Origin of the sequence: Candidatus Kosakonia sp. 282A-S69 (genome assembly GCF_029433855.1) — a bacterium.
In the GTDB taxonomy this organism is placed as follows: Bacteria; Pseudomonadota; Gammaproteobacteria; order Enterobacterales; family Enterobacteriaceae; genus Kosakonia; species Kosakonia cowanii_A.
In genome coordinates this window covers 306,034-362,446 of sequence record NZ_JAROAU010000003.1, presented here as the reverse complement: position 1 = coordinate 362,446, position 56,413 = coordinate 306,034, and the positions used below count along the sequence as shown (strand labels likewise).

The window sequence follows — 56,413 nt, the reverse complement described above, 5'->3', positions numbered from 1 at the left end:
GCCAGCTGCTGGCAGGTGCCTGCCGCCAGCGCGATAGCACGCGCGTCAAAACCGGGGTGATCCTGCGAGCCGGGCGCGTTCGCTTCCACCAGATGAACGGCAAGCTTGCCCTGCGTCAGGTGTGAAATCGCCAGCGCAAGGGTCGCGCCAGCCATGCCGCCGCCAACGATGATCACGCTCATGCGCGCGCCTTCGCCATCAATGCTTCAATCTCATCGGCTTTCTTCACCACGCTGGCCGTCAGGTTCTCATTGCCGCTGTCGGTGATCACAATGTCATCTTCGATGCGAATGCCGATACCGCGATACTGCTCCGGCACATCGGCATCCGGCGCGATGTAGAGCCCCGGCTCGACGGTAAGCACCATCCCGGGCGCCAGTTCGCGGGAGCGATCCTGGCCATAAACGCCGACATCATGCACATCAAGCCCCAGCCAGTGGCTTAAGCCATGCATAAAGAAGGCGCGATGGGCGCTTTGCGCAATCAGCTCATCAATTTCGCCATTCAAAATGCCGAGCTTCACCAGACCGCTCACCATGATGCGCACCACTTCGCCGGTCACTTCCTGAATCGAGGTGCCAGGGCGGAAGAGTTCAAGGGCGCGCTCGAGCGAGGCGAGCACAATGTCGTAAATTTCGCGCTGCGCCGGGGTGAATTTGCCGCTGACCGGGAAGGTGCGGGTGATATCCCCGGCATAGCCTTTGTATTCGCAGCCCGCGTCAATCAGCACCAGATCGCCGGCGCGCATTTCGCTTTCGTTTTCGGTGTAGTGCAGGATGCAGCCGTTTTCACCCGCGCCAACAATGGTGTTGTAGGAGGGAAAGCGCGCGCCGTGGCGGTTGAACTCATGCTGAATTTCTCCTTCAAGCTGATACTCAAACATGCCGGGGCGGCACACCTGCATCGCGCGGGTATGGGCCAGCGCGGAAATTTCGCCCGCGCGGCGCAGCACCTCAATCTCTTCAGCAGATTTAAACAGGCGCATCTCATGCACGATGGGCCGCCAGTCAGTGAGTGTGGCGGGCGCTTTCAGGTTCTGGCGCGAGCCTTTGCGCAGCTTGTCGAGCGCGGCAAACAGGATGGTGTCCGCGTAAGCGTATTCGCCCTGCGCGTGATAGACCGCATCAAGGCCATTGAGCAGCTGATAGAGATGCTCGTCGATCTCCGGGAACGCGAGCGCGCGATTGACGCCAAGCTTCTCCGGCGCGGCCTCCTGACCCAGGCGGCGACCAAACCAGATTTCGGCGGTTTTGTCGCGCACACGGTTGAACAACACGCTGTGATTGTGGGTGTCATCGCTTTTGATCAGCACCAGCACCGCTTCCGGCTCGTTAAAACCGGTGAAATACCAGAAATCGCTGTTCTGGCGATAGGGATATTCACTGTCTGCGCTGCGGGTCGCTTCCGGCGCGGCAAAGATCAACGCCGCGCTCCCCGGAACCATCTGCGCCAGTAACGCCTGGCGACGACGGAGAAACTCAAGCTGTGTCATGACACCTCCTCCATGTAAAACCAATTAGTGTAGTGTGGGCTTGCGCACTTCCGGTGCGGTCGGCTGCTGGCGCGTGAAGGTATCGTGGCAGAGCAGCGCCGCGACGCGGACATACTCGATAATCTCTTCCAGAGACATCTCCAGCTCTTCCTGATCTTCGTCTTCGTCGTAGCCCAGTTGCGCAATGTTGCGCAGGTCATCAATCGCTTCGCCGGTTTCGCCAGTCACTTTGTCGAGCTTCGGCTGTGAGACGCCAAGACCCAGCAGGAAGTGATTCACCCAGCCAGCCAGCGCATCGGCGCGGTCAAAGACGCTAACGTCGTCGCCTTCCGGCAGGTAGAGCTGAAAGAGAAAGCCGTCATCTTCCAGCGAATCGCTGGTGGCGGCATGCATTGCACGCAGCGCCTGGGCAAGCTCATGTCCGAAGGCCAACCCTTCGTTGGTTAAATCATGCAGCAGCGGTTGCCATGAGGTGTCTTTGTTGCCGCCGCAGAGCATCCCCGCGATCAGCCCATGCATTTCAGCAGGATGCAATCCCACGCCTTGTTGGTTGAGTAACTGGCCTACTTCCTTGTAACCAGGTATTTCGTTCTGTATAGACATGCGCATTCGTCGTCGTTGGGGGAAATATTCATGGTATGCTACCACTTTGGACCCTGGTGATATACCCGTGATGGTTCACGTTACATGCCATTGCATGTGCGCGGATTACTTAAGGTATAGACGTAAAATAGTTGAAAGTACTGACCAGGGTCGCTTATAGTGTCGCCCCTTCGCAGCCCAGGGCTCGAATGCGAAGGCAGAGCGCAGTCAAACAGCAGGAAGGTGGCATGTCTGCACAACCCGTCGATATCCAAATTTTTGGCCGTTCACTCCGCGTGAACTGCCCGCCTGAGCAGATAGATGCGTTGAATCAGGCTGCGGAAGATCTGAATCAGCGGTTGCAAGATCTGAAGGTTCGCACTAGAGTCACAAATACTGAGCAGTTGGTGTTTATCGCCGCGCTGAATATCAGCTACGAGCTTGCTCAGGAAAAGGCAAAAACCCGTGATTACGCCGCCAGCATGGAGCAGCGTATTAAGATGTTACAGCAGACCATTGAACAGGCTTTACTTGATCAGGGTCGCATAACGGAAAGACCGGGGCCGAAGTTTGAATAATACTTCAGGGTCAACTATGGTAGATTGACAGTGAAGTTAAAAAATTCTCTGAGATGTTTGCAAGCGGGCCAGTCCCCTGAGCCGATATTTCATACCAACAGAGTGTGGCGATCCATGGTTGGTGAGCATGCTCGGCCCGTCCGAGAAGCCTTAAAATCATGACGACACATTCACCTTGAACCAAGGGTTCAAGGGTTACAGCCTGCGGCGGCATCTCGGAGATTCCCCTCTTCTACCCACAACGACCATGACGCAACTGCCCGATTCACTTCCGTCACGACAAGCAATACGCAAACAGATTCGTCAACGCCGACGAGAAATCACCAGCGCCCAACAGCGCCAATTCGCTGAACAAGCCGCGCTGCGCATGATGGCCTGGCCTCCTGTAGTGATGGCACACACCGTCGCCCTGTTTCTCTCCTTTGACGGCGAGCTTGATACCCAGCCGCTGCTCGAACAGCTCTGGCGAAGTGGCAAACGCGTTTACCTTCCCGTACTACACCCCTTCAGCCCCGGCAACCTGCTCTTTTTGCACTACCATCCGCACAGCGAACTGGTGACTAATCGTCTGAACATTCAGGAGCCGAAGCTGGACGTGCGTGATGTGCTCCCCTTGAGCCAGCTCGATGTGCTTATTACGCCGTTAGTCGCCTTTGATGAACAGGGGCAGCGCCTCGGCATGGGTGGGGGTTTCTATGACAGAACATTGCAAAACTGGCGCGCGTATGGCGTGCAGCCGGTCGGTTATGCTCATGATTGCCAGCGCGTAGAGAAGCTACCGGTGGAGGAGTGGGATGTTCCGCTGCCTGCGGTGATCACACCTTCAACGGTGTGGGAGTGGTAAGCGTTTTGTTCCCCTCCCGGACGGGAGAGGAACAGCTAACGAACCTTAGAACAGCAGACGGGAACGAATGGTGCCCGGAATCGCTTTCATGCTCTGTAGCGCGGTCTGCGCAACCTCTTCTTCCGCTTCGATATCGACCACAACATAGCCCATATGCGGCGTGGTTTGCAGATACTGCGCCGCGATGTTGATGTTCTGGCTGGCGAAAATCTGGTTAAGCGCCGTCAGCACACCAGGGCGGTTTTCATGGATATGCAGCAGACGGCGACCGCCGTGCAGCGGCAGGGAGACTTCCGGGAAGTTCACCGCCGAGAGCGTAGAGCCGTTATCAGAGTACTTAATCAGCTTACCGGCGACTTCCAGGCCGATGTTCTCCTGCGCTTCCTGGGTTGAACCGCCGATGTGCGGTGTCAGGATAACGTTGTCAAACTCGCAAAGCGGCGAATCAAACGGATCGCTGTTGGTGGCTGGTTCAGTCGGGAAGACGTCAATCGCCGCGCCCGCCAGATGCTTGCGCTTCAGGGCATCGCACAGCGCAGGGATATCCACCACCGTGCCGCGTGCGGCGTTGATCAGCAGCGCGCCGGGCTTCATCAGCGCCAGTTCCTCTTCGCCAATCATATTCTTCGTTGAGGCGTTTTCCGGCACGTGGAGGCTGATCACGTCGCTCATGTTCAGCAGATCGGAGAGATGCTGCACCTGCGTGGCGTTGCCGAGCGGCAGTTTGTTCTCGATATCGTAAAAGAAGACGTGCATCCCGAGCGATTCAGCGAGAATGCCGAGCTGCGTACCAATATGGCCGTAGCCGATGATGCCAAGCTTTTTGCCGCGCGCTTCATAGGAGCCGACCGCCAGTTTGTTCCAGATACCGCGGTGAGCTTTGGCGTTCGCTTCCGGAATGCCGCGCATCAACAGCAGCAGTTCACCTATCACTAACTCCGCCACGGAACGGGTGTTGGAGAAGGGGGCGTTAAATACCGGAATACCGCGTTTCGCCGCCGCTTCCAGGTTGACCTGGTTGGTGCCGATGCAGAAACAGCCGATGGCGACCAGCTTTTCCGCCGCGGCGATGACATCTTCAGTCAGTTGAGTACGGGATCGCAGGCCAATGAAGTGGGCATCGCGGATGGACTCTTTCAGCTGCTCGCTATCCAGTGCGCCCTTGTGGAATTCGATGTTGTTATAACCTGCCGCACGGAGGCTTTCGACCGCTTTCTGGTGCACCCCTTCGACGAGCAGAAATTTAATCTTGTCTTTCTCCAGTGATACCTTTGCCATTTACCCGACCCTGTTTTATGTCTGACTGTGATGTTGTGCGGAGGAAAACCGCGTTAGCCAACATATCAAAAAAAACTATCGCGGCAATATGAACGTTTGCGTCACCGCTCTGAAGAGATCTCATCCAGCGGGAAATGACAGAGAAAAATGCTGCAAAAGCAGAGGCTCGCGGCAGGGATGCGAGATGAAGGGGTAAAACGTGACAGATATCACCAAATTTAACGATCACAGATTTTTCCCGGGAGACGGCGGCCTCCCGGTCAGATCATTTCACGATGGTTTTAACGCCATCTTCGGTGCCGATCAGCGCCACGTCAGCGCCGCGAATAGCGAATAAGCCCACCGTGACGACACCGGGAATATTGTTGATGGTGTTCTCCATCGCGATGGGATCGAGAATTTCCAGACCATAGACATCAAGGATGACGTTGCCGTTATCCGTCACCACATTCTGGCGATACTCCGGGCGACCGCCGAGCCTGGCCAGTGAGCGCGCGACTGCGCTTCGCGCCATTGGAATCACTTCAACCGGCAGCGGAAATGTGCCGAGGATCGGCACCTGCTTTGAGGCATCCGCAATACAGATAAACTTATCCGCCACCGAGGCGATGATCTTCTCGCGGGTCAGGGCCGCGCCGCCGCCTTTGATCATCTGCATCTGGTCGTTGATCTCATCCGCGCCGTCAACGTAGATCCCCAGGCGATCGACTGCGTTAAGATCGAAAACGGTAATGCCTAAGCTTTTCAGCTTCTCGGTGGAAGCATCCGAACTGGAAACCGCGCCTTCGATCTGCCCTTTCATGGTACCCAGCGCGTCAATAAAGTGTGCCGCGGTGGAGCCGGTGCCTACGCCGACAATGGTGCCGGGTTCAACATAGTGAAGTGCTGCCCAGCCCACTGCTTTTTTGAGTTCATCCTGCGTCATGGTCGTTCGCCTGTGGTGTGAAATTTCAGGCGCATTATAAATAGGCTCTGCCGAAAAGTCCCTGTGACCTGTGTCACAATACAGGACAACCAATTTCGTCTGCCACGACGGAAAATTTATGTCATAGTGCGAAAGTCTATTTTTCAGGAGATTGCCCGAGCAATGAAACGTCCGGACTACAGAACATTACAGGCACTTGATGCAGTTATCCGTGAGCGTGGGTTTGAGCGTGCTGCGCAAAAGCTCTGTATTACTCAGTCCGCCGTGTCGCAGCGCATCAAGCAACTGGAGAACATGTTCGGGCAGCCACTGCTGGTGCGTACCGTTCCGCCACGTCCTACCGAGCAGGGGCAAAAACTGCTGGCGCTATTGCGTCAGGTTGAACTGCTGGAAGAGGAGTGGCTGGGCGATGAGCAGACGGGCTCTACGCCGCTGCTGCTATCGCTGGCGGTCAACGCCGACAGTCTGGCGACCTGGCTGCTGCCCGCACTCGCGCCGGTTCTGGTCGACTCCCCGATTCGCCTCAACTTGCAGGTGGAAGATGAAACCCGCACCCAGGAGCGCCTGCGTCGCGGTGAAGTGGTTGGCGCGGTGAGTATCCAGCCTCAGGCGCTGCCAAGCTGCCTGGTGGATAAACTGGGCGCGCTCGATTACCTGTTTGTCGGCTCGAAAGAGTTTGCCGAACGCTACTTCCCCAACGGGGTGACCCGATCCGCGCTGCTGAAAGCGCCTGCGGTGGCGTTTGACCATCTCGACGATATGCACCAGGCCTTTTTGCAGCAATATTTCGATCTGCCCCCCGGCAGCGTCCCCTGCCATATCGTCAACTCATCAGAAGCCTTTGTGCAGCTGGCGCGCCAGGGAACAACCTGCTGCATGATCCCACATCTGCAGATTGAAAAAGAGCTGGCCAGCGGTGAGCTTATCGATCTGACACCGGGTCTGCTGCAGCGCCGTATGCTCTACTGGCACCGCTTTGCGCCGGAAAGCAGAATGATGCGCAACGTCACCGACGCCCTGCTGGCGTTCGGTCATCGGGTATTGCGACAGGATTAAGAGAGACCCTCTCCCCGGATGAGGAGAGGGAAGCCAGCGTTACTTCGCGGCTGGCGTTGACTGCGGCTGTTGCTGCTGTTGTTGCGCCTGATTAGGCTCAATCTGGAAGACCACATCAACCTGATCGTCAAACTGAATGGTCGGCTGTTCGTAGGTCTCCTGGGCAGCAGATTCGGCTGGCGCATCGGCTTTCATCATGCGCACCATCGGGCTCGGCTGATAGTTAGAGACATGGTAACGAACGCTATAGACCGGGCCCAGTTTGGCATTGAAACCGGCAGCCAGCTGCTGCGCCTGACGGGTCGCGTCATCAATCGCCGCCTTACGGGCTTTATCTTTAAACGATTCTGATTGCGCAACGCCCAGCGAGACGGAGCGAATTTCGTTAAGACCCGCTTTCAGCGCGCCATCAAGCAGCGAGTTAAGCTTATCCAGCTCGCGCAGCGTCACTTCCACGGTGCGCACGGCACGATAGCCTTTCAGAATGCTTTTGCCATTCTGGTAGTCGTAATCGGGCTGGGTGCGTAAGTTCGCAGAGTTGATATCTTTACGGGCGATACCATTTTGCTCAAGGAAGCTCAGGTATTGCGCAACGCGATCGTCCGCCTGCTTCTTGGCTGAGGCCGCATCTTTCGCGGCGACGTTCACTTCAATCGCCAGGGTGGCGATATCGGGGGTCGCGTCCACGCTTGCCGTACCCGTCGTGACAATGTGCGGGCCATCCGGCAACTCACTGGCCTGAACCGCCATTGCGCTGAAACCTACCATTGCCGCCAGGGCTATCACTTTACGTTTCACAGGTACTCCTCCATGTTACTCAATTACGTCCTGTTGCACGGACGCCTGGCAGCAAGCTTAGCCGCTTACGCCTGATTGTCCATCGGACTTACCTTAACTGAATAATCCTTGCAAATGGTTCACACCTTCCGCCGCCAGTTTCAGCGCGATAAACCACATCACCAGCCCCACCAGGATATTAATAACCCGCTGCGCCGCGGCGGTGCGCAAGCGCGGTGCAAGCCAGGCGGCCAGTAGCGCAAGGCTGAAGAACCAGAGAAAAGAGGCGCTAATGGTGCCGAGGGCAAACCAGCGTTTCGGCAACTCTGCCAGCTGCCCGCCAAGGCTGCCGAGCACCACGAAGGTATCGAGATAGACATGCGGATTGAGCCAGGTGACGGCCAGCATAGTCGCGATAATCTGCCCACGTCCCTGGCGAAGCGCCTGTGCATTTTCCAGATCAATATTACGGGCGAAAGCGGTTTTCAGCGCGCCGAAGCCGTACCACAGCAGAAACAGCACCCCACCCCAGGTGACCAGGGCCAGCAACCACGGCGACTGCATCAATAAGGCACTACCGCCAAATACGCCGGCGCAAATCAGCGCAACATCACTCAGGGTGCAGAGTAGCGCGGTCATGATGTGATACTGCCGACGGATGCCCTGGTTCATGACAAACGCATTTTGCGGCCCCAGCGGCAAAATCAGGGCTGCGCCGAGCATAAGCCCTTGTAAATAATAAGATAACACGTCGTATATCCATTCGGTTTATTGCAGGAAGCTGACTATACCTCGCTGAAATTATTAGGTGAAATTGATAATTTTAATCTGCCATTAACCAGACTAATGACGACAGGGACAAAAAAGGCCGACAGTGTCGGCCTTATCGTTACTGGTCAGCGTTATCTTTGACCCGTTTGAAATTCACGTCCATTTGCGGGTACGGGAAGCTAATACCTTCCTCATCGAAGCGGCGCTTAATGGTCTCAAGCACGTCCCAGTAGACGTTTTGCAAATCGCTGCTTTTGCTCCAGATTCGCACCACAAAGTTGATCGATGATGCACCCAGTTCATTCAGCCGTACGGTGATGTCGCGATCTTTCAGGATGCGCTCGTCAGCCTGGATGATGTCATTAAGCACTCGCTTAACGTGGTCGATATCTGAATCATACGCCACGCCAATGATCAGCTCGTTACGGCGCACCGGCTCGCGAGAGAAGTTGACGATGTTGCCCGCGATGATTTTACCGTTCGGGACAACAATAATTCGCCCATCAATCGTGCGCAGGGTGGTTGAGAAAATCTGCACCTGCAATACCGTGCCGGCCACGCCGCCCAGATCCACATACTCGCCAGAGCGGAACGGACGGAAGGTCACCAGCAGCACGCCTGCCGCGAGGTTCGAGAGCGATCCCTGCAGCGCCAGGCCAATGGCCAGGCCGGCGGCACCAAGTACCGCGATAACCGATGCCGTTTGTACACCGACGCGTCCCAGCGCGGCAATCAGGGTGAACGCGATAATACCGTAGCGCACCAGCGCGGAGAGGAAGTCCGCAACGGTGGCGTCAATATGTCTTGCACGCATCACCCGGTTGGCGGCGTTGGAGATAATACGCGCCACAATCATACCGACGATGATGATGGCGATAGCCGCCACGATATTGACGGCGTAGCTCAACAGCAGCGCCTGGTTGTTTACCAGCCACGAGCCTGCGTTGTTGATGCTATCGACAACGTGAAGATCTTCCATATTGTGCTTCCTTCTATTGTTCCAGAATGGAAAAAACGCCCCTTGCCAAAAGGACAGCCCTCTAAAGGGTAAACAAAAAAAGGCGCTTTCGCCAAATAGTTAACGTCAACGGATGAATAGCAGCTTGTTGAATTCGCAATAAAAAAGCCCGCAAAATGCGGGCCTTTTCGGAAAAGAGCGGCGTAAATTACAGAACGTCTACGGCGTTCAGCTCTTTAAATGCCTGCTCCAGACGCGTTACCATGCTGGTCTGCGCTGCACGCAGCCATACGCGCGGATCGTAGTATTTCTTGTTCGGCTGGTCTTCGCCTTTCGGGTTGCCCAGCTGGCTCTGCAGGTAGCCTTCGTTATCTTTGTAGTACTTCAGGATACCGTTCCAGGTTGCCCATTGGGTGTCGGTATCGATGTTCATTTTGATAACGCCGTAGCTTACGGAGTCTTTGATTTCCTGCTCAGAAGAACCGGAACCGCCGTGGAATACGAAGTTCAGGCTGTTGTGCGGCAGGTTGTGTTTTTTGGAAACAAACTCCTGAGAGTCGCGCAGGATAGTAGGGGTCAGTTTAACGTTACCTGGCTTGTAAACGCCGTGCACGTTACCGAAGGAAGCGGCGATGGTGAAACGCGGGCTGATGGCGTTCAGCTTGGTGTAAGCGTAATCCACATCTTCTGGCTGGGTGTAGAGAGCAGATGCGTCCATATGGCTGTTGTCGACGCCATCTTCTTCGCCGCCGGTGCAGCCCAGTTCGATCTCAAGGGTCATGCCCATTTTGGACATGCGCTCCAGGTACTTAGAGCAGATCTCGATGTTCTCTTCCAGGGACTCTTCAGACAGGTCGATCATGTGAGAAGAGAAGAGCGGTTTACCGGTCGCAGCAAAGTGTTTTTCACCCGCGTCCAGCAGGCCGTCGATCCACGGCAGCAGTTTTTTCGCGCAGTGGTCAGTGTGCAGAATGACCGGCACACCGTAGTGTTCTGCCATCTGGTGAACATGATGCGCGCCAGAGATAGCACCCAGAATAGCCGCGCCCTGCGGAACGTCCGTTTTCACGCCTTTGCCGGCGATGAATGCAGCGCCGCCGTTAGAGAACTGTACGATAACCGGCGCGCGAACTTTCGCAGCGGCTTCCAGAACGGCGTTGATGGAGTCAGTGCCCACGCAGTTAACTGCCGGCAGAGCGAAGTTGTTTTCTTTAGCTACCTGGAACACTTTCTGAACGTCATCACCAGTGATCACGCCAGGTTTTACGAAATCAAAAATTTTAGACATGTTACGTAGTCCTGTATCTTTGGCCTGGAAAAATGCGTGCCTTTTAGCGCGCTGAAATTAAGGCGGGTTGCCCCGCCCTGCTGATCTTACTTCTTAGCGCGCTCTTCGAGCATGGCTACTGCCGGCAGAACTTTGCCTTCCACGAATTCGAGGAATGCGCCACCGCCAGTGGAGATGTAGGAGATCTTGTCAGCGATACCGAACAGATCGATAGCAGCCAGCGTGTCGCCGCCGCCTGCGATGGAGAACGCATCGCTGTCAGCGATGGCATTCGCCACGATTTCGGTACCTTTACGGAAGTTCGGGAACTCAAAGACGCCAACCGGACCATTCCACAGAATAGTTTTGGCGTTTTTCAGGATTTCAGCCAGCTTCTGCGCGGAAACGTCGCCCAAATCCAGAATTTGCTCATCATCTTTGATGTCATTAACGGATTTCAGCGTCGCGTTGGCAGTTTCGGAGAACTCCGTCGCCACGCGCACGTCTGTCGGAACCGGGATATCGCAGGTGTTCAGCAGACGTTTGGCTTCGTCAACCAGATCTGCTTCGTACAGGGATTTACCAACGTTATGACCCTGGGCCGCAACGAAGGTGTTGGCGATGCCGCCACCAACGATCAGCTGATCGGCGATTTTGGACAGGGAGTCCAGCACGGTCAGTTTGGTTGAGACTTTGGAACCGCCAACGATAGCAACCATCGGGCGAGCCGGCTCTTTCAGTGCTTTACCCAGCGCGTCCAGCTCTTCTGCCAGCAGCGGGCCTGCGCACGCAACATCAGCAAATTTGCCTACGCCGTGAGTCGAAGCCTGCGCACGATGCGCAGTACCAAAGGCGTCCATCACAAAGACATCGCACAGCGCGGCATATTTCTTCGCCAGCGTTTCGTCGTCTTTTTTCTCGCCTTTGTTGAAGCGTACGTTTTCCAGCACGACCAGCTCACCGGCAGCGATTTCAACGCCGTCCAGGTAATCTTTTGCCAGGCGAACCGGGTTGGAGAGTTTGTCTTTCAGATAGTTAACTACCGGAAGCAGAGAGAATTCTTCGTTGTATTCACCTTCGGTCGGGCGACCCAGGTGAGACGTTACCATCACTTTCGCGCCCTGCTTCAGCGCCAGTTCGATGGTCGGCAGAGAAGCACGAATACGCGCATCGCTGGTCACTTTCCCTTCTTTAACCGGTACGTTCAGATCCGCACGGATTAGAACGCGTTTACCAGCCAGATCCAGATCGGTCATCTTAATTACAGACATGGTGAATCCTCTCGATGATTCTTAAGTTTTGTAGACACTCGCGTGCCTTACCTGAAACTCACTGCAGCTATTGCTAACGTTGTGTCGAGCATGCGGTTAGCAAAGCCCCATTCGTTGTCGCACCACACAAGGGTTTTAATCAGGTGCGAACCACTGACCCGGGTTTGCGTGCCATCGACAATGGCGCTGTGCGGATCGTGGTTAAAATCAATTGAGACCAACGGTAATTCCGTATAGTCAACTATACCATGAAATGTTCCCTGCGCTGCTTTTTGCAGCAACTGGTTGACTTCACTCGCTTTTACCGGCTTTTTCACCGTTACGCTTAAATCAATGGCGGTGACGTTAATCGTCGGTACGCGCACCGCAATCGCTTCGAATTTGTCATTAAACTGGGGGAAAATACGCGAGATGCCCGCCGCCAGCTTGGTATCGACCGGGATAATTGACTGGCTGGCTGCGCGCGTACGGCGCAGATCGGCATGGTAGGCGTCAATCACCTGCTGATCGTGCATCGCCGAGTGAATGGTCGTTACCGTTCCCCACTCAATGCCGTAAGCCTCGTCGAGCAGCTTAATCACCGGAATAATGCAATTCGTGGTACAGGAGGCGTTGGAGACAAGGTGATCTTCAGGACGCAGCGTCAGATGGTTCACGCCAAATACGATGGTTGCGTCGAGATCGCTGCTGCCGGGATGGGAGAAGAGTACTTTTTTCGCGCCTGCCTCGAGGTGGGTTTCGCCATCTTCACGGCTGCCATAGACGCCGGTGCAATCAAGCACGATATCAACGCCCAGTTCGCGCCACGGCAGCGCAGAAATCTCGCTTTCGTGCAGGATGCGAATCGCATCGTCGCCAATAAACAGCTGTTCCCGCTCCTGGCGCACGTCCCAGGCAAAACGCCCGTGGCTGGTGTCATACTTCAGCAGATGCGCGATGCCCGCGGCGTCCGCCAATTCATTGATTGCCACCACGGTGATCTCGGCGCGACGCCCCGATTCGTACAGTGCCCGAACCACGTTGCGCCCGATGCGACCAAAACCATTAATCGCTATGCGTAGGCTCATAACTCTCCTGCAAGGCCAGCCCGCCTGAAGTGGATGACAGAGTAATCCAGTCGCCACCTGAGGGGAATCCTCGCCTGCCTGAACTGCGTCTGTTTGCTTATTTGTCGAACATTTAATCGACTGAAACGGTTCAGCTAGAATAAGCGAAAGCCGGAATAAAAGGAATGATTGTCCAGACGGATTCACCAGTAATCTGACTTGCATCACATTTTTACTGGAATAATTGCCGACATAAGGCGGAAGTTAAGGCAGGGAAGAGAAGCTAACGAGAGGGAGGAAAAAGCGTCCATGCTGGTTTATCAGACGGGAGAGCGTGTTGCGAATCATTAAACAGAGTGGATCGATCGGAGCTAAGCCGCCCCCGTTTCACTCCCCCGCTTCTGCGCTAGGAAAGGGTGCACTAAACGCGGCCTAAAACCAGCTGCGCTCCGGCACCTGCGGCTCAGTGCGATCCGCGCGCGGCATTTCGACCGGCAGCGAAGAGAGCTCTTTCGCCCACAGATCGGCCACCCATTTGACGCCCTTCGCGGTGAAGCGCGCCTGCGACCAGCTATGGCTGTTTTCGCCCACGCCGCCATGCACGGTGAAGTAGCCCGCATCGATATGGTACTGCGGCGGCATCAGCGTGCCGTTAACCCGCTGCATAATATTGCGCTCCAGCAAAAAGCGGCGGAACTGCGGCTCTTTCACGCGCAGCATTTTGCACAGCTGGCGAAAACCGAGCGACTCTTCAACCCGCACGTACTGGTCGAAAAACTCCGCTTTTGGCGCGGTAATGGCAAGCTGCGCCTCCGCACGCTGGCGTTTTTCATACTGCTCCGCCCAGGCACGCGCCGCCGCGGCAGGATTAGTAAAGTCCGGCAAGCCGACGCTTTTTTCGCGCTCCTGCCAGCGATCGAGCATTTCAGCAGTAAAGGCAGGAGAAAGGCGTGAAACCGTCAACAGTGAGTCGCGCTTATTAAGCAAAAACTCCTGCCGCATTTCGCCCTCGCGCTCGTAAGCATTGGCGCTTACCGGCTGGGAAAGACGTTGCGCAGTTTCCAGGCTTTTAACCATCCGTTTAACTTCGGCATGGGTTACGCCCGTCAGCTTCGCGATTTCGCGGCTGCTGATGGTCGTCGCGGCAGCCTGCGAATTGAGATGTTCACCAGAGATCACCATGTTCACTCCTTACTCAAACTCACATCAGTCAAGGTGAGGAAATAGTATACAACTTACTGGATAGATATCCAGTATATTTTTTACACATAGATCAAGGGTGTTTTTGGAGCGTTCAGTAAAAAAAGAGAGAGAGCGGTAAGGTCAGAATGTAGACGTGCCGGAGCGCAATAACGCCTGCTCCGGCACGGGATAGTGCAGGCCCGGTAAGCGAAACGTTACCGGGCAATGAGGATTACAGCAGCTCTTTCGCTTTAGCGACCACGTTATCCACGGTGAAGCCAAACTCTTCGAACAGCTGCTCTGCCGGCGCAGACTCACCAAAGGTGGTCATGCCAACCACTGCGCCGTTCAGGCCGGTGTACTTGCACCAGAAGTCGGCGATGCCGGCTTCTACCGCCACGCGCGCGCTGACCGCTTTCGGCAGCACCGCTTCACGATAGGCCGCATCCTGCTTGTCAAAGGTGTCGGTAGAGGGCATGGAGACCACGCGCGCTTTCACACCTTCAGCCGTCAGACGTTCCCATGCAGCAACGGCCAGCTCCACTTCAGAACCGGTGGCGATGAAGATCAGCTGTGGCTGACCGTCACAATCTTTCAGCACGTAACCACCGCGAGCGATATCCGCCAGCTGCTGCCCGGTACGCTCCTGCTGCGCCAGGTTCTGGCGGGAGAGGATCAGCGCCGTCGGGCCGTCGTGACGCTCAACGCCATATTTCCACGCAACCGCAGATTCCACCTGATCACACGGACGCCAGGTGCTGACGTTCGGGGTCAGGCGCAGAGAAGCGACCTGCTCGACCGGCTGGTGCGTCGGGCCATCTTCACCCAGACCGATAGAGTCGTGGGTGTAAACCAGCACCTGACGCTGCTTCATCAGCGCCGCCATACGTACCGCGTTACGCGCATACTCGACGAACATCAGGAAAGTGGAGGTGTACGGCACGAAACCGCCGTGCAGAGAGATACCGTTGGCAATTGCGGTCATGCCGAACTCGCGCACGCCGTAGTGAATGTAGTTGCCTGCGGCATCTTCATTGATCGCTTTCGAGCCGGACCACAGGGTCAGGTTAGAAGGCGCGAGGTCAGCGGAACCACCGAGGAACTCCGGCAGCAGCGGGCCAAACGCTTCGATAGCGTTTTGTGAGGCTTTACGGCTGGCGATTTTCGCCGGGTTTGCCTGCAGTTTGGCAATAAACTCGTTAGCTTTTGCCGCGAAATCGTCCGGCATCTCGCCTTTCATACGACGAGTAAACTCGGCAGCCAGTTCAGGGAACGCTTTCGCGTAAGCCGCGAACTTCTCGTTCCACGCAGACTCTTTAGCCTGACCAACTTCTTTCGCATCCCACTGCGCATAAATCTCAGACGGGATCTCAAACGGAGCGTGTTTCCAGCCCAGCTGTTCGCGGGTCAGCGCCACTTCCGCGTCGCCCAGCGGCGCACCGTGGGAGTCGTGGGTGCCGGCTTTGTTCGGCGAGCCGAAACCGATAATGGTTTTGCACATCAGCAGCGACGGTTTGTCGGTGACGCTGCGTGCTTCTTCAACGGCGCGTTTGATGGCATCGGCATCGTGGCCGTCTACGCCGCGAACAACGTGCCAGCCGTAGGCTTCAAAGCGTTTTGCGGTATCGTCGGTGAACCAGCCTTCAACATGCCCATCAATAGAGATGCCGTTGTCGTCATAGAACGCAACGAGTTTGCCCAGCTTCAGCGTACCGGCCAGCGAGCAGGCTTCGTGGGAGATGCCTTCCATCATGCAGCCGTCGCCCATAAAGGCGTAGGTGAAGTGGTCAACAATGTCGTGACCCGGACGGTTGAACTGTGCGGCCAGCGTCTTCTCGGCAATCGCCATACCGACTGCGTTTGCAATCCCCTGCCCCAGCGGGCCGGTGGTGGTTTCAACGCCCGCGGTGTAACCCACTTCCGGGTGACCCGGCGTTTTGGAGTGCAGCTGGCGGAAGTTTTGCAGTTCGGTAATCGGCAGATCGTAGCCGGTGAGGTGCAGCAGGCTGTAGATCAGCATCGAGCCGTGACCATTGGACAGCACAAAGCGGTCGCGGTCAGCCCATGCAGGATTCGTCGGGTTATGGTTCAGGAAATCACGCCATAACACTTCGGCGATGTCTGCCATGCCCATAGGGGCTCCCGGGTGACCGGATTTGGCTTTCTGTACCGCGTCCATGCTCAGCGCACGAATAGCATTGGCAAGCTCTTTACGTGAGGACATTTTGACTCCAGATCGGACTGTTAAGGGCTAATCCCGTAACGACTTGACGACAGCGCGTTTTGGGCTACGCCGGAAAAAAGTGCCAACAATGTAACCCAAGCGGGTAATCATGTACATGGAGCATCCTTTTGCGCTTCAGAAATCTCTGGAAGCCGCTCGCAAGTTGCGCAATCTCCTCGCCCGTCCAACACTCTCTTCTTTATACTGGCACTCACCGCCCTCTCGTGTAGATGTACGGCGGGGTAAAAATGACTCAACCATTGCGGAAGATAATAAATGAAAATTCGCCCAGCCCTCCTTGCTCTGGGAATGACAGCCCTGCTAGCCGGTTGTCAGAACATGGATTCAAACGGTTTTCTCAACTCCGGTGCGGAAGCCTTTCAGGCTTATACCCTGAGCGATGCGCAGGTCAAAGCCCTGAGCGACGACGCCTGTAAGCAGATGGACAGCAAAGCGACCATCGCACCTGCCAGCAGCGAATATAGCCAGCGTCTGAGCAAAATTGCCGCCGCCCTTGGCGACAACATCAACGGCCAGCCGGTGAACTACAAGGTTTATGTCACTAAAGACGTCAACGCCTTTGCCATGGCGAACGGCTGTATCCGCGTTTACAGCGGCCTGATGGATATGATGAACGACAATGAAGTCGAGGCGGTGATTGGTCACGAAATGGGCCACGTTGCGCTCGGCCACGTGAAGAAGGGGATGCAGGTGGCGCTCGGCACCAATGCGGTGCGTGCAGCGGCAGCCTCAGCGGGCGGCATCGTCGGCAGCCTGTCCCAGTCACAGCTTGGCGCGCTCGGGGAGAAACTGGTGAACTCGCAGTTCTCCCAGCGTCAGGAGTCGGAAGCGGATGACTACTCTTACGATCTGCTGCGCAAGCGCGGCATCAACCCGGTCGGCTTAGCCACCAGCTTCGAAAAGCTGGCGAAGATGGACCAGGGCCGTCAAAGCTCGATGTTTGACGACCACCCGGCTTCAGAAGCCCGTGCTCAGCATATTCGCGACCGTATGGCCGCAGACGGCATTAAGTAATCAATAAAGGAGGCGCTTGCCTCCTTTTTATTACACCCTGTCGCAGATAAAAAAATCCCCTCGCGCCAGCTGGCGGGAGGGGATCAATTTCATTACGGCTTACGCCTTAAGAAGAGGTCACTCATCCTCAAGATAGGTGTAACCGTAGAGACCCGCTTCGAACTCTTCAAGGAACTGCTGCTGCAGCGCATCGTCCAGCCCAGTCTCTTTGACCTGATCGCGGAACTGGGTTAACAGCTTGCCTGGATCGAGCTGCACATATTGCAGCATATCGGCCACGGTATCGCCTTCGTCAGAGAGCTCCACTTCCACGCTGCCATCCGGGAAGACAAACACGTCAACCGCTTCGGTATCGCCGAACAGGTTGTGCATGTTGCCGAGGATCTCCTGATAGGCGCCAACCATAAAGAAGCCCAGCATCGGCGGGTTCTCCGGATCGTACTCCGGCATCGGCATCGTTGTGGCAATACCATCGCCATCGACATAGTGATCGATAGCACCGTCAGAATCACAGGTAATATCGAGCAGCACTGCGCGGCGCTCCGGCGCATGATTCAACCCTTCCAGCGGCAGTACCGGGAAGAGCTGATCGATACCCCACGCATCCGGCATCGACTGGAACAGCGAGAAGTTGACGTACATCTTGTCCGCCATACGCTCCTGCAGTTCATCGATAATCGGACGGTGCGCGCGGTTGCTCGGATCGAGCTGCTTCTGCACTTCATGGCACATATTGAGGTAGAGCTGCTCAGCCCACGCGCGCTCTTGCAGGCTAAAGGCACCAGAGGAGTAACCGACGTGAATATCGTGCAGATCCATCTGGCTGTCATGCAGCCACTCGCGCAGCGAACGGCGCGTGCCCGGCTCATGCATCTCCTGCCAGGTTTCCCACATGCTTTGCAGCGCGCGCGGCGCATCCTCTGCCGGCGGAATAGCCGGAGTGTATTCGTTGCGCTCAACGCCGATAATATTGGAGACCAGCACCGTATGGTGCGCGGTGACCGCGCGTCCCGATTCGGTGATCACCGTCGGGTGCGGCAAACCGTGCTCGTCGCAGGCGTCGCCAATCGCCCAGATAATGTTGTTGGCGTACTCGTTCAGGCCGTAGTTAACGGAGCAGTCAGATTGCGAACGGGTGCCTTCATAATCCACACCCAGGCCACCGCCAACGTCGAAGCACTGAATGTTCACTCCCAGCTTGTGCAGCTCAACGTAGAAACGGGCCGATTCACGCACGCCGGTGGCGATATCACGAATATTGGCCATCTGCGAACCGAGGTGGAAGTGCAGCAGCTGAATACTGTCCAGACGACCGCGCTCGCGCAGGATCTCAACCAGTTGCAGCACCTGCGTCGCCGCTAAGCCGAATTTCGACTTTTCCCCCCCGGAGGATTGCCACTTGCCGGAGCCTTGCGATGCCAGACGCGCACGCACACCAAGGCGTGGGATCACGTTCAGACGCTCGGCTTCTTCCAGCACGATAGCGATTTCGCTCATCTTCTCGATCACCAGATAGACCTTGTGGCCCATCTTCTCGCCAATCAGCGCCAGGCGGATGTATTCACGGTCTTTATAGCCGTTACAGACGATCACCGAACGGGTCATGCCCGCATGGGCAAGCACCGCCATCAGTTCCGCTTTTGAACCCGCTTCCAGCCCCAGCGGTTCGCCGGAGTGGATCAGAGATTCAATAACGCGACGGTGCTGGTTCACCTTAATCGGGTAAACCAGGAAGTAGTCGCCGTTATAGCCATAGGATTCACGCGCACGTTTGAACGCGGCGTTAATTGAACGCAGACGATGTTGCAGGATCTGTGGGAAGCAGAAGAGCGCCGGTAAACGCTGGCCCTGCGCTTCACGCGCTTTCACCAGCTCTGCCAGATCGACACGCGCCTCGGGAACATCCGGATCCGGGCACACGCTGATGTGGCCAAGTTCGTTGACGTCGTAGTAGTTATTGCCCCACCAGGCAATATTGTAAGTACGTAGCATCTTGCTGGCTTCCTGGGAGCTCATCGCTACCTCCTGCATGGAACGTAGTGCACCTTGTTCGCCTGCTGACGAAGGCGAAACAGAAGAGATGTCGTCAGACATTGCGAACCTCACTTAATTAAAGTGTATACCCTGTGAACCCCACGCTGCTTGTTGGCGAGGCGAAGCGACACGGGGATGAAATAGTTGACTACTATCGCAGTGACACATAGCGATAACAACCCATAAACAGCCAGGATTTTCGGCATAACATGCCAAAGCACCGACTGCGCGACCGGTTTCTGGTTCATATGATAGTAAAACATCTATCCGGACCCGCGTATGACAGGCCGGCGAAACCACGAGAAAACTCCCGATACGTCAGGAGAGCCCTTGTTCAGTTATCACAATGCCTTACCGGCTCTGGAGTCCTGAGAAGCGCCGAAATGGGGATAACATCGGCTGGTTTGCAGATCAGAGATGCGAATGATGGGAAATGCATGCACGTCAGAACGACGCGGCAGAATGTTCGGAAAACGACGGTTCATTATTTCGTATCACCTCCACGCAAGCCATGACGACCCGCGACAAGCCAAAGCCATTAAATACACTGCTTAACCCGGCTGGAAGTGGCGACACAGCAGCGATGCCGTGCGCTTTTTTGATGAGCCGCGCGCGGCGTTTTATACCGATAACCGGGTGAAAAAGCAAAATAAAAAAGGCCTTCTTGCCGCATTGCCAGGAAAATTTTCCGTGACAGAGTGTGTCAGGCGCCGACGCAGATCAAAAAACGCTGGCAATGAGATGAATAAGTAACCTAAAATAGCCGTCCAGATGTTAATCCGTCCAGACCGATTAACACACAGACTTCTTGTGTCATCTTTGCGTAGCCACCGCGAAGAGAGCCGAACACAGAATTCGATTCAACCGAATTACACCAGGTGAAAATTTATTATGGCAAAACACCTTTTTACGTCCGAGTCCGTCTCTGAAGGGCATCCTGACAAAATCGCTGACCAAATTTCCGACGCCGTGCTGGATGCAATCCTCGAGCAGGACCCTAAAGCGCGCGTCGCTTGTGAAACGTACGTGAAAACCGGCATGGTGCTGGTCGGTGGCGAGATTACCACCAGCGCATGGGTGGATATCGAAGAGATCACCCGTAATACCGTGCGTGAAATCGGCTATGTTCACTCTGACATGGGCTTTGACGCCAACTCCTGCGCCGTGCTGAGCGCAATCGGTAAGCAGTCCCCGGATATCAACCAGGGCGTTGACCGTGCCGATCCGCTGGAACAGGGCGCGGGCGACCAGGGCCTGATGTTTGGCTACGCGACAAACGAAACCGACGTGCTGATGCCAGCGCCGATCACCTACGCTCACCGCCTGGTTGAACGCCAGGCCGAAGTGCGCAAAAACGGCACCCTGCCGTGGCTGCGTCCGGATGCGAAAAGCCAAGTCACCTTCCAGTACGACGATGGCAAAATCGTCGGCATTGATGCTGTGGTGCTCTCCACCCAGCATTCAGAAGAGATCGACCAGAAATCGCTGCAGGAAGCGGTAATGGAAGAGATCATCAAGCCGATCCTGCCGACCGAGTGGCTGAACGACTCGACTAAATTCTTTATCAACCCGACCGGCCGTTTTGTTATCGGCGGCCCGATGGGCGACTGTGGTCTGACCGGCCGTAAAATCATCGTCGACACCTACGGCGGCATGGCCCGTCACGGCGGCGGCGCGTTCTCCGGTAAAGATCCGTCGAAAGTTGACCGCTCCGCTGCGTACGCGGCGCGTTATGTGGCGAAAAATATCGTTGCTGCTGGCCTTGCCGATCGCTGTGAAATCCAGGTCTCCTACGCTATTGGCGTGGCAGAGCCGACCTCAATCATGGTTGAAACCTTCGGCACCGAGAAAGTGACCACCGAGCAGTTAACGCTGCTGGTTCGTGAGTTCTTCGACCTGCGTCCGTACGGTCTGATCCAGATGCTGGATCTGCTGCACCCGATCTACAAACAGACCGCTGCATACGGTCACTTTGGTCGCGAATCTTTCCCGTGGGAAAAAACCGACAAAGCCGCGCTGCTGCGCGATGCTGCCGGTCTGAAATAATCCACCGCTCGCACCGACTTAAAGGCCAGCCTCGCGCTGGCCTTTTTCATGTTTACACGGTTTGTGTCCACCATATTCCCTTTGTGCAGCTATACTCACTCTGCCCATAACTGTTTAATTTGAAAGCGATTACATCAGTCGCTAAACGTTCCCCTCTTCTTTCAGCCCCGCCTGAAATGGGTGCGCGTCATAATTGTTACATTACGCTTCGGTTTAGTCTGAAATAGCGGCCTGCCATTAACCATTCATTGTCAAGAATCCTATAATCCTCAACACTTTTATTTACATTCGTGGCCTGCCCGAAATGTAACCGATTACACTCATGTGATGCATATCACTACTTTTCGTTTATGAGTGACCTAACTTTTATCACGATAAAATTAATGACATGAATGGAGGGCATAATGCCTGACAATAAGAAACAGAAGCATTCCAACAAGGCCATGACCTTTTTTGTCTGCTTTCTCGCAGCACTCGCAGGATTACTTTTTGGTCTGGATATTGGCGTGATTGCGGGCGCACTGCCCTTCATCACGGAAGATTTTCAAATTAGCTCGCACACTCAGGAGTGGGTGGTGAGTTCAATGATGTTTGGTGCTGCCGTTGGCGCAGTCGGCAGCGGCTGGCTCTCCTGGCGTCTCGGGCGGAAAAAGAGCCTGATGATCGGTGCCGTGCTCTTTGTTATCGGCTCTCTCTGCTCTGCCGCCGCACCGAACGTCGAGTTCCTGATCGTCTCGCGCGTGCTGCTCGGCCTGGCAGTCGGTATCGCCTCTTATACCGCCCCGCTCTACCTCTCTGAAATCGCACCGGAAAAAATCCGCGGCAGTATGATTTCGATGTATCAGCTGATGATCACCATCGGTATTCTCGGCGCGTACCTTTCCGACACCGCGTTCAGTTATAGCGGCGCATGGCGCTGGATGCTGGGTGTGATCATCATTCCGGCAGTGCTGCTGCTGATTGGCGTCTTCTTCCTGCCGGACAGCCCACGCTGGTTCGCCGCGAAACGCCGCTTCCACGATGCAGAACGGGTGCTGCTACGCCTGCGCGATACCAGCGCCGAAGCGAAAAACGAGCTGGATGAGATCCGCGAAAGCCTGAAAGTGAAGCAGACCGGCTGGGCGCTGTTCAAAGAGAACAGCAACTTCCGCCGCGCGGTCTTCCTCGGCGTGCTGTTGCAGATCATGCAACAGTTCACCGGGATGAACGTCATCATGTATTACGCGCCGAAAATCTTTGAACTGGCAGGTTATACCAACACCACTGAACAGATGTGGGGAACAGTGATTGTCGGCCTGACCAACGTGCTGGCAACCTTCATTGCGATCGGTCTGGTGGACCGCTGGGGCCGTAAGCCGACGCTGGTGCTGGGCTTTCTGGTGATGGCCGCCGGTATGGGTATTCTCGGTACGATGCTGCATATGGGCATCCACTCGCCGTCAGCGCAATACTTCGCTGTCGCCATGCTGCTGATGTTTATCGTCGGCTTCGCAATGAGCGCCGGTCCGCTGATTTGGGTTCTCTGCTCCGAAATCCAGCCGCTGAAAGGCCGCGATTTTGGTATCACCCTCTCCACCGCCACTAACTGGATCGCCAACATGATTGTCGGCGCCACCTTCCTGACGATGCTGAACACGCTGGGCAACGCCAACACCTTCTGGGTGTACGGCGGTCTGAACGTGCTGTTCATTGTCCTCACGCTGTGGCTGGTGCCGGAAACCAAACATGTTTCACTGGAGCACATCGAGCGCAACCTGATGCGTGGTCGTCCGCTGCGTGAAATTGGTTCCCGTGACTGATTAATGCCCTTCAGGCTTCCTCTGCGGAGGAAGCCTTTTTGCTTATTGCACTCGCGCCCCGCCCATCCTATTCTCTGCAGTTATGAAAACACCCCGCCTCCCTATCGCCCTCCAGCAAGCTGTTATGCGTAGCCTGCGGGAAAAACTCGCCCTCGCCAACCAGAAGCTTGAGCGTAACTACCCTGAACCGAAGCTGGTCTATCATCAGCGCGGCACCGCCGCCGGTACAGCGTGGCTTGCGGATTATGAAATTCGCCTTAATCCGGTGCTGTTGCTGGAGAACCAGCAGGCTTTTATTGATGAAGTGGTTCCCCATGAGCTGGCGCATCTGCTGGTGTGGAAAGAGTTTGGTCGCGTTGCGCCGCACGGCAAAGAGTGGAAGTGGATGATGGAGAGCGTGCTCGGTGTGCCCGCACGGCGAACGCATCAGTTTGAGCTGGAATCGGTGCGACGCAACACCTTCCCCTACCGCTGTAAATGCCAGCAGCATCAGTTGACCCTGCGTCGCCATAATCGGGTGGTGCGCGGCGAGGCGATCTACCGCTGCGTGCGCTGCGGCGAGCCGTTAATGGCTGAAGCGGCTAACTGAATCCATTAAGAAGTTTTATGCGCTAACTGATTGCATCAGGAAGCACCTTCCGCTACGTTGCGAGCTCGTTTTGACAGGGAGTTCGCTATGTTCCGTTTTATACCTTTTCTCTTCACGTTGCTGGCAGTGCCTGCCCTGGCCGCCAACGGTATCAACAACTTCTCCCAGGCCAAAGCGGCCGGTGTGAAAATGAATGCCGACGCGCCGGGTGACTTTTACTGCGGCTGTAAAATCACCTGGCAGGGCAAAAAAGGGGTCGTCGATCTCGCCTCCTGCGGCTACAAAGTGCGTAAAAATGAGAACCGCGCCAGCCGTATTGAGTGGGAGCATGTGATGCCCGCCTGGCAATTCGGCCACCTGCGTCAGTGCTGGCAAGATGGCGGACGAAAACAGTGCGCCAAAGATCCGGTCTACCGCAAAATTGAGAGCGATATGCATAACCTGCAACCCGCTGTCGGCGAGGTAAATGGCGATCGCGGCAACTTTATGTACAGCCAGTGGAACGGCGGTGAAGGGCAGTATGGTCAGTGCGAGATGAAGGTCGATTTCAAAGCGAAGCTGGCTGAACCGCCGGTACGCGCGCGTGGCGCCATTGCCCGCACCTACTTCTATATGCGCGATCAGTACCAGTTGCCGCTCTCACGCCAGCAAACCCAGCTTTTCACCGCCTGGGATAAACTCTATCCGGTCACTGCGTGGGAGTGCACGCGCGACGAGCGTATCGCGGCAGTACAGGGCAACCATAACCCGTATGTGCAGCGCGCTTGCATGGCGCGAAAGAGCTAACCTACACTAGCGCCATTGTTAACATCCGCCCTGCCGTGCGGGGCGGTAATCTGAACGGATCTAAAACATGCGCATTCCCCGCATCCATCACCCAGAATGTATTCAGCCGGGCAGTGAAATTGCCCTCAGCGAGGATGCCGCCAACCACGTCGGACGCGTGCTGCGTATGGGCCCGGGCCAGGCGGTGCAGCTTTTCGACGGCTCCAACCAGGTTTTCGAAGCACAAATCACCCACGCTGATAAAAAAAGCGTGCGCGTCAAGGTGCTGCGCGGCGAGATAGACGATCGTGAATCACCGCTACACATTCATCTCGGCCAGGTGATGTCGCGCGGGGAAAAGATGGAATTCACCATCCAGAAATCGATCGAGCTTGGCGTAAGCCTCATTACGCCACTTTTTTCTGAGCGCTGCGGCGTTAAACTGGACGCCGAACGCCTGAACAAAAAGCTGCAGCAATGGCAAAAGATCGCCATCGCCGCCTGTGAACAGTGCGGGCGTAACCGTGTTCCGGAGATTCGCCCGGCCATGGATCTCGAAACCTGGTGTGCTGAAGAGGAGAGCGGTCTGAAGCTCAACCTCCATCCGCGCGCCAGCCAGAGCATCAACACCTTGCCCCTGCCCGTCGAGCGCGTGCGTCTGCTGATCGGCCCGGAAGGCGGTTTATCTGCCGATGAGATTGCCATGACCGCGCGCTATCAGTTTACGGATATTTTGTTAGGTCCCCGCGTGCTACGCACCGAGACAACGGCGCTTACCGCCATCACCGCACTTCAGGTTCGCTTCGGCGACCTGGGTTGAAAGGAGAAGCAGAATGATTAAGCTCGGCATCGTGATGGATCCCATCGCGGACATTAACATCAAGAAAGACTCCAGCTTCGCCATGCTGCTGGAAGCACAGCGCCGCGGCTACGAGCTGCACTATATGGAGATGGCCGATCTCTACCTGATTAACGGTGAAGCCCGTGCCCGCACGCGTACCCTCTCCGTCGAGCAGGACTATGACAAATGGTATGAATTTGGCAGCGAGCAGGATATCGCGCTGGCCGATCTCGACACCGTGCTGATGCGTAAAGATCCGCCGTTCGACACCGAGTATATCTACGCGACCTATATCCTTGAGCGTGCGGAAGAGAAAGGTACACTGATTGTTAACAAACCGCAGAGCCTGCGCGACTGCAACGAGAAGCTCTTTACCGCCTGGTTCCCGGACCTGACGCCAGAAACGCTGGTCACCCGCGATAAAGCGCGTCTGAAAGCCTTCTGGCTGAAGCACACCGACATTATTCTCAAGCCGCTGGACGGCATGGGCGGCACCTCGATTTTCCGCGTCAAAGAGGGCGATCCTAACCTCTCAGTGATCACCGAAACCCTGACCGAGCTGGGCACTCGCTACTGCATGGCACAGAACTATCTGCCCGCCATTAAAGAGGGCGACAAACGTGTGCTGGTTGTCGATGGCGAACCGGTGCCTTACTGCCTGGCGCGCGTGCCGCAGGGCGGGGAAACCCGTGGCAACCTGGCAGCCGGTGGCCGCGGTGAACCGCGTCCGCTGACCGAGAGCGACTGGGCAATCGCGCGTAAAGTTGCGCCGGTGCTGAAAGCCAAAGGGCTTATCTTCGTTGGTCTCGATATCATCGGCGATCGCCTGACTGAAATTAACGTCACCAGCCCGACCTGCATCCGTGAAATCGAAGCCGAATTCCCGGTCTCCATCACCGGTATGTTGATGGACGCTATCGAAAAACGTCTGGCTAAATAAGCATCACACAGGGTGCGAGCGAGAGCCCGCGCCCTTCCCGCTTTATATCGTGACAGCAACACTACTTTCCCCCCATACTACGTTGTCGCTTTTTTGAACCAGGAACAGAACCTCTGACAATGAATTTACAGCATCACTTTCTTATTGCCATGCCTGCTCTCCAGGATCCCCTCTTCCGACGCTCCGTTGTCTATATCTGCGAGCACAGCGAGGAAGGGGCGATGGGGCTTATCATCAATAAGCCGCTGGAAAACCTGACGGTAGAAGGCGTGCTCGAAAAACTGAAAATCGAGGCCGTTGATCGTGACCCGGCGATCCGTCTTGATAAACCGGTGCTGCTTGGCGGCCCGCTGGCGGAAGATCGCGGCTTTATCCTGCACACGCCGCCGGGTGGTTTTGCTTCCAGCATTCGCGTCTCGGACAACACCGTGGTCACCACCTCGCGTGACGTGCTGGAGACGCTCGGCACCGGTGAACAACCTGCTGAGGTGATGGTCGCGCTGGGCTACTCGTCGTGGGATAAGGGGCAGCTGGAGGAGGAGATCCTTGATAACGCGTGGCTTACCGCGCCGGCAGATCTCAATATCCTGTTTAAAACGCCTATCGCCGATCGCTGGCGCGAAGCGGCAAAACTTATCGGCATCGATATTTCGACCATGCCTGGCGTCGCGGGGCATGCCTGATGAGCGGCACACTGCTGGCGTTTGATTTCGGTACCAAAAGCATTGGCGTTGCCATCGGGCAGCGTATTACCGGGACGGCGCGCGCGCTGACGGCGCTGAAAGCGCAGGATGGCACGCCGGAGTGGAAGCGGATCGAGAATCTGCTCAAAGAGTGGCAGCCCGAAGCGGTGATAGTTGGTTTGCCGCTCAATATGGATGGCACCGAGCAGCTGCTGACCGCCCGCGCCCGCAACTTTGCCAATAAAATCCATGGCCGTTTTGGCGCGAAAGTGATCCTGCATGATGAACGGTTAAGCACCGTTGAAGCGCGCGCCGGGCTGTTTGAACGCGGCGGGTTCCGCGCTCTTGATAAAGGCAGCGTCGACTCAGCCTCGGCGGTAATTATTCTCGAAAGCTATTTCGAACTGCACCCGTAACCCTGCCCGTTCTCTTCTCTCTTTTCTCATAGCCGCGATCATGTCGCGGCTTTCTGCCGATCCCTCTCACACTTTCCAGTCCCGCTTTTTGCATTCCTGCTAATGTTTCTATAAAAGAAACAGTAAGGCCACTATTTTTTCTCAGTTAAGCGCTGAACCAGTTCGTGCAGGGCGTCTAAGCGCGTCTCAACCATCGCATCGTCAACCTGCCACAGACCGGCAAACGCGAGTGCGGCGGAGTGGGCGCCAAGCGGTTTCGCCATCGACACTTCACCGTCGTCGTGATGCCACACTACATGCCCCTGCGCCCGCTGCTGGGCAACATGCGGGCCAAGCTGCTGCCACTGCTCCGGCGTAAAACGCTTTTGCAGCGCCTCGTCGCTCTCTGCCGCCAGCAGCGACATGCCGATAACCGACTGCCAGGCAGGCAGCATGTGGAAACCGGCCAGCGCCTGGCTTACCTGGCTGCCGGGTTCAGAGTGATAAATGTAGATCACCTGATCCTCCCACAGCACGCCCATCGCCACGACGATATCTTTCGGGGCATAGCGTTCCAGCAGCGGCAGCGCGTGAGAGAAGAGCGCCGAACCGCGAATTGCCTGCGCTGCCAGCGCATGAATGCCGGGGCCAGGCAGATAGCGACGCTGCGCGTCCTGCATGGTCAGGCCGATGGAGGCCATGGTCATTAATAACCGGTTTACGCGGGTGGTGTTAATCCCCATCAGACGCGACAGCTCACGACAGCCAATGGCGCGATCGCTGGAGACGAGGTACTGCAGGCAGCGAATGCCATCAATCAGACTTTGGTTCGGTTGAGAAGACATGCAGGGTTCGCTTTTCAGGTGGCTGGAAAAAACGATTCTACCGTCAGTCAAAAAGGAAACAAGATAATGAAAATCTTTCCTCACACCGATGCCAGAGCTTTTCCGACCCGACAGCTGCACGCCGATCTGGTCGTCGCGGGTGGCGGGCTGGCAGGGCTTTGCGCCGCGCTGGCGGCAGCGCGCGACGGCTTAGACGTGGTGCTGATCCAGGACAGGCCAGTGCTCGGCGGCAATGCCTCCAGCGAAGTGCGCCTGTGGGCGAATGGCGCGACATCACATATGGGTAACAACAACCGCTGGGCGCGCGAAGGCGGCATTATGGGCGAGATCATGGAGGAGAACCTCTGGCGCAATAAAGAGGGAAATCCGGTAATGTTTGACCTGGTGCTGCTCGACCTTGCCAGAAGCCAGCCGGGCCTGACGCTGCTGCTCAATACCGCCGTGTTTGAGGTGGAAACCGAGGCGCAGACCATCACTCAGGTGGCGGCCTTCAACCCAATCAATGAGACCTTTTACATCGTCAGCGCCGCACAGTTTTGTGATGCCACCGGCGACGGCGTGCTCGGCTATCTGGCGGGCGCCGAATACCGTGAAGGTGCAGAAGAAGCGGAGGAGCTCGGGGAGAAAATGGCGCCCGGCGATAACTTCGGCCACAAGCTCGGCCACTCCATCTACTTCTACACCAAGCAAACTGCCGGGCCGGTTAACTTTGTTCCCCCCTCCTTCGCGCTGAAAGACATTACCGCCATCCCCCGCTATAGACGCCTCACCTCCACCCTTAATGGCTGCGATCTATGGTGGCTTGAGTGGGGCGGGCGGCTTGATACCGTGCATGAGAGCGAAGAGATCAAATGGGAGCTGTGGAAGATCGTCTGGGGCGTATGGGATCACATTAAAAACTCCGGCAACTTCCCTGATGCGGAAAAGATGACTATCGAGTGGGTCGGCGCGATCCCCGGTAAGCGTGAAAGCCGCCGCTTCGTGGGCGACCATCTGCTCTGCCAGCAGGATATTATCGAACAGCGCGACCACTATGATGCCGTGGGCTATGGCGGCTGGTCGATCGATTTGCACCCCGCGGACGGCGTCTACAGCACCCATGACGGCTGCCGTCAGTTTCACAGCAAAGGCACTTATACCATCCCGTTTCGCAGCCTCTACAGCCGCTCGCTGAATAACCTGCTGCTGACCGGGCGGCTCATCTCCGCATCGCACGTCGCTTTCGGCAGCGCCCGCGTGATGTGCACCTGCGGCTTGTTGGGCGAGGTGGTGGGCCGCGCCGCCGCGCTTTGCCATGCGCGCAGCCTCACGCCGCAGGCCCTGGCGCAGCGCGAGCATATCGGCGCGCTGCAACAGCAACTGCAGCTTAACGGCTGCTACATTCCGCGCCAGTGGCTTAACAACCCGGCGGCAGGCGCCAGCGTCAGCGCCAGCAGCGAGTACCATCTGACGGCCCTCGCACCTAACGGCAACTGGCATCCGCTGGCGGAGAGGATGGCACTGCTGCTGCCTGTTGCGGCGGGCCATACCGTGCCGTCTGTTACCCTGCGGCTGCGGGCAAAGCGGCCGACGGAGCTGACCCTCTCCCTGCTCGGTAGCGTCCGGGCCGGCAACTTCACGCCCGATTGCCACTTTGAAGAGCAGGTGCTGAGCGTAGCTGGCGAGAGCGAGCAGACCGTCGCCTTCCGCTGGCAGAGCGAACGCAACCAGTACGTTTTTCTCGCTTTCGCCGCTCATGAAGAGGTTGAGATTGCGCTTACCGATACGCACCTGCCGGGCATCATGACGGTGTTCAACAGCCTCAATGCGCGCGTCGCCAAACATACCCGTCAGGTTGCCGACGGCGATTACGGCGTTGACGAGTTCGACTTCTGGCTGCCTCGCCGCCACCCGGCGCAGATCATGCCCGCCCTGCGCTGCGATCCGCCGATTGCCGCATGGAGCGTGCAGAATGTACTCAATGGCCGCCTGCGCCCCGAGCAGCAGATCAACGCCTGGTCCCCGGCAATGGATGACGCCGCGCCGGAGATCGTCTGGCAGTGGGAGAGCCCGCAGGCGATTAGCCAGCTGACGCTGGTGCAGGACAACGATTTCGATAACGCCATGGAGTCCGTCCAGATGGGACACCCTCTCGCCGTCACGCCGCACTGCATTACGCACTATCGCCTGTGGGCTGACGAGTGGCTGCTGGCAGAGGTTCATGACAACCACCACTCCGTCTGCCAGCACCGTTTCACCCGCCCCATCACCGCGAGCAGCGTCAGGCTGGAGATCCTCGCCACCGCGGGCGCGCTGCCCGCCGTTTACGCGCTGCATCTTCACTAAAGGCGCCCTTCGCGCACCCGCTGCTGGTGGCTCTGGGCGAAGGTCTGCATCCCCTGCTGCTGCCCGGTTTGCATCACGCCGGGCAGTTGGTGCGTTTTGCCTTCGCGGATAAGGTTCGCCACGGCCGGGGTATTAATCAGCAACTCAAACAGCCCCACGCGCCCGCCCTGCTTATCCGCCTCCAGCCTCTGCGCCAGCACCGCCTGTAAACTTCCCGCCAGCTGGCTGCGTACCGGCTCCTTCTCCTGTGCCGGAAAGCTGTCCACCAGCCGCTCGACGGCCTGCGCTGCTCCGCGCGTGTGCAAGGTTGCCAGCACCAGATGTCCCGTTTCGGCTGCGGTCAACGCCAGCCGTATGGTCTCGCTGTCGCGCAACTCACCGAGCAGGATCACATCCGGGTCCTGGCGCAACGCTGCGCGCAGCCCCTCGGCAAACGAGGCGCAGTGTTGGCCTATCTCGCGTTGCTGAATCAGGCTGTTACCGCTCTGGTGCAGGAACTCAATGGGGTCTTCGAGCGTCACAATATGTACCCCGGCCTGGTGATTGAGGTGGTGCACCATCGCTGCCAGCGTTGTCGATTTACCGCTGCCGGTCGCGCCGGTGACGAGGATCAGACCATTCTCCCGGGCGAGCAGTTCAGTCAGCGCCGCCGGAGCCGAGATATTGCTAAGCTGCGGGCAGCGCTGCGGCAACAGGCGCAGCGCTAATGAGATGCCGCCGTGTCGGGCAAACGCGCCTGCGCGCAGCCGCCTGCCGCCAGCAGTGGTCAGCGCGAAATCCACCTGCCGCATTTCGCGCCACTGCTGCTGCTGGAGGGGGGTGAGCTGCCCGCTCAGTAATGCGCTGATATCGGGCTGCTCAAAAGGCGCAGCGGTAAGCTGCCCGTGCTGTCGCCAGCGCGGTGGACAACCACTGCACAGGTGTAGATCCGAGACATTATGCTTTACACTAAGCGCCACTATTTCTTCTATATCCATTACGCCATCCTGGAATCATGAACGATATCGCGCATAACCTGGCACAGGTCCGGGACAAAATCTCCGCTGCGGCGGCACGCTGCGGCCGGGCTTCAGAAGAAGTTACGCTACTTGCAGTGAGTAAAACCAAGCCTGCGAGCGCCGTCGCAGAAGCAATCGACGCCGGGCAGCGTGCGTTCGGCGAAAACTATGTGCAGGAGGGGGTGGAGAAGATCCAGCACTTCCAGCAGGCGGGCGTTAGCGGGCTGGAGTGGCACTTTATCGGCCCGTTGCAGTCCAACAAAAGCCGTCTGGTAGCGGAGCACTTCGACTGGTGCCACACTGTCGACCGTCTGCGCATCGCCAGCCGCCTTAGCGAGCAGCGCCCGGCAACGCGCGCGCCGCTGAATGTTCTTATCCAAATCAACATCAGCGATGAGCAGAGCAAGTCTGGTATCGCCCTGAGCGAACTGGATGATCTTGCCGCGCAACTTGTTGAACTGCCCGGCATCTGCCTGCGCGGGTTGATGGCGATCCCGGCACCGGAAGCAGAGTACGAACGGCAGTTTGCCGTGGCACGGCAAATGGCTGTAGCATTTGAGGCGCTTAAAACACGCTATTCAACGGTCGATACCCTGTCGTTGGGCATGACGGATGATATGTCCGCAGCCATCGCGGCGGGCAGTACGATGGTGCGCATTGGTACCGCTATTTTTGGTGCGCGCGATTACACAAAAAAGTAAGAGAAACTGAGGAACGCCATGAAGACGTTGACTTTCCTGCTCTCAACAGTGCTTGAACTCTATACCATGGTTCTGCTGTTGCGCGTCTGGATGCAGTGGGCACGCTGTGATTTTTATAACCCTTTTTCGCAATTTGTCGTTAAAGCCACCCAGCCGATTGTCGGGCCGCTGCGCCGCATTATCCCGGCGATGGGGCCGCTGGACAGCGCCTCGCTGCTGGTCGCTTTTGTGCTGAGTTTTATCAAGGCGATCGTGCTGTTTATGGTGGTCACCCTCCAGCCGATTATCTGGATATCTGCCCTGCTTATTCTGGTCAAAACCATTGGCCTGATGATTTTCTGGGTGTTGCTGGTCATGGCCATCATGAGCTGGGTCAGCCAGGGCCGTAGCCCGGTTGAATACGCGCTGATTCAGCTGACCGAGCCGCTGCTGCGCCCGATCCGCAGGCTGCTGCCGGCGATGGGCGGCATCGACTTCTCGCCAATGATCCTTGTGCTGCTGCTCTATGTGCTCAATATGGGGATTGCCGAACTGCTGCAATCCACCGGTGATATGCTGCTGCCGGGGCTGTGGATGGCACTATGAGTGCCGTTGTCCCCTCACAGGACGGGCTGGTTTTACGGCTTTATATCCAGCCAAAAGCCAGCCGGGACGCAATTATCGGTTTGCATGGCGACGAAGTAAAAGTCGCCATCACCGCCCCGCCAGTGGATGGCCAGGCCAATGCGCACCTGGTGAAATTTCTCGCTAAACAGTTTCGCGTCGCGAAAAGCCAGGTGCTGATCGAAAAGGGCGAACTGGGCCGCCATAAACAGATTAAAATCGTTCATCCGCAACAGATCCCGACGGAAGTCGCGGCGCTGATAAATTAGGATCCGCTATGCAAAAAGTTGTCCTCGCCACCGGCAACGCCGGTAAAGTGCGCGAGCTTGCCTCGCTGCTCAATGATTTCGGCCTTGATGTGGTCGCACAAACCGAACTGGGCGTCGAATCCGTTGAAGAGACCGGGCTGACCTTTATTGAAAATGCCATTCTGAAAGCCCGCCATGCGGCAAAAGTGACCGGTTTACCGGCTATTGCCGATGATTCAGGGCTGGCGGTCGATGCGCTGGGCGGCGCCCCGGGGATCTACTCCGCGCGCTATGCGGGCCCTGAAGCCAGCGACCAGCAGAACCTGGAAAAACTGCTCGATGCGCTGCAGAGTGTGCCGGACGGCGAGCGCCAGGCGCAGTTCCACTGCGTACTGGTCTATATGCGCCACGCTGACGATCCGACGCCGCTGGTTTGTCACGGTAGCTGGCCTGGCCTCATTGCCCGTGCGCCTGCGGGAAGCGGCGGCTTTGGTTACGACCCTATCTTTTTCGTCCCCTCCGAAGGCAAAACCGCTGCGGAGCTGACACGCGACGAGAAGCGCGCCCTCTCCCATCGTGGTCAGGCGTTAACCCTGTTACTGGAAGCAATGCGTAATGGCTGATTTGCCGCCTCTGAGTCTCTATATCCACATCCCCTGGTGCGTGCAGAAGTGCCCCTACTGCGACTTCAACTCCCACGCGCTGAAGGGCGAAGTGCCGCACGACGACTACGTCCAGCATCTGCTTGCGGATCTGGATGCCGATGCCGCCTACGCCCAGGGACGGGAAATAAAGACCATCTTTATCGGCGGCGGTACGCCAAGCCTGCTCTCAGGCCCGGCGATGCAAACCCTGCTTGATGGCGTTCGCGCACGTCTGCCGCTGACCAGTGACGCGGAAATTACCATGGAGGCGAATCCTGGCACCGTTGAGGCTGACCGCTTCACCGACTACCAGCGCGCCGGTGTTAACCGTATTTCAATTGGCGTACAGAGCTTTAGCGAGGCGAAACTGCAGCGCCTTGGGCGTATTCACGGCCCGGAGGAAGCTAAGCGCGCGGCACGCCTGGCGAGCGGGCTGGGGCTTCGCAGCTTTAACCTCGATTTAATGCATGGCCTTCCGGATCAAACGCTTGAAGAGGCGCTCGACGATCTGCGCCAGGCTATCGCATTAGATCCGCCGCATCTGTCGTGGTATCAGCTCACCATTGAACCCAATACGCTCTTCAGCTCGCGCCCGCCGGTACTGCCGGATGATGACGCGCTGTGGGATATCTTCGAGCAGGGCCACCAGATCCTGACGGCGGCGGGTTATCAACAGTATGAAACCTCAGCCTATGCCAAACCGGGCTATCAGTGTCAGCACAATCTCAACTACTGGCGCTTTGGCGACTACCTCGGTATCGGCTGCGGTGCGCACGGCAAAGTGACCTTCGCGGATGGGCGTATTTTGCGTACGGCAAAAACGCGCCATCCACGCGGCTATATGCAGGGCAATTATGTTGATAAGCAGCATGATGTTGAAGAGCAGGATAAGCCCTTCGAGTTCTTTATGAACCGTTTTCGCCTGCTGGAGCCAGCAGCAAGAGCAGAGTTTGCCGCCTATACCGGGCTGGATGAAGCGACCATTCGCCCGCAAATTGAGCAGGCACTGGCGCTCAATTATCTGACCGAGAGCGCAACGCACTGGCAGATAACCGAGCACGGTAAGCTCTTTCTCAACTCGTTGCTTGAGTTGTTTCTTAGCGAGTAATGTGAAGTGATAGACAAAATTAAGGGGAAATATTATTTCCCCTTAATTATTTTAGCGATGTGATTATTTACAGATAAATATTACAGCAATTTTCGTTGCCGCATCCCGTGGCGCAATAAGACGATGCCAGAGGAGATAATGCCACCAAGAATGATCGCCAGAGCGATAACAATCGCTTTACCAGGCCCATCTTTTTTCATCGGGAACGACGGCGAGAGTTGATATTTAAATGGAGAGAACTCCACATCTTTAATATTCACTTTCTCAAGCTGCGCCAGATGATACTCACGGTTACGGAAGTCCGCATTCAGCTCGGTAAAATCTTTCATCGACTGCTCAATACGCAGTTTTTCCGAGATACCATCCGCACCGAGCGCGATAGAGAAGTCCGGGTCATCCTGTACCGCCTGGCCATTGCTGTAGACCGGGCGTTTGATGCCGGCAGCATTTGCCACTTCAAGGGAGTAGTTCAGGCGCTTTAATTTTGCCTCGTGAGCGTTGGCAATACGGGTGCGATCCATCTCCAGCACATTTTTTTCGACGTTCTTCTTCAGTTCAATATCGTTACGCACGGTTTCAAGCGTTTCGCTCACCACTTTGGCGGTAATGAAATTGATGTAATCTGTCAGCACCTGCTGCGCTTCAACGGCCTTTGGAGCGGTGAAACTGAGCGACCATGAGGCATACGGCGTATCTGTAAGGCTTCCCGACTTAATGTTATTGGTAATTTTGAGGTTACCAGCCACCAGCGCCAGTGCGCGTCGCAAATCATACTGATCGAGATTGCTCTCTTCCAGCTGGCCCAGCACCAGCGGAGACGTTGCCAAAAACTCCTCTTTCAAAGTCTGTGAGGCAAATTTCTTCAGGAAGAGGTTATAGACATCGTCAGGCGATACGGAGCTCTTAACATCAAGGACCTGCAAGGTCATCAACGCTCGCTGCAATTCCGCCCACTGGATCTTTTCCGCCGGCGTGATCTCGGCCTGGCTGGTCCATTTTTGCGGCAGTAACGCGCTAATAAAGAAGCCACAGACGGCGAAAAGTATCACGGTCGCAATAATGAATTTTTTGCCTCGCCATAAGAGGCTGAAAAGATAAAGTAGATCAACCTCGTTATTTTTGAGGTGAAGAGCAGAGTCTTCATAAAATGAAGCGTCGCTTCGCGGCTGTAACTTTATTGTTGACATAGATTATTTATGCAGGAGTGATATCCGTGATTGAGGCGGCGATATTAGCATCAACAAGAACATTCTGAAAGTATCAAAACAGCTGTCTGCCGGTTAAAGACGTTTATTTTTTAAGTAAAACCCCAATTTTTGGTAGGCGAAAATAGAAATATAAAGGTTGCTTTTGTTAAAAGGCAATTACCAAAAAATAGATGAAATATAAGAGACAAGCATAATTAATGAAAAAGAGCATTTAACAGGCGGCAGTAGCCGCAAGCTCATTAAAGAATAGATATTCGATGAGACAGCGACATTGTCAGAAGAGAAATGCCGCTGTTAAGAGTTACTTCAGAGAGGAGGTTAACGCTTTGCGGCTCTCTTCGAGCGAAACCACGCGCTGGCAGACATCTTTACCAAACTGCTGGAAGTCCGCTTCCTGATTTTTCCATTCGTTCTGGATAGCGGTTTGTAAGCCGCCGAGGTTGCCGAGCACATTCTGCAACGGGTTACCGCCGCTCTTCATCACCGCTTTCGCGCCCATTTCGTTAATGCTGTCCTGCAGAATGCCGCCCATCGCCTGGTTGACTAACTGCTGGCCATCAGCACGAACCTGTTCAATCGCCTTGTAGTGGAACGTCAGGCCGTCGCTGCGATGCTCGATAATGCGGTTCATCTGCTCTTTGAGCTGCGCGTCGAGCCTGGTGAGGCGGTTACGCATGCTGCTGCTCTCCCCCACCTCTTTGACGATGATCTTATCCAGCGCAATGCGGTTTTTCTCTACGCGACTCCGCGCGCCGTTGTCGATCCACGGCAAAGCGCTGCGTAGCTCTGCCTGGTAATCTTTCGCCTGCTCGCGCTGAGCGGCGCTCAGCGAAGGCTGCTTACCGTTAAACATCACATTGCCCTCTGGCGTGATCACCAGATTGCCGTTTTCGCCCTTCACCTGCACGGTTTGCGGGCTGATAATCACATCGTCGCGCGGCGTGACGCTGCACTGATAATCTGCCTGCGCCGCGAAAGCTGTAAGGGTGAGCGTTGCCGCCAGCAGCGTTTTACGCATTCTGTATACTCCTGTAGAGACAAAATGGGCCAGCAGATGCTGGCCCTTATGTTTGGTTAGTCCCACCAGACGTCGAAAAGTTCGCTGGTGCGTACCGCTTCGAGCTTCTGCTCCTCCAGCCACTTACGCACAAGGGCCTGATGCTCTTCGGTACATTTGCCAATCTCTTGCAGGCAGATTAACCCTTCCCACGCCAGATAGCCGCTGCCATCGAACGCCAGTTTATTCGGCGCAATCACCTGCTGGATGAAGTTATCAACGGTGCTGTCAATCTGCTCTTCCGTGGTACCTTCCGGGAAACGCCACGCGACGGAGAAACCCACTTCCTGGAATTCGTCGATATGCATCTTTTTACGCAAGCGACGGCTGCGGTTCTTTGCCATTATTTCACCCTCTCGAACATTAAGTCCCATACACCGTGACCAAGACGATGGCCACGCTGTTCAAATTTCGTTACCGGGCGCGATTCCGGGCGCGGCACATAGTCGTTGCTGGCCGACAGGTTTTTATACCCGTCGATAGAGCTCATCACCTCCAGCATATGTTCAGCATAGGCTTCCCAGTCGGTCGCCATATGGAATACGCCACCCAGCTTGAGCTTGCTCTTCACCAGCTCGGCAAAGGGTACCTGCACAATACGGCGCTTATTATGACGCGCTTTGTGCCACGGGTCCGGGAAAAAGAGTTGCACCATGTTTAAGGCGTTATCCGGGATCATGGTGTGCAGCACTTCTACCGCGTCGTGACACATCACCCGCAGGTTCTCGACGCCCTCTTCGTGAGCGGAAGAGAGGCAGGCACCGACGCCTGGCGAGTGCACTTCAATGCCGAGGAAATCCTGCTCCGGGCGGGTTTTCGCCATTTCAACCAGCGAAGCGCCCATGCCGAAACCGATCTCCAGCGTCACCGGCGCGCTGCGACCAAACAGCGCGGTAAAGTCGAGCGGCTGTTCGGTAAACTCAACGCCCATCACCGGCCAGTAATTGTCCAGCGCATGCTGCTGCCCCTTCGTCAGACGCCCCTGGCGACGGACAAAGCTACGAATGCGGCGCAGCGGGCGGCCATTTTCATCAAATTCCGGTGAAATGACGTCGTTATTCATAAAGTTTTCTGCTCGTGAGAGTGTTCAGGAAACGGGCATTATCCAAAGTTCATGGCATGATGCAAGCACCGGAAAGTTCCGGTTTACAGTGCAGCGCCGCTGTGCTGCAATCTTCGCCCCTGATAAAGCGATTCTGGTGACCATGCAAGCGTCTCAATTCTCAGCCCAGGTTCTGGACTGGTACGACAAATTTGGGCGGAAAACCCTGCCCTGGCAAATTGAAAAGACGCCCTACAAAGTATGGCTGTCAGAAGTGATGTTGCAACAGACCCAGGTCGCAACGGTAATCCCCTATTTCGGGCGCTTTATGGCGCGCTTTCCGACGGTGACCGATTTAGCCAACGCGCCGCTGGATGAGGTGCTGCATCTGTGGACCGGGCTCGGTTACTACGCCCGCGCGCGTAATCTGCATAAAGCCGCGCAACAGGTCGCCACACTGCACCATGGCCGTTTTCCTGAAACTTTTGACGAAGTCGCTGCCCTGCCTGGCGTCGGCCGCTCGACGGCGGGCGCCATCCTCTCTTTATCCCTTGGTAAACACTTCCCCATTCTTGATGGCAACGTGAAGCGCGTGCTCGCCCGCTGTTATGCGGTGGCCGGCTGGCCGGGGAAAAAAGAGGTGGAGAAACGGCTGTGGGAGATAAGCGAGCAGGTGACGCCGGCACAAGGCGTGGAGCGCTTTAACCAGGCGATGATGGATCTGGGAGCCATGGTCTGCACCCGCTCAAAACCGAAGTGTGAACTCTGCCCGCTGCAAAGCGGCTGTATCGCTTACGCCACGCACTCCTGGAGCAGCTATCCGGGTAAAAAGCCGAAACAGATGCTGCCCGAGCGAACCGGTTATCTGCTGCTAATGGAGCATGAAGGTGCGGTTTACCTTGAGCAGCGCCCACCGAGCGGCCTGTGGGGTGGCCTCTTCTGCTTCCCGCAGTTTAGCGATGAAGCGGCGCTACGCGACTGGCTGGCGCAAAGGGGGATTAGCGCGGATACTCTCAGCCAACTTGTTGCGTTCCGCCACACTTTTAGCCATTTCCACCTCGATATTGTGCCGATGTGGCTTCCTGTGTCCTCCTCTGCCGCGTGCATGGATGAAGGCGCAGGTCTTTGGTATAACTTAGCGCAACCGCCATCCGTCGGTCTGGCGGCTCCGGTGGAACGCCTGATACAGCAATTACGCGCCGAAGCGGCCTTGCGCGGCGCGCAGAAAGAGGAATGATTATGAGCAGAACTATTTTTTGTACCTTCCTGCAACGCGAAGCGGAAGGGCAAGACTTCCAGCTCTATCCGGGCGACCTGGGTAAACGCATCTATAACGAGATCTCGAAAGAGGCCTGGAAGCAGTGGCAGCAGAAGCAGACGATGCTGATCAATGAGAAGAAACTCAACATGATGAACGTTGAGCACCGCAAATTGCTGGAAGAGGAGATGGTCAATTTCCTGTTTGAAGGCAAAGACGTGCACATTGAAGGCTACACGCCACAAGAAAAAAAATAGGCGTCGTGGCTTAAACCCACCGGCAGTGCCATAAATCCAGGGAAGGCATTGCCGGTTCGCGAGCGTCTCAGGCGCTGTAATCAAACACAACTGCATCCGGAATGATGAAAAAATTTTTAGCGCTAGCGATGATCGCGCCGTTGCTGATCTCTTGTTCCAGCTCTAATAAATCCGGCGAAGACTACAACGAAGCCTGGATCAAAGACACCAACGGTTTTGACATTTTGATGGGCCAGTTCGCCCACAATATTGAGAATTTATGGGGCTTTAACGAAGTTCTGATCGCAGGTCCGAAGGACTACGTTAAGTATACCGATCAATACCAGACGCGAAGCCACATCAACTTTGATGAAGGGACGATTACCGTCGAGACCATCTCGGCGACCGATCCGGCGGCACACCTGCGTGCGGCGATCGTCAAAACGCTGCTAATGGGCGACGATCCCGGCTCTATCGACCTCTACTCCGACACTGACGATATCACCATCTCCAAACAGCCCTTCCTCTATGGCCAGGTGCTGGATAACAACGGCGAGGCGATACGCTGGCAGTGGCGCGCGGAGAAGTACGCCGACTATCTGCTACAAACGCGGCTGAAAACCCGCACCAGCGGCATCCGCGTGATCTCCAGCATCACCATTAACCTGGTGCCGAACCACCTTGATAAACGTGCACATAAATATATGGGCATGGTGCGCAAAGCGTCGCATAAGTATGGCGTCGAGGAGTCGTTGATTCTGGCGATTATGCAGACGGAGTCCTCCTTTAACCCCTATGCAGTGAGCCGCTCCGACGCGCTCGGTTTGATGCAGGTGGTGCAGCACAGCGCCGGGAAAGATGTCTTCCGGGCGCAGGGGAAATCCGGCACGCCGGACCGCAGCTATCTCTTCGATCCGCAGAGCAATATTGATACCGGCACCGCTTATCTGGCGATGCTAAACAATATTTATCTTGCCGGTATCAGCAACCCGACCTCACGGCGCTATGCGGTGATCACCGCTTATAACGGCGGCGCAGGCAGCGTGCTGCGCGTCTTCTCGGCGGATAAAGTGCAGGCAGCGAATATTATCAACACCCTGTCGCCGGGCGATGTGTATGAAACCCTCACCACGCGCCACCCTTCCGCTGAGTCACGCCGTTATCTCTACAAAGTGAACTCCGCGCAAAAAACCTACCGTCGTAATTAATGCTCGTGTGGCTTATGCCCTTTTTACCTTCGCGGTAAAGGGGCATAAGCCCGGCTTCTGGCCTTAGCAATCGGTTGCGTAAAAGCGTGATCAAGATCACTTAATAAGAATGCAATCAGACGAAGATTGCATTTTTCTGTCGTACGTAACAAACAACGCCGCTGCAAAGTGATAAAGTGCCGCCACAAATCGCAGTATATCTGCCCATTACAACGACAACCGTCTCCTTTGCGAGGAAATAAGCATGAATCTTAAGCTGCAGCTGAAAGTGATCATCTTTCTGCAGTTCTGCCTGTGGGGCAGTTGGCTGACGACACTAGGCTCTTACATGATAGTGACCCTGAAATTTCAGGGCGCGGAAGTCGGCGCGGTCTACAGCTCCCTTGGAATCGCCTCGCTGTTTATGCCAACGCTTTTAGGCATCGTCGCCGATAAGTGGCTCAGCGCGAAATGGGTGTATACCCTCTGTCATCTGGTTGGTGCGATCACGCTCTTTATCGCCGCAGGCGTCACCACGCCTGGCGCGATGTTTGCCATTATTCTGCTCAACTCGCTGGCCTATATGCCGACGCTGAGCCTGGTGAACTCCATCTCCTATTTCCGTCTTAAATCCGCCGGGCACGATATCGTCACCGACTTCCCGCCGATTCGTATCTGGGGCACCATCGGCTTTATCCTCGCGATGTGGGCGGTGAGCTTCTCCGGCTTTGAGTTAAGCCATATGCAGCTCTACATTGGTGCCGCGCTGTCACTGCTGCTGAGCGTGATTGCGCTGACGCTGCCGCACATTCCGGTGGCGAACAGCAAGCAGAAGCAGACCTGGGTGGAGATGCTCGGCCTGAACGCGTTTGCACTCTATAAAAACAAACGCATGGCGATCTTCTTTATCTTCTCCATGCTGCTGGGCGCTGAGTTACAGATCACCAATATGTTCGGCAACACCTTCCTGCACAGCTTCGACTCTAATCCGCTCTTCGCTAACAGCTTTATCGTTACCCATGCGTCGGTAATGATGTCGATTTCGCAGATTTCGGAAACCGTCTTTATCCTCGCCATTCCCTTCTTCCTGAGCCGGTATGGCATTAAGAATGTCATGATGATCAGTATCCTCGCCTGGGTGCTGCGCTTCGGTCTTTTCGCCTACGGCGACCCGACGCCGTTCGGCACCGTGCTGCTGGTGCTGTCGATGATCGTTTACGGTTGCGCCTTCGACTTCTTCAACATCTCCGGCTCGGTGTTTGTTGAGAAAGAGGTTAGCCCTGAAATCCGCGCCAGCGCGCAGGGTATGCTGCTGATGATGACCAACGGCTTCGGCTGCATCCTCGGCGGTATGGTCAGCGGCAAAGTGGTGGAGATGTATACCACCGCCGGCCTCACCGACTGGAAAACCGTATGGCTGATCTTCGCTGGTTACTCGCTGGTGCTGGCCGTCGCCTTCGTGATGCTCTTTAAGTATAAGCATGTGCGCGAGCCATCTGGCGTGGCGCAGAAAGCATAAACAGAAAACCCGGCCTGAGCGCCGGGTTTTTTATGGGTATCATTTTGTAGGCCTGATAAGCGCAGTATTGTAGGCCTGATAGCGCAATGTTGTAGGCCTGATAAGCGCAGCGCCATCAGGCATTGCCACCGGTTGCCGGATGGCGGCGATGCCTTATCCGGCCTACGTAACTGCATCTTCCGGCACGGTGCCATTTTGCCGGATGGCGGCGATGCCTTATCCGGCCTACGTTACTGCATCTTCCGGCACGGAGCCATTTTGCCGGATGGCGGCGTTGCCTTATCCGGGCTGCGTAACCGCTTCGGTTACGGGATCATCGCCAGCACATACGCCACCGCCAGCAGATCGGCGCTGCCGCCGGGGCTTAAATGCCGCGCAATCAACGCCTGATCCATCTGGCGTAAATCATCCCTCTCCCATCCGCTGGCTAATAACTGCTGAGCATAATCCTGCACATAATGCAGCCCGGCCATCCCGCCGCGCGACACCAGGTTACTGTCGAGGTTAACCGCCATCAGCCTGAGCAGCGCACTATGCAATCGGCGCTCCCCCTGCTCCTGCTGCCAGAAGGGCAATACCGCACGACGCACGGTAATAAACCCCTGCTCCACCTCACCGCGCGCGCCGGTCAGGCCATAGTCGCGAAACTGCTTTTCCCCGGACGTAACCGCCTGCGCCCGCCCGGCAAGCTCGCGCGCCACCAGCCCGCGGCAGATGGCGCTCACCTCGTGACAAAGCACACTGGCGCTCAGTTGCAAACCCTGCCCCCGCAGCCGCCCGGCGGCAAACGAGAGCAACCCGAGGGAGAAGATGCCGCCTTTGTGGGTATTCACCCCACGCGTGGCGGCAAACATCGCCTGCTCGCAGGCAATCCCCATCGGTCGGATCAGCCGCAACTGCGCCGCCGCCGGTTTGTGGGCGGAGTCAAAGCCCGCCTGCTCGAAGCGGGCAAACCACGGCGTAATGGCATCAATACTGGCCAGAAACAGGGCGTAATCCATATCGCGATGCGCGCCGCTGTTTGCCCTGTCCACCAGCCCCGGCTTCGGGGTGAGATCCAGTTCGAGGCGCAGTGCCCGCGCCGCCAGCGCAGGCACAAACGCCACGGCAGGTTTAGTCGCGGGTAAACCAGCCATTGATCAGCCCCTCAACGCGGCTCACCACCTCATCCAGCGGATGACGGCGGGAGCGGGCGCAGTTGTGCGCCGGTTCATCGCACACCAGACAGCGACGGGTGCTGCGATCCAGTGAATGGCGGCCAACCTGGCCGTTTTGCGGGCAGAAGATATCAAAATCCCATAGTCTGCCGAGCGGATGGGTCTGCTCCAGGTCAATGCACTGCGCTTTAAGCTCCGCCGCCGGATGGGCGACGCACCACATCGCTTCCGCCCCCGTTGGCAACCAGAGCACCTGCCGGTCGAGCGTCTGCCAGCCGCGCTGCCACAGCATCTGGTCACACGCCTGCAGCGCCACGCCCATGGTATTGCGATAGCGCATCGTATCTTTCACCGCGCCCGGGGTAACCAGCGTCAGGGAGATAATCGGCTGTTGATAGTGGCGAAGCCAGTCAGCCTGGCGCGCGGCGCGCTTCTCTTTCGCCGCCAGCAGTGCCTCAAGGCTGACACCCACACGTTCAGGGGTCATCGTGGTCATAACTCCTCCTCCTTCACCTGCCGCACAACATCGATCACGCTGCCGTCGCGATAGCGGATCACGCCGACAATCCGGTCAGTAAAGGCGATCGGTTTTGGCTCGCCGCTAAGGGAGATTGCCCGCTGATAGAGTGCTTCGATATCAACGATTTTCAGCCCTGCCGCCACTAAGCGCTCGCGGACTTCCGGGCGCGCCGGGTTGACCGCAATGCCGTGATCGGTGACCAGCACATCAATGCTCTCCCCCGGCGTCAGTCGGGTCGTTACGCGCTTTACCACTGTCGGAATGCGGCTGCGCAACAGGGGGGCAACCACAATGGTGAGGTTGGCCGCTGCCGCCACATCGCAATGTCCACCAGACGCACCGCGCATCACACCATCTGATCCGGTAATGACATTGACGTTAAAGTCGGTATCGATCTCCAGTGCGCTGAGGATCACCACGTCCAGCTGGTCGCAGCTTGCCGCTTTACCGCCGGGGTTGGCGTAAACGTTGGTCGAGATCTCTACATGATTGGCATTGCGCCGCAGCGAAGCCGCCGCTTCGCCATCAAAACACTGGGTGTCCAGCAGCGTCTCAATCAGCCCCTTCTCATGCAGATCGACCAGGCTGCCGGTAATGCCGCCGAGGGCGAAGCGGGCTTTGATGCCGTGGCGCTCCATCTTCTCTGCCATAAAGCGGGTCGCCGCGGTCGATGCCGCGCCGGAGCCGGTCTGCAGCGAAAAGCCGTCGCGGAAATAGCCGGAGTGCTCAATCACATCTGCCGCATAACGGGCGATCATCAGCTCTCTTGGGTTGCTGGTAACGCGCGCGGCGCCGACACTGATTTTCGCCGGATCGCCCACACTCTCCACCTGCACGATCAGATCCACCCGATCCTGAGTCAAACTGGCAGGCATATTGGGAAAGGGCACCACTTCTTCGGTCAGCAGCACCACTTTATCGGCAAATTCGGCGTCGACCATCGCATAGCCGAGCGAGCCGCAGCAGGATCTCCCCTGCGTACCGTTGGCGTTACCGAAGGCATCGCTACACGGCACGCCGAGAAAAGCGACGTCGATCTTCAGTTCGCCATCCTGCAACAGTTTTACCCGTCCGCCGTGAGAGTGGATCTGCACCGGCTCCTCCATTAGCCCGTGGGAGATAGCATCCGCCAGCTTGCCGCGCATGCCGGAGGTGTAAATTTTGCGGATCACGCCGCTCTGAATATGCTCAATCAACCCATCGTTACAGGTCATCAGCGAACTGGAGGCGAGCGTCAGGTTTTTGAAGCCGAGGCGCGCAAGCGTTGCCACCACGGTGTTGATCACCCGGTCACCCTCGCGAAAAGCGTGGTGAAAAGAGATAGTCATACCATCGCGCAGGCCGCTGCGGGTAATCGCCTCTTCCAGCGAAGCGCAGAGTTTACGGTTTAGCCTGGCGTCCTTATCCGCCAGCCACGGCGTCGCGCTGTGGGCGGTGTCGAAGGGTTTTAATTCACGCAGATGGGGGAAGTTAACGTGAAGCAGCTCGGTTTGGTTCATGGTTTTCTCCTTAACGACGCACGCCGGACGCCGCCGCGCGTTCCAGCACCATCTGCGCATGGTTAATAATGGGGGCGTCGATCATCTTGCCGTTCAGGGAGACGACGCCAAGGCCGTTGCGCTCCCCCTCTTCTGCCGCTTCAATCACCACTCTGGCGTGATCGACCTCTTGCTGCGTCGGCGCATAGGCGTTATGCAGCAGGTCGATCTGGCGCGGGTTAATCAGTGATTTGCCGTTAAAACCCATCTTGCGTACCAGCTCGACTTCGCGCAGGAACCCGGCTTCATCGTTTACGTCTGACCACACCACGTCGAAGGCGTCGATACCGGCGGCGCGGGCGGCGTGCAGCACCGCGCAGCGTGCATAGAAGAGTTCAGTGCCGTCGCCGCGCTCGGTCTGCATATCCATCACGTAGTCAAAGGCCGCCAGCGCAATGCCGATCAACCGCTGCGAGCTACGGGCGATCGCCACGGCGTTAATCACGCCAATCGCTGACTCAATCGCCGCCATCACGCGGGTTGAGCCCACTTCACGCCCGCAGGCGAGTTCGATGCGCTCCAGGTGGTGCTCCAGTTCGTAGATATCCTCCGGGCTGTCGGTTTTCGGCAGACGCACCACATCCACCCCGGCGCGCACTACCGCTTCGAGATCCGGCAGGCCAAACGGGGTATTGAGCGGGTTGATGCGCACCACGGTTTCAATATCCTGGTACATCGGATGTTGCAGAGCATGAAAGACCAGCAGGCGCGCGGTATCTTTTTCACGCAGGGCGACGGCGTCTTCCAGGTCGAACATGATTGAATCGGGGCGGTAGATAAAGGCGGTGGAGAGCATGGCGGCGTTAGCGCCCGGCAGAAACAGCATGCTACGACGAAGCTTTTTCACAGCAGAGCCCCCCACGCGATCTCTTTCTCTTCCGCGGCGCGCAGCACGGCGCTTTGCAGACGGGCGCGGATCACGCAATCCAGCGCGCCTTTATCTTCAATGATGATTAATCCCTGGCGGATCTCCATCGCGCGCAGCGTCTCATTCACCACGCGGCGGATCTGATCGCCAAACTGCTTGATCACTTCGCTGCGCACCACCACCTCCAGCTCGCCGTCGGTGGGGGCGATTTTCACCATCAGGTCGCTGGATTCGAGGGTTCCCGCCAGCGCCTCCCGTACAATTTTCATAGTTATAATCCTGATTTTTAAGCGACTTCCACGCCGTAATGGGCTTCAAGATGCGCGAAAGTCGTATCTGGTACGATTTCCCGAATGCGGGAAAACTGCTCTGTCTTTAATAAACGGCGCACTTCAGACGCCGAAATCGCCGTGCCTGCGGCTTTAATACGCGGGATCTCCACCACCTCGACCGCACCCGCCAGCATCTGATGCATGGTGTTGTTGTACTGCCGGGTCACAGCGCAAAAGGGTTCGCTGCCAATAAAACGGTGGGTAATGCCGAGCGCCGGGGCGATATGGTTGCGAAAGATCAGCAGGTCGATTTCGCTCCACGCCTGCTGCACTTTGCCGGTCTCTTTCAGGAAGTAGGCGGGAAAGGTGGCACGGGAGATGATGTACTGCGAGCCTTCATGCACCGTAACATTGGCCAGATGCGCCACGCCCGCTTTCACCATCTTCAGCCGCGCGGCGAAGGGGAAAAATGAGGCATCTTCGCGCACCACAAACAGGTGAAGGGCATCGCAGGTTTTTGCCGCCTGCTCCACCAGATGGCGGTGGCCGAGGGTAAAGGGGTTGGCGTTCATCACGATGGCACCAATGCGTTTACCCATCAGCCGTTTTGCCCGCAGCGAGCGGCAGTAGCGCTCAATGCCCGACGGCGTGTTCTCCATCAACACCGCGTTATTACCGCTCTGGACGATGGGCCAGAACCCGCTGTGCTGAAAGCGCTCCCGGTTGCAGGGGCGCGTGCAGAGAAAGAGGTGGAAGTGGCCGCGCGCCAGCGCCAGGTTCTCCACTTCCGCCAGCAAGCGGGCGCTGAGGTTTTCGCCGCGAAGCTGCGCATCGACCGCCACGCATTTGATGACGTTCGCGGCAAGGCCCGCACACCCCACCAGTTGGTCTTCCGACCAGGCTTCAACGAAAGCCGTAATGTCGCTGTCCATGCCTAATCCGCTGTCGGCTAATAGCGAGCGGATGCGCTCAAGCCTGGGCGTGTTGCCGCTGACTTCCGCAATGCGGAAGTCGATGGAGGGTCGTGTGTGCATCTGTTGGCCTTCGTCCTTAGTGCGCCGCCGCCAGCGCCTGCTCCGGCGCGTCCACGATCACATTACTGAGCTGCCCGATCTTCTCGATCTCCACTTCGATGCGATCGCCCGCTTTCATAAACAGCGGCGGGGTGCGCTTTTTCCCTACGCCGCCCGGTGAGCCGGTGATGATCACATCGCCCGGCGTCAGGCTGGTAAAGGTGCTGATGTACTCAATAAGTTCGGCGACCTTGTGGATCATGCTGGCGGTCGTGTCATCCTGCACCATGCGACCATTGAGCCACGTGCGGATGGCGAGCGTATGCGGGTCGGGGATCTCATCAGCGGTGGTCATCCATGGGCCAAAAGCCCCGGTCTGCCGCCAGTTTTTCCCGGCGGTAAACCAGCTGTGCTGCCAGTCGCGCGCTGAGCCATCCATATAGCAGCTGTAACCCGCCACATGGCTTAAGGCCGTTTCACGGGCGATATTCTCCCCGCCTTTACCAATAATCACCGCCAGTTCGCCTTCGTAATCGAACTCGCTGGTGTGGCGCGGTTTCACCACCGGCGCGTTATGGCCGGTTTGCGAATCGGCGAAGCGGACAAACAGCGTTGGCGCCGGGTTATGCTGGTCGAACTCTTTGCGTTTTTCGGCGTAGTTCATCCCGACACAGAGGATTTTCCCCGGATTATCAATCACCGGCAGAAAGTCGATCTCATCAAAACGAAGATCGGCGGGTGCTTCACCGTAGCGCGCGGCCTGCGCCAGAGCGTCGGCGGCGAGCAGCGCTTTTAAATCGACGTAGCGGTCGCCCAGGCGCTGGCTGAGGTTGATAATGCCTTCCGCGCTGACGATGCCGTAGCTGCGGAGACCCTGGTAGAGAAAGCTTGCGAGTTTCATATCAGTTCCTGTTATTCCTGAATCAGACGAGGAAGTTGCCGAGCACCAGCAGCGAGACCGAGACATTGATTGCCCCGCCGATACGGGTGGCGATCTGTGCGAACGGCATCAGGCTCATACGGTTACCTGCGGTAAGAATGGCGACGTCGCCGGTGCCGCCCTGCCCGCTCTGGCAGCAGGAGACGATGGCCACATCAATCGGGTGCATGCCGATTTTTTTACCGACAAAGAAGCCGGTAGCGACCAGCGCGGAGACGGTGCTGATAATGACCAGCAGGTTGTTGAGGGTGAAGGCGTGAACCAGCTCTTCCCACGGCGTAATCGCTACGCCAACGGCGAAGAGGATGGGGTAGGTCACCGAGGTCTGGAAGAATTTGTAGACCACCTGCGAGCCCTCCAGCAGACGCGGCGAGACGCCGTGCACGAGCTTAATCAGCACCGCGACAAACAGCATGCCGACCGGCGCGGGCAGGCCAATCAGTTTATGACCGAGCATGCCGATCATATAGAGCAGCACGGCGAGCAGCGCGCCTGCGGCAATGGTGGTGACATCGGTTTTACCGGAGAACGCGGGTGTGGCAGAGGCGGGTTCGTCACTGTTGCTGCGGTTCGGCATCAGCTGTCCTTCGCCGGTCAGGTGCGGGAAGCGTTTTCCGAGCTGGTTCAGGCAGCCGGAGATAATGATCGCCGTCAGCCCGCCAAGCATCACCATCGGTAGCACGCGACCCAGCGCCACGCCCTGATCCATATGCAGCAACGTGGCGTAACCAATCGACAGCGGAATGGCGCCTTCGCCCACGCCGCCTGCCATAATCGGCAGAATGATAAAGAAGAAGATCTGGAACGGCTCCATGCCAAGCGCCATGCCAACGCCCATGCCAACCAGCATGCCGACAATTTCACCGCACAGCATCGGGAAGAAGATACGCAAAAAGCCCTGAATCAGGGTGGTGCGATTCATGCTCATAATGCTGCCGACAATAATGCAGCAGATGTAGAGATAGAGAATGTTGGTCGATTTGTAGAACTTGGTGGTGGATTCGACCACCACATCCGGCAGCAGGCCATAATAGACCATCGCCGAGGGGATAAAGGTGGCGCAAATCGCCGCCGCACCCAGCTTGCCGACTATCGGCAGCCGCTTGCCAAACTCGCCGCAGGCGAAGCCAAAAAAGGCCAGCGTGGCGACCATCACCACGATATCGCTCGGCAGTTTGCCGCCAAGACAGTCGATGGCAATTAATGCCCCCGCCAGCAGAAACAGCGGCAGCGGAATAATCCCGACCTTCCAGCTGTCCATAATGTGCCACCACTTATCTTTCAGTGATGTTTTATCAAGCGTTCGCGACTTTCCGGGTACAGAGAATGAATCGTCAGTTGTGCTCATAATTAAGCCCCTTCGTTATTTTGTGCTTACAGCGTAGTGGGCTAAATACACACTTTATGTGAGGGCAGGCATAATAAAACCAGAGTTTTTAAGGCACCTATGGTTTTTATGGTTTCTTCTATTTTGCGTGAGCAGGTTCTTATTTATTGCCGTGGTTTTTATGGTTTTTTTAAAAGGAAATACACGTTCATAACAAACCTGAACAGAAGGTTGTAACAGCTTGTTTTTCAACAGCAACCTGCGCTGTGTAAGGGATCACAACTTTCCCGCAAACTGCTCACGGCCGCCGGGAAAAGTGATACATTGAGGCTTTACTTATTGCTGTGCGTGTCGTGATGAAAGTCTCCTTTCAAATCAAGCTATTTATCTCGCTGGTGCTTTTCTTCTCCGGCCTGTTCGCTCTGCTGGGCGTTTATTATTACAAGGATGTCGGCCGCCAGCTCTATCAGGAGATGAGCGCACGCGCGAAAATACAGGCGGAGGAGATCGCGATTATTCCGAATTTACGTCGCTCCGTCGCCGATAAAAATATTCCTGCTATTAACCATTTTATGCACAAGGTGGTTTCCCGCAGCGATGCCAGCTTTATTGTGATTGGTGATAATAAAGGCCTGCACCTGTTTCACTCCGTGCATGCAGACATGGTGGGGAAAACACTGGTCGGCGGCGATAATGCGGAAGTGTTACAGGGTAAAAGCACCACCACCATCCGCAAAGGCGGGCTGGGTATTTCCCTGCGCAGTAAAGCGCCTATATTTGATGACGCTGGCCGGGTGGTCGGGATTGTCTCCGTCGGGTATCTGACCAGTTATCTGGATGCGATTACCCTCGGTAAAGTAATTAATATTTTTATCGCCGCCGTGCTGCTGCTCGCCGCGCTGTTTGTCTTCTCCTGGTTTTTTACCCGCAGCATCAAAAAGCAGATCTTCTCCCTTGAGCCGCGCGAGATTGGCCTGCTGGTGCGCCAGCAGAAGGCGATGATGGAGTCCATCTACGAAGGGGTGATCGCCATTGATAGCGAGTCGCGCATTGAAGTGATCAATCAGGCGGCGCGTAAGCTGCTGGGGCTGAGCCAGCCAACCCGCGCTCTGCGCGGCCATGCGATCAGCGAAGTGATTGCGCCAGTGCCCTTTTTTGCCGCCGGGACCATGCTCGTGAGCGACACCCATGATGAGATTTGCCGCTTCAACCACCTGACGGTGATCGCCAGCCGGGTGCGCATTATGCTCGAAGATCGCCTGCAGGGGTGGGTGATCACCTTTCGCGATCGCAATGAGATCGACAGCCTGAGCGCGCAGTTAAGCCAGGTGAAGCGCTACGCCGACAACCTGCGCATTATGCGTCACGAGCAGCTTAACCGCATGACCACGCTTTCCGGCCTGCTGCATATGGAGCGTTACGACGAGGCGGTGAACTATATTCAGGCTCAGTCGGAGCACGCCCAGGAGCTGCTGGACTTTATCTCCTCGCGCTTTACCTCGCCGACGATTTGCGGCCTGCTGTTGGGGAAAGCGGCGCGCGCGCGGGAGAAGGGTGTGGAGCTGAGCTTCGATCCGTTGAGCCGTATGGATCGCCCGTGCCGTGGGCTGGCGGAAGCGGAGCTGATCTCCATCATCGGTAACCTGCTGGATAACGCGATTGAGGCGACCCAGCGCGCTACCCTGCCGCACGATCCGGTTGACGTGCTGATCCTGCTCAATGAGCGTGAGCTGATCATTGAAGTGGCGGATCGCGGCATTGGGATCGATCCGGCGATTGCCGATCGCATCTTTGAGCGCGGGGTGACCACCAAACGCCGCGGCGATCACGGCATTGGCCTCTATCTGATCGCCAGTTACGTTACCCAGGCGGGTGGCTCGATCGAGGTTTCGGCCAACGCCCCGCGCGGAACGGTCTTTTCTCTGTTTATTCCTGAAACGGGCAGCGCCCAGCGCCCCGTCGCCACCCTGGATGAGATTTATGCAACATGAACCGATAGACGTGCTGATCGTTGAAGATGAAGAGACGCTGGCGCAGCTCAACGCTGAGCTGGTAAGCAAACATCCGCGCCTGCGGCTGGTCGGCATGGCCTCCTCCCTTGCCGAGGCAAAAACCCTTTTTAACCGCACGCGTCCGCAACTGGTACTGCTGGATAACTATCTGCCGGATGGCAAAGGGATCACGCTGATTAGCGATCCTGAGATTATCAACGCCAACTGCTCGGTGATCTTTATTACCGCCGCCAGCGATATGGATACCTGTAGCCAGGCGATTCGTAATGGCGCTTTCGACTACATTCTTAAACCGGTGTCGTGGAAGCGCTTAAGCCAGTCGCTCGAGCGCTTTGTGCAGTTCACCGAGCAGCAGCGGGTGTGGAAAATTGTTGACCAGCAAAACGTCGACACTCTCTATCAGTTGCAGTCGAAAAATTATCGCCAGGATAACGGCAGCAAGGGGATTGAAGAGAGCACGCTGGCGCTGGTGCAGAAACTGTTTGCCGACGACGAGGCGCGCTGTTTCTCCGTTGATGAGGTGGTCAGCGAGACGGGACTGAGCAAAACCACCACCCGCCGCTACCTTGAACACTGTGTCGAAGCGGGCTTTCTGGCGGTGGAGATGCAGTACGGCAAGATTGGTCATCCGCGGCGCATTTACCGCCGCGCGGCCGCCTGAAACAGCTATCAGGCGGCGCGTGGATTACTTCAGCACATAACCATAGAGGCGCTTGATGCCATCGGCATCGGTCTGCGAATAGACGCCCTGTAGCTCCGGCGAAAAGCCGGGCAGCAGGTTAACCCCCTCCTCCAGCGCGAGGAAGTAGCGCTGCACCGCCCCGCCCCACACTTCACCCGGCACCACGCAGAGCACGCCCGGTGGATAGGGCAGCGCGCCTTCTGCCGCAATGCGCCCTTCCGCCTCGCTGATGCGCACCAGCTCGACGTTGCCGCGAATAAACTCACTGTTAGCATCCTGCGGATTCATCGCCACTGCCGGAAAACTCTCTTTGCGGAACATCGCTTTTTGCAGATCCTTAACATCAAAGCTGACATAAAGATCGTGCATCTCCTGGCACAGCTCGCGCAGGGTGTAATCGCGGTAGCGGACCGGGTACTTGTTAAAGATGGTCGGCAGCACGTCGGCAAGCGGCGTGTCATCTTCTATATGCTGCTCAAACTGGGCGATCATCGCCACCAGCTGCTCCATCTTCTCCGCGCTTTCGGCAGGCGTCAGCAGGAAGAGGATCGAGTTGAGATCGCACTTCTCCGGCACAATGCCGTTTTCACGCAGGTAGTGCGCCAGAATGGTGGCCGGAATACCGAAATCGGTATATTCCCCCGTTTCTGCATCGATGCCCGGCGTGGTCAGCAGCAGCTTGCAGGGATCAACAAAGTATTGGTCGTGGGCGTAGCCCTCAAAACCATGCCACTTGTCGCCCGGCTCAAAGCTGAAGAAGCGGCGCTTGCGGGCGATAAGCTCGGTGGGATGATCCTGCCACGGGCGGCCGCCGATCACCGGCGGCACAAAGGGCTGGATCATCTTGCAGTTGGCGATGATCGCTTTGCGCGCCTCAATGCCCAACTCGACGCACTCTGCCCACAGCCTGCGCCCGCTCTCCCCCTGGTGGATCTTGGCATTGATATCGAGCGCGGCGAACAGCGGGTAAAAGGGGCTGGTCGAGGCGTGCAGCATAAAAGCATTATTCAGACGCTTGTGCGGGCAGAAACGCGCCTGGCCGCGCAGGTGGTTATCTTTTTTGTGGATCTGCGACGTTTGCGAGAAGCCCGCCTGCTGTTTATGCACCGACTGGGTGACGAAGATCCCCGGATCGTTTTCATTCAGATCGAGCAGCAGCGGCGAACAGTCGGCCATCATCGGGATAAACTGCTCGTAACCGACCCACGCCGAATCAAACAGGATGTAATCGCACAGGTGGCCGATCTTGTCGATCACCTGGCGGGCGTTATAAATGGTGCCATCGTAGGTGCCAAGCTGGATCACCGCCAGGCGGAAGGGGCGCGGCTGGTCAGCTTTCTGTGGCGCGACATCGCGGATTACTGTGCGCAGATAGGCTTCATCAAAACAGTGATCGTCGATGCCGCCGATAAAGCCAAACGGGTTGCGTGCCGCTTCGAGATAGACCGGCGTCGCCCCGGCCTGGATCAGCGCACCGTGGTGGTTAGATTTGTGGTTATTGCGATCGAAGAGCACCAGATCGCCGCGCGTCAGCAGCGCATTGGTCACCACTTTGTTGGCCGCCGAGGTGCCATTAAGCACAAAGTAGGTTTTATCGGCGTTAAAGACTTTGGCGGCAAACTTCTGCGCGTGCTTGGCGGAGCCTTCGTGGATCAGCAAATCGCCAAGCTTGACGTCGGCGTTGCACATGTCGGCGCGAAAGACGTTCTCACCGAAAAAGTCGTAGAACTGGCGGCCTGCCGGGTGCTTTTTGAAGAACGCGCCGTGCTGGTGGCCTGGGCAGGCGAAGGTGCTGTTCTTCATCTCGACATATTGACGCAGCGTATCGAAGAACGGCGGCAGCAGCGTCGCTTCATAATCACAGGCGGCAGCTTCCAGCTCCAGCCACTCCTGATCGCGCCCGCTAATCACCGCAGTCACGCCTTCGGGCGCGGTAACCGGCTCGCGGGAGAAGAGAAACAGCGGCAGATTGAAGCCAGTGCGTTTGAGCAGCGCGAGAATGCCGCTGCGGCTCTCCGCTACCGTCATGACGACTGCCGCCACATCCGTGAAATCGGTACTCTCAAGGGAGATCACCTCGCGGTGGGTAGAGAGTGTGGAGAGCAGCTCGCGGCTGACGGCAATTTTCAGTGAGTTCATAAGCACGAATACCCGTTTCAGGGGAGTAAAAAGCCCCGGACGAAGCGGTGGCTTCGCCCAACGAAAATGTCTGGCTGGGATCAGCTCCGGACGCCAGACATCAGTAAAAGCAGAAAACCGCTGATCTTACTGTTGTCCTGCGGTGAGCATGCGCTACCCTCACCGCATGGTGAGAAAGAGTGACGATAAGCGGGGGCGAGTGGCCTGGGCACGGGCGTGAAACGCAGTGTCAGCGGCTGAAATGTACAGCATCAGGCGGCCCCGTCAGATGGATGAAAATTCGCGCAATCATGTCATTTTTAACCCGCAGGCGCAACCTGGGTGGCACTTCGCCGCGCATAAAAATGCTATGGTATGCGCCCTCTTATTCATTTTTATGGCACTTCAGGAGCGTGAACGTGCTGACAGGTCCTTTTATTAACGCGGCTGCCGTGCTGATCGGCGGCACGCTCGGTGCGCTGATGAGCCACCGTTTACCGGAGCGCGTGCGCTCATCGATGCCCTCCATTTTTGGCCTCGCCTCGCTGGGCATCGGCATTTTACTGGTGGTCAAGTGCGTCAACCTGCCGGTGATGGTGCTGGCGACGCTGCTCGGCACACTCATTGGCGAGCTCTGTTATGTTGAGCGCGGCATCAGCGGCGGTGTTAACGCCCTGCGCAAGCTGGCGCAGAAGCGCAGCGCAGTTGAGTCAGCCTCCAGCGCCCATGAGTCGTTTATTCAAAGCCTGGTGGCGATCATTATTCTCTTTTGCGCCAGCGGTACCGGGATTTTCGGTGCCATGCGCGAAGGGATGACCGGCGATCCCAGCATCCTGATTGCCAAAGCGTTTCTCGATTTCTTTACCGCGCTGATCTTTGCCACCTCGCTCGGTTTCGCCGTGGCGATCATCTCGGTTCCGATGCTCATTATTCAATTGACGCTCGCCACCTGCGCAACGCTTATTCTGCCGCTGACCACGCCGGCGATGATGGGCGATTTCACCGCCGTCGGCGGAATTCTGCTGCTGGCGACCGGGCTGCGTATCTGCGGCATAAAGATGTTTGCCGTGGCGAATATGCTGCCGGCGCTGGTGCTGGCGATGCCGCTCTCCGCCCTCTGGACGGCCTTTTTTGCCTGAGTGCGCGTGCAATGCGCAGAAAGTGGTGATAGATTGTGCACTCTGTGACGAAATGAAGAAATTTCGTTGACGGAGCGCAGTGAATCAGGTTTAATGCGCCCCGTTGCCCGGATAGCTCAGTCGGTAGAGCAGGGGATTGAAAATCCCCGTGTCCTTGGTTCGATTCCGAGTCCGGGCACCACTCTTTAAAGAACCCGCCCAAAAGGCGGGTTTTTGCTTTTCTGCGACCGGACTCTCCATCGAACTGCGTTCGATTATTCGCCGCAGGCGGCTCACCCCTTCGGGGCCAGCGCGACAGGCGCGCTGTTCAACGCCTGCGGCGTTAGTCCGGGTCCGGGCACCACTTATTCAGAGAACCCAGCCTATGGCTGGGTTTTTGCTTTTCTGCGGCCCGACTCTCCATCGAACTGCGTTCGATTATTCGCCGCAGGCGGCTCACCCCTTCGGGGCCAGCGCGACAGGCGCGCTGT

General features: G+C 56.8%; 56 protein-coding genes, 1 tRNA gene and 1 other RNA gene (1 of these 58 cut by a window edge). 27 read left to right on the top strand and 31 right to left on the bottom strand.

Going from position 1 to position 56,413, the window contains the following annotated elements; genetic code table 11:
- The 3 genes in view from ubiH to PU683_RS07385 are tightly spaced (at most 24 nt apart) and all read right to left on the bottom strand, a layout consistent with a single transcriptional unit that may run on beyond the window.
- Window positions 1-182: the 5' portion of a 2-octaprenyl-6-methoxyphenyl hydroxylase gene (gene ubiH, locus PU683_RS07395; RefSeq protein WP_277170869.1), read on the bottom strand. The gene continues 997 nt to the left of window position 1, outside the view; the window shows 182 of its 1,179 coding nt (coding positions 1-182); it begins with the start codon at window positions 180-182; its stop codon lies beyond the left edge, outside the window.
- Window positions 179-1,492, bottom strand: a complete 1,314-nt coding sequence (gene pepP, locus PU683_RS07390; RefSeq protein WP_277170868.1) for a Xaa-Pro aminopeptidase — start codon at window positions 1,490-1,492, stop codon at window positions 179-181. Before pepP ends, ubiH begins: the two co-directional genes overlap by 4 nt.
- A 24-nt stretch (window positions 1,493-1,516) precedes the next feature.
- Window positions 1,517-2,095, bottom strand: a complete 579-nt coding sequence (locus tag PU683_RS07385; protein WP_023480800.1) for a YecA/YgfB family protein — start codon at window positions 2,093-2,095, stop codon at window positions 1,517-1,519.
- Between the two features lie 227 nt (window positions 2,096-2,322).
- Between PU683_RS07385 and zapA the strand changes: the two genes are divergently transcribed.
- From zapA to PU683_RS07370, 3 genes are all read left to right on the top strand, one after another.
- Complete coding sequence (zapA, locus tag PU683_RS07380) at window positions 2,323-2,652, top strand: cell division protein ZapA (protein WP_023480874.1); 330 nt, start codon at window positions 2,323-2,325, stop codon at window positions 2,650-2,652.
- A 42-nt stretch (window positions 2,653-2,694) separates the two neighbouring features.
- A non-coding RNA gene (ssrS, locus tag PU683_RS07375) (6S RNA) lies at window positions 2,695-2,878 on the top strand.
- A gap of 21 nt (window positions 2,879-2,899) precedes the next feature.
- The gene (locus PU683_RS07370; RefSeq protein ID WP_277170867.1) at window positions 2,900-3,496 is read left to right on the top strand and encodes a 5-formyltetrahydrofolate cyclo-ligase; all 597 of its coding nucleotides are present in this window, start codon (window positions 2,900-2,902) and stop codon (window positions 3,494-3,496) included.
- A 45-nt stretch (window positions 3,497-3,541) separates the two neighbouring features.
- Here the strand turns inward: PU683_RS07370 and serA are convergent, their stop codons facing one another.
- Window positions 3,542-4,774: a phosphoglycerate dehydrogenase gene (gene serA / locus PU683_RS07365; protein WP_277170866.1), complete on the bottom strand. Its 1,233-nt coding sequence runs from the start codon at window positions 4,772-4,774 to the stop codon at window positions 3,542-3,544.
- A 265-nt stretch (window positions 4,775-5,039) separates the two neighbouring features.
- Entirely contained in the window at window positions 5,040-5,699 is a 660-nt protein-coding gene (gene rpiA / locus PU683_RS07360) for a ribose-5-phosphate isomerase RpiA (RefSeq protein WP_277170865.1), read from the bottom strand.
- A gap of 162 nt (window positions 5,700-5,861) precedes the next feature.
- Between rpiA and argP the strand changes: the two genes are divergently transcribed.
- A complete protein-coding gene (gene argP / locus PU683_RS07355; RefSeq protein ID WP_023480875.1) occupies window positions 5,862-6,755 on the top strand; it encodes a DNA-binding transcriptional regulator ArgP in 894 nt (297 codons plus the stop codon).
- Between the two features lie 39 nt (window positions 6,756-6,794).
- Here the strand turns inward: argP and PU683_RS07350 are convergent, their stop codons facing one another.
- The 8 genes from PU683_RS07350 to tkt all read right to left on the bottom strand — a co-directional run bounded on the left by PU683_RS07350 (window position 6,795) and on the right by tkt (window position 16,251).
- The gene (locus tag PU683_RS07350) at window positions 6,795-7,553 is read right to left on the bottom strand and encodes an oxidative stress defense protein (RefSeq protein WP_023480810.1); all 759 of its coding nucleotides are present in this window, start codon (window positions 7,551-7,553) and stop codon (window positions 6,795-6,797) included.
- A gap of 93 nt (window positions 7,554-7,646) precedes the next feature.
- Window positions 7,647-8,282, bottom strand: coding sequence for an arginine exporter ArgO (argO, locus tag PU683_RS07345; protein ID WP_277170864.1), 636 nt, complete (start codon window positions 8,280-8,282; stop codon window positions 7,647-7,649).
- Between the two features lie 139 nt (window positions 8,283-8,421).
- Complete coding sequence (gene mscS, locus PU683_RS07340; RefSeq protein ID WP_277170863.1) at window positions 8,422-9,282, bottom strand: small-conductance mechanosensitive channel MscS; 861 nt, start codon at window positions 9,280-9,282, stop codon at window positions 8,422-8,424.
- A 187-nt stretch (window positions 9,283-9,469) separates the two neighbouring features.
- On the bottom strand, window positions 9,470-10,549 hold the full coding sequence (gene fbaA / locus PU683_RS07335) for a class II fructose-bisphosphate aldolase (RefSeq protein WP_277170862.1): 1,080 nt from the start codon (window positions 10,547-10,549) through the stop codon (window positions 9,470-9,472).
- A gap of 86 nt (window positions 10,550-10,635) precedes the next feature.
- Window positions 10,636-11,799, bottom strand: a complete 1,164-nt coding sequence (gene pgk / locus PU683_RS07330) for a phosphoglycerate kinase (protein ID WP_277170861.1) — start codon at window positions 11,797-11,799, stop codon at window positions 10,636-10,638.
- Between the two features lie 47 nt (window positions 11,800-11,846).
- Entirely contained in the window at window positions 11,847-12,866 is a 1,020-nt protein-coding gene (epd, locus tag PU683_RS07325; RefSeq protein WP_277170860.1) for an erythrose-4-phosphate dehydrogenase, read from the bottom strand.
- 411 nt (window positions 12,867-13,277) lie between these two features.
- A complete protein-coding gene (locus PU683_RS07320) occupies window positions 13,278-14,027 on the bottom strand; it encodes a phage antirepressor KilAC domain-containing protein (RefSeq protein WP_277170859.1) in 750 nt (249 codons plus the stop codon).
- Between the two features lie 232 nt (window positions 14,028-14,259).
- Entirely contained in the window at window positions 14,260-16,251 is a 1,992-nt protein-coding gene (tkt, locus tag PU683_RS07315) for a transketolase (protein ID WP_277170858.1), read from the bottom strand.
- A 276-nt stretch (window positions 16,252-16,527) separates the two neighbouring features.
- Here tkt and loiP point away from each other — a divergent pair, with 276 nt between their 5' ends.
- Window positions 16,528-17,286 (top strand): metalloprotease LoiP, encoded by a 759-nt coding sequence (loiP, locus tag PU683_RS07310; protein WP_277170857.1) that lies wholly within the window; start codon window positions 16,528-16,530, stop codon window positions 17,284-17,286.
- 117 nt (window positions 17,287-17,403) lie between these two features.
- On the opposite strand, the gene speA is transcribed toward loiP, so the two are convergent.
- The 3 genes from speA to PU683_RS22420 all read right to left on the bottom strand — a co-directional run bounded on the left by speA (window position 17,404) and on the right by PU683_RS22420 (window position 19,805).
- Window positions 17,404-19,380, bottom strand: coding sequence for a biosynthetic arginine decarboxylase (gene speA, locus PU683_RS07305; protein WP_277170856.1), 1,977 nt, complete (start codon window positions 19,378-19,380; stop codon window positions 17,404-17,406).
- An 8-nt stretch (window positions 19,381-19,388) separates the two neighbouring features.
- Window positions 19,389-19,568: an acid stress response protein YqgB gene (gene yqgB, locus PU683_RS22365; protein ID WP_431190929.1), complete on the bottom strand. Its 180-nt coding sequence runs from the start codon at window positions 19,566-19,568 to the stop codon at window positions 19,389-19,391.
- Window positions 19,569-19,661: 93 nt separating this feature from the next.
- Window positions 19,662-19,805 carry a hypothetical protein gene (locus PU683_RS22420; protein ID WP_419979817.1) on the bottom strand — a complete coding sequence of 48 codons (144 nt, stop codon included), beginning with the start codon at window positions 19,803-19,805 and terminating at the stop codon, window positions 19,662-19,664.
- Window positions 19,806-20,211: 406 nt separating this feature from the next.
- Here PU683_RS22420 and metK point away from each other — a divergent pair, with 406 nt between their 5' ends.
- The 8 genes from metK to ruvX all read left to right on the top strand — a co-directional run bounded on the left by metK (window position 20,212) and on the right by ruvX (window position 27,399).
- The gene (gene metK, locus PU683_RS07295; protein ID WP_277170855.1) at window positions 20,212-21,366 is read left to right on the top strand and encodes a methionine adenosyltransferase; all 1,155 of its coding nucleotides are present in this window, start codon (window positions 20,212-20,214) and stop codon (window positions 21,364-21,366) included.
- A gap of 404 nt (window positions 21,367-21,770) precedes the next feature.
- Window positions 21,771-23,165 carry a sugar porter family MFS transporter gene (locus PU683_RS07290; RefSeq protein WP_277170854.1) on the top strand — a complete coding sequence of 465 codons (1,395 nt, stop codon included), beginning with the start codon at window positions 21,771-21,773 and terminating at the stop codon, window positions 23,163-23,165.
- A gap of 82 nt (window positions 23,166-23,247) precedes the next feature.
- Window positions 23,248-23,754, top strand: a complete 507-nt coding sequence (locus PU683_RS07285) for a SprT family zinc-dependent metalloprotease (RefSeq protein WP_277170853.1) — start codon at window positions 23,248-23,250, stop codon at window positions 23,752-23,754.
- 87 nt (window positions 23,755-23,841) lie between these two features.
- Complete coding sequence (endA, locus tag PU683_RS07280; RefSeq protein WP_277170852.1) at window positions 23,842-24,540, top strand: deoxyribonuclease I; 699 nt, start codon at window positions 23,842-23,844, stop codon at window positions 24,538-24,540.
- Window positions 24,541-24,607: 67 nt separating this feature from the next.
- Window positions 24,608-25,339 (top strand): 16S rRNA (uracil(1498)-N(3))-methyltransferase, encoded by a 732-nt coding sequence (rsmE, locus tag PU683_RS07275; protein WP_277170851.1) that lies wholly within the window; start codon window positions 24,608-24,610, stop codon window positions 25,337-25,339.
- 13 nt (window positions 25,340-25,352) lie between these two features.
- The gene (gshB, locus tag PU683_RS07270) at window positions 25,353-26,300 is read left to right on the top strand and encodes a glutathione synthase (protein ID WP_277170850.1); all 948 of its coding nucleotides are present in this window, start codon (window positions 25,353-25,355) and stop codon (window positions 26,298-26,300) included.
- A 119-nt stretch (window positions 26,301-26,419) separates the two neighbouring features.
- A complete protein-coding gene (locus PU683_RS07265; RefSeq protein ID WP_124967306.1) occupies window positions 26,420-26,983 on the top strand; it encodes a YqgE/AlgH family protein in 564 nt (187 codons plus the stop codon).
- Complete coding sequence (ruvX, locus tag PU683_RS07260; protein WP_277170849.1) at window positions 26,983-27,399, top strand: Holliday junction resolvase RuvX; 417 nt, start codon at window positions 26,983-26,985, stop codon at window positions 27,397-27,399. Before PU683_RS07265 ends, ruvX begins: the two co-directional genes overlap by 1 nt.
- Before the next feature lie 131 nt (window positions 27,400-27,530).
- Here the strand turns inward: ruvX and PU683_RS07255 are convergent, their stop codons facing one another.
- The gene (locus PU683_RS07255; protein WP_277170848.1) at window positions 27,531-28,223 is read right to left on the bottom strand and encodes an IclR family transcriptional regulator domain-containing protein; all 693 of its coding nucleotides are present in this window, start codon (window positions 28,221-28,223) and stop codon (window positions 27,531-27,533) included.
- Window positions 28,224-28,289: 66 nt separating this feature from the next.
- Between PU683_RS07255 and PU683_RS07250 the strand changes: the two genes are divergently transcribed.
- A complete protein-coding gene (locus PU683_RS07250; RefSeq protein ID WP_277170847.1) occupies window positions 28,290-30,548 on the top strand; it encodes an FAD-dependent oxidoreductase in 2,259 nt (752 codons plus the stop codon).
- On the opposite strand, the gene PU683_RS07245 is transcribed toward PU683_RS07250, so the two are convergent.
- Window positions 30,545-31,525, bottom strand: a complete 981-nt coding sequence (locus PU683_RS07245; RefSeq protein WP_277170846.1) for a type IV pilus twitching motility protein PilT — start codon at window positions 31,523-31,525, stop codon at window positions 30,545-30,547. The two genes, PU683_RS07250 and PU683_RS07245, sit on opposite strands and share 4 nt — an antisense overlap.
- Before the next feature lie 17 nt (window positions 31,526-31,542).
- Between PU683_RS07245 and PU683_RS07240 the strand changes: the two genes are divergently transcribed.
- From PU683_RS07240 to hemW, 5 genes are read left to right on the top strand one after another with little or no spacing between them, the layout of a single operon-like run.
- Window positions 31,543-32,247, top strand: a complete 705-nt coding sequence (locus PU683_RS07240) for a YggS family pyridoxal phosphate-dependent enzyme (RefSeq protein ID WP_277170845.1) — start codon at window positions 31,543-31,545, stop codon at window positions 32,245-32,247.
- Window positions 32,248-32,265: 18 nt separating this feature from the next.
- Window positions 32,266-32,832, top strand: a complete 567-nt coding sequence (locus PU683_RS07235) for a YggT family protein (protein ID WP_277170844.1) — start codon at window positions 32,266-32,268, stop codon at window positions 32,830-32,832.
- Window positions 32,829-33,119, top strand: coding sequence for a DUF167 family protein YggU (gene yggU / locus PU683_RS07230; RefSeq protein ID WP_277170843.1), 291 nt, complete (start codon window positions 32,829-32,831; stop codon window positions 33,117-33,119). Before PU683_RS07235 ends, yggU begins: the two co-directional genes overlap by 4 nt.
- 8 nt (window positions 33,120-33,127) lie before the next feature.
- A complete protein-coding gene (locus PU683_RS07225; protein WP_277170842.1) occupies window positions 33,128-33,721 on the top strand; it encodes an XTP/dITP diphosphatase in 594 nt (197 codons plus the stop codon).
- Complete coding sequence (hemW, locus tag PU683_RS07220) at window positions 33,714-34,850, top strand: radical SAM family heme chaperone HemW (protein WP_277170841.1); 1,137 nt, start codon at window positions 33,714-33,716, stop codon at window positions 34,848-34,850. Before PU683_RS07225 ends, hemW begins: the two co-directional genes overlap by 8 nt.
- 80 nt (window positions 34,851-34,930) lie before the next feature.
- Here hemW and wzz(fepE) read toward each other — a convergent pair whose 3' ends face one another.
- The 4 genes from wzz(fepE) to trmB all read right to left on the bottom strand — a co-directional run bounded on the left by wzz(fepE) (window position 34,931) and on the right by trmB (window position 38,178).
- Window positions 34,931-36,037 carry an LPS O-antigen length regulator Wzz(fepE) gene (gene wzz(fepE), locus PU683_RS07215; protein ID WP_277170840.1) on the bottom strand — a complete coding sequence of 369 codons (1,107 nt, stop codon included), beginning with the start codon at window positions 36,035-36,037 and terminating at the stop codon, window positions 34,931-34,933.
- A gap of 322 nt (window positions 36,038-36,359) precedes the next feature.
- Window positions 36,360-37,076: a YggN family protein gene (locus tag PU683_RS07210; protein ID WP_277170839.1), complete on the bottom strand. Its 717-nt coding sequence runs from the start codon at window positions 37,074-37,076 to the stop codon at window positions 36,360-36,362.
- Window positions 37,077-37,132: 56 nt separating this feature from the next.
- Window positions 37,133-37,459 carry a YggL family protein gene (locus PU683_RS07205; protein WP_187800094.1) on the bottom strand — a complete coding sequence of 109 codons (327 nt, stop codon included), beginning with the start codon at window positions 37,457-37,459 and terminating at the stop codon, window positions 37,133-37,135.
- The gene (trmB, locus tag PU683_RS07200; protein ID WP_277170838.1) at window positions 37,459-38,178 is read right to left on the bottom strand and encodes a tRNA (guanosine(46)-N7)-methyltransferase TrmB; all 720 of its coding nucleotides are present in this window, start codon (window positions 38,176-38,178) and stop codon (window positions 37,459-37,461) included. Before trmB ends, PU683_RS07205 begins: the two co-directional genes overlap by 1 nt.
- Before the next feature lie 142 nt (window positions 38,179-38,320).
- Here trmB and mutY point away from each other — a divergent pair, with 142 nt between their 5' ends.
- From mutY to PU683_RS07180, 4 genes are all read left to right on the top strand, one after another.
- Window positions 38,321-39,394 carry an A/G-specific adenine glycosylase gene (gene mutY / locus PU683_RS07195; RefSeq protein WP_277170837.1) on the top strand — a complete coding sequence of 358 codons (1,074 nt, stop codon included), beginning with the start codon at window positions 38,321-38,323 and terminating at the stop codon, window positions 39,392-39,394.
- A 2-nt stretch (window positions 39,395-39,396) separates the two neighbouring features.
- A complete protein-coding gene (locus PU683_RS07190; RefSeq protein WP_020455176.1) occupies window positions 39,397-39,672 on the top strand; it encodes an oxidative damage protection protein in 276 nt (91 codons plus the stop codon).
- Window positions 39,673-39,776: 104 nt separating this feature from the next.
- A complete protein-coding gene (mltC, locus tag PU683_RS07185) occupies window positions 39,777-40,859 on the top strand; it encodes a membrane-bound lytic murein transglycosylase MltC (protein WP_277174231.1) in 1,083 nt (360 codons plus the stop codon).
- Window positions 40,860-41,103: 244 nt separating this feature from the next.
- Window positions 41,104-42,357 (top strand): nucleoside permease, encoded by a 1,254-nt coding sequence (locus PU683_RS07180; RefSeq protein ID WP_277170835.1) that lies wholly within the window; start codon window positions 41,104-41,106, stop codon window positions 42,355-42,357.
- 305 nt (window positions 42,358-42,662) lie between these two features.
- On the opposite strand, the gene citG is transcribed toward PU683_RS07180, so the two are convergent.
- The 8 genes from citG to PU683_RS07140 are packed head-to-tail and all read right to left on the bottom strand — an operon-like array spanning window position 42,663 to window position 50,013.
- Window positions 42,663-43,493, bottom strand: a complete 831-nt coding sequence (gene citG / locus PU683_RS07175) for a triphosphoribosyl-dephospho-CoA synthase CitG (RefSeq protein WP_277170834.1) — start codon at window positions 43,491-43,493, stop codon at window positions 42,663-42,665.
- The gene (gene citX / locus PU683_RS07170; RefSeq protein ID WP_277170833.1) at window positions 43,471-44,010 is read right to left on the bottom strand and encodes a citrate lyase holo-[acyl-carrier protein] synthase; all 540 of its coding nucleotides are present in this window, start codon (window positions 44,008-44,010) and stop codon (window positions 43,471-43,473) included. Before citX ends, citG begins: the two co-directional genes overlap by 23 nt.
- Window positions 44,007-45,533 carry a citrate lyase subunit alpha gene (citF, locus tag PU683_RS07165; protein WP_277170832.1) on the bottom strand — a complete coding sequence of 509 codons (1,527 nt, stop codon included), beginning with the start codon at window positions 45,531-45,533 and terminating at the stop codon, window positions 44,007-44,009. The genes citX and citF overlap by 4 nt, the downstream gene beginning before the upstream one ends.
- A 10-nt stretch (window positions 45,534-45,543) precedes the next feature.
- The gene (gene citE / locus PU683_RS07160) at window positions 45,544-46,419 is read right to left on the bottom strand and encodes a citrate (pro-3S)-lyase subunit beta (protein WP_277170831.1); all 876 of its coding nucleotides are present in this window, start codon (window positions 46,417-46,419) and stop codon (window positions 45,544-45,546) included.
- A complete protein-coding gene (gene citD, locus PU683_RS07155) occupies window positions 46,416-46,709 on the bottom strand; it encodes a citrate lyase acyl carrier protein (protein WP_277170830.1) in 294 nt (97 codons plus the stop codon). Before citD ends, citE begins: the two co-directional genes overlap by 4 nt.
- 17 nt (window positions 46,710-46,726) lie before the next feature.
- Entirely contained in the window at window positions 46,727-47,746 is a 1,020-nt protein-coding gene (gene citC / locus PU683_RS07150; RefSeq protein ID WP_277170829.1) for a [citrate (pro-3S)-lyase] ligase, read from the bottom strand.
- A gap of 16 nt (window positions 47,747-47,762) precedes the next feature.
- Window positions 47,763-48,626, bottom strand: a complete 864-nt coding sequence (locus tag PU683_RS07145; protein WP_277170828.1) for a fumarylacetoacetate hydrolase family protein — start codon at window positions 48,624-48,626, stop codon at window positions 47,763-47,765.
- Window positions 48,627-48,648: 22 nt separating this feature from the next.
- Entirely contained in the window at window positions 48,649-50,013 is a 1,365-nt protein-coding gene (locus PU683_RS07140) for a 2-hydroxycarboxylate transporter family protein (protein ID WP_277170827.1), read from the bottom strand.
- A 335-nt stretch (window positions 50,014-50,348) separates the two neighbouring features.
- Here PU683_RS07140 and PU683_RS07135 point away from each other — a divergent pair, with 335 nt between their 5' ends.
- Window positions 50,349-51,983: an ATP-binding protein gene (locus tag PU683_RS07135; RefSeq protein WP_277174230.1), complete on the top strand. Its 1,635-nt coding sequence runs from the start codon at window positions 50,349-50,351 to the stop codon at window positions 51,981-51,983.
- Window positions 51,973-52,665, top strand: a complete 693-nt coding sequence (locus tag PU683_RS07130) for a response regulator (RefSeq protein WP_277170826.1) — start codon at window positions 51,973-51,975, stop codon at window positions 52,663-52,665. The genes PU683_RS07135 and PU683_RS07130 overlap by 11 nt, the downstream gene beginning before the upstream one ends.
- Window positions 52,666-52,689: 24 nt before the next feature.
- Here the strand turns inward: PU683_RS07130 and PU683_RS07125 are convergent, their stop codons facing one another.
- Entirely contained in the window at window positions 52,690-54,825 is a 2,136-nt protein-coding gene (locus PU683_RS07125; protein ID WP_277170825.1) for an ornithine decarboxylase, read from the bottom strand.
- 398 nt (window positions 54,826-55,223) lie between these two features.
- Here PU683_RS07125 and PU683_RS07120 point away from each other — a divergent pair, with 398 nt between their 5' ends.
- Window positions 55,224-55,943 carry a DUF554 domain-containing protein gene (locus tag PU683_RS07120; RefSeq protein WP_277170824.1) on the top strand — a complete coding sequence of 240 codons (720 nt, stop codon included), beginning with the start codon at window positions 55,224-55,226 and terminating at the stop codon, window positions 55,941-55,943.
- Window positions 55,944-56,048: 105 nt separating this feature from the next.
- Window positions 56,049-56,124, top strand: a tRNA-Phe gene (locus tag PU683_RS07115).
- The last annotated feature ends 289 nt before the right edge of the window (window positions 56,125-56,413 follow it).

Bases quoted from the DNA above. Each gene is read 5' to 3' on its own strand.
- pepP (WP_277170868.1), bottom strand. From the start codon at position 1,492: ATGACACAGCTTGAGTTTCTCCGTCGTCGCCAGGCGTTACTGGCGCAG.
- PU683_RS07385 (WP_023480800.1), bottom strand. From the start codon at position 2,095: ATGTCTATACAGAACGAAATACCTGGTTACAAGGAAGTAGGCCAGTTA.
- zapA (WP_023480874.1), top strand. From the start codon at position 2,323: ATGTCTGCACAACCCGTCGATATCCAAATTTTTGGCCGTTCACTCCGC.
- PU683_RS07370 (WP_277170867.1), top strand. From the start codon at position 2,900: ATGACGCAACTGCCCGATTCACTTCCGTCACGACAAGCAATACGCAAA.
- serA (WP_277170866.1), bottom strand. From the start codon at position 4,774: ATGGCAAAGGTATCACTGGAGAAAGACAAGATTAAATTTCTGCTCGTC.
- rpiA (WP_277170865.1), bottom strand. From the start codon at position 5,699: ATGACGCAGGATGAACTCAAAAAAGCAGTGGGCTGGGCAGCACTTCAC.
- argP (WP_023480875.1), top strand. From the start codon at position 5,862: ATGAAACGTCCGGACTACAGAACATTACAGGCACTTGATGCAGTTATC.
- mscS (WP_277170863.1), bottom strand. From the start codon at position 9,282: ATGGAAGATCTTCACGTTGTCGATAGCATCAACAACGCAGGCTCGTGG.
- fbaA (WP_277170862.1), bottom strand. From the start codon at position 10,549: ATGTCTAAAATTTTTGATTTCGTAAAACCTGGCGTGATCACTGGTGAT.
- pgk (WP_277170861.1), bottom strand. From the start codon at position 11,799: ATGTCTGTAATTAAGATGACCGATCTGGATCTGGCTGGTAAACGCGTT.
- epd (WP_277170860.1), bottom strand. From the start codon at position 12,866: ATGAGCCTACGCATAGCGATTAATGGTTTTGGTCGCATCGGGCGCAAC.
- PU683_RS07320 (WP_277170859.1), bottom strand. From the start codon at position 14,027: ATGGTGATCTCTGGTGAACATCTCAATTCGCAGGCTGCCGCGACGACC.
- tkt (WP_277170858.1), bottom strand. From the start codon at position 16,251: ATGTCCTCACGTAAAGAGCTTGCCAATGCTATTCGTGCGCTGAGCATG.
- loiP (WP_277170857.1), top strand. From the start codon at position 16,528: ATGAAAATTCGCCCAGCCCTCCTTGCTCTGGGAATGACAGCCCTGCTA.
- speA (WP_277170856.1), bottom strand. From the start codon at position 19,380: ATGTCTGACGACATCTCTTCTGTTTCGCCTTCGTCAGCAGGCGAACAA.
- yqgB (WP_431190929.1), bottom strand. From the start codon at position 19,568: ATGAACCAGAAACCGGTCGCGCAGTCGGTGCTTTGGCATGTTATGCCG.
- PU683_RS22420 (WP_419979817.1), bottom strand. From the start codon at position 19,805: ATGAACCGTCGTTTTCCGAACATTCTGCCGCGTCGTTCTGACGTGCAT.
- metK (WP_277170855.1), top strand. From the start codon at position 20,212: ATGGCAAAACACCTTTTTACGTCCGAGTCCGTCTCTGAAGGGCATCCT.
- PU683_RS07290 (WP_277170854.1), top strand. From the start codon at position 21,771: ATGCCTGACAATAAGAAACAGAAGCATTCCAACAAGGCCATGACCTTT.
- PU683_RS07285 (WP_277170853.1), top strand. From the start codon at position 23,248: ATGAAAACACCCCGCCTCCCTATCGCCCTCCAGCAAGCTGTTATGCGT.
- endA (WP_277170852.1), top strand. From the start codon at position 23,842: ATGTTCCGTTTTATACCTTTTCTCTTCACGTTGCTGGCAGTGCCTGCC.
- rsmE (WP_277170851.1), top strand. From the start codon at position 24,608: ATGCGCATTCCCCGCATCCATCACCCAGAATGTATTCAGCCGGGCAGT.
- gshB (WP_277170850.1), top strand. From the start codon at position 25,353: ATGATTAAGCTCGGCATCGTGATGGATCCCATCGCGGACATTAACATC.
- PU683_RS07265 (WP_124967306.1), top strand. From the start codon at position 26,420: ATGAATTTACAGCATCACTTTCTTATTGCCATGCCTGCTCTCCAGGAT.
- ruvX (WP_277170849.1), top strand. From the start codon at position 26,983: ATGAGCGGCACACTGCTGGCGTTTGATTTCGGTACCAAAAGCATTGGC.
- PU683_RS07255 (WP_277170848.1), bottom strand. From the start codon at position 28,223: ATGTCTTCTCAACCGAACCAAAGTCTGATTGATGGCATTCGCTGCCTG.
- PU683_RS07250 (WP_277170847.1), top strand. From the start codon at position 28,290: ATGAAAATCTTTCCTCACACCGATGCCAGAGCTTTTCCGACCCGACAG.
- PU683_RS07245 (WP_277170846.1), bottom strand. From the start codon at position 31,525: ATGGATATAGAAGAAATAGTGGCGCTTAGTGTAAAGCATAATGTCTCG.
- PU683_RS07240 (WP_277170845.1), top strand. From the start codon at position 31,543: ATGAACGATATCGCGCATAACCTGGCACAGGTCCGGGACAAAATCTCC.
- PU683_RS07235 (WP_277170844.1), top strand. From the start codon at position 32,266: ATGAAGACGTTGACTTTCCTGCTCTCAACAGTGCTTGAACTCTATACC.
- yggU (WP_277170843.1), top strand. From the start codon at position 32,829: ATGAGTGCCGTTGTCCCCTCACAGGACGGGCTGGTTTTACGGCTTTAT.
- PU683_RS07225 (WP_277170842.1), top strand. From the start codon at position 33,128: ATGCAAAAAGTTGTCCTCGCCACCGGCAACGCCGGTAAAGTGCGCGAG.
- hemW (WP_277170841.1), top strand. From the start codon at position 33,714: ATGGCTGATTTGCCGCCTCTGAGTCTCTATATCCACATCCCCTGGTGC.
- PU683_RS07210 (WP_277170839.1), bottom strand. From the start codon at position 37,076: ATGCGTAAAACGCTGCTGGCGGCAACGCTCACCCTTACAGCTTTCGCG.
- PU683_RS07205 (WP_187800094.1), bottom strand. From the start codon at position 37,459: ATGGCAAAGAACCGCAGCCGTCGCTTGCGTAAAAAGATGCATATCGAC.
- trmB (WP_277170838.1), bottom strand. From the start codon at position 38,178: ATGAATAACGACGTCATTTCACCGGAATTTGATGAAAATGGCCGCCCG.
- mutY (WP_277170837.1), top strand. From the start codon at position 38,321: ATGCAAGCGTCTCAATTCTCAGCCCAGGTTCTGGACTGGTACGACAAA.
- PU683_RS07190 (WP_020455176.1), top strand. From the start codon at position 39,397: ATGAGCAGAACTATTTTTTGTACCTTCCTGCAACGCGAAGCGGAAGGG.
- mltC (WP_277174231.1), top strand. From the start codon at position 39,777: ATGAAAAAATTTTTAGCGCTAGCGATGATCGCGCCGTTGCTGATCTCT.
- PU683_RS07180 (WP_277170835.1), top strand. From the start codon at position 41,104: ATGAATCTTAAGCTGCAGCTGAAAGTGATCATCTTTCTGCAGTTCTGC.
- citG (WP_277170834.1), bottom strand. From the start codon at position 43,493: ATGGCTGGTTTACCCGCGACTAAACCTGCCGTGGCGTTTGTGCCTGCG.
- citX (WP_277170833.1), bottom strand. From the start codon at position 44,010: ATGACCACGATGACCCCTGAACGTGTGGGTGTCAGCCTTGAGGCACTG.
- citF (WP_277170832.1), bottom strand. From the start codon at position 45,533: ATGAACCAAACCGAGCTGCTTCACGTTAACTTCCCCCATCTGCGTGAA.
- citD (WP_277170830.1), bottom strand. From the start codon at position 46,709: ATGAAAATTGTACGGGAGGCGCTGGCGGGAACCCTCGAATCCAGCGAC.
- citC (WP_277170829.1), bottom strand. From the start codon at position 47,746: ATGCACACACGACCCTCCATCGACTTCCGCATTGCGGAAGTCAGCGGC.
- PU683_RS07145 (WP_277170828.1), bottom strand. From the start codon at position 48,626: ATGAAACTCGCAAGCTTTCTCTACCAGGGTCTCCGCAGCTACGGCATC.
- PU683_RS07140 (WP_277170827.1), bottom strand. From the start codon at position 50,013: ATGAGCACAACTGACGATTCATTCTCTGTACCCGGAAAGTCGCGAACG.
- PU683_RS07135 (WP_277174230.1), top strand. From the start codon at position 50,349: ATGAAAGTCTCCTTTCAAATCAAGCTATTTATCTCGCTGGTGCTTTTC.
- PU683_RS07130 (WP_277170826.1), top strand. From the start codon at position 51,973: ATGCAACATGAACCGATAGACGTGCTGATCGTTGAAGATGAAGAGACG.
- PU683_RS07125 (WP_277170825.1), bottom strand. From the start codon at position 54,825: ATGAACTCACTGAAAATTGCCGTCAGCCGCGAGCTGCTCTCCACACTC.